The 55,307-nt window shown below is 65.8% G+C and carries 61 protein-coding genes (2 of these 61 running past the window's edge); 13 read left to right on the top strand and 48 right to left on the bottom strand.

Annotated features, from left to right (window positions below):
* On the top strand, positions 1 to 1,273 hold the 3' portion of the coding sequence (gene dnaA / locus ASD73_RS12615) for a chromosomal replication initiator protein DnaA (RefSeq protein ID WP_056372776.1). It extends 92 nt beyond the left edge of the window; 1,273 of the gene's 1,365 nt are visible here — the last part of the coding sequence; its start codon lies beyond the left edge, outside the window; it ends in the stop codon at positions 1,271 to 1,273.
* A gap of 291 nt (positions 1,274 to 1,564) precedes the next feature.
* On the opposite strand, the gene ASD73_RS12610 is transcribed toward dnaA, so the two are convergent.
* The 4 genes from ASD73_RS12610 to secB all read right to left on the bottom strand — a co-directional run bounded on the left by ASD73_RS12610 (position 1,565) and on the right by secB (position 5,576).
* On the bottom strand, positions 1,565 to 2,266 hold the full coding sequence (locus tag ASD73_RS12610) for a DUF4136 domain-containing protein (protein WP_056373595.1): 702 nt from the start codon (positions 2,264 to 2,266) through the stop codon (positions 1,565 to 1,567).
* A gap of 172 nt (positions 2,267 to 2,438) precedes the next feature.
* Positions 2,439 to 3,437 carry a tryptophan--tRNA ligase gene (trpS, locus tag ASD73_RS12605; protein WP_056372775.1) on the bottom strand — a complete coding sequence of 333 codons (999 nt, stop codon included), beginning with the start codon at positions 3,435 to 3,437 and terminating at the stop codon, positions 2,439 to 2,441.
* A gap of 3 nt (positions 3,438 to 3,440) precedes the next feature.
* Positions 3,441 to 5,033, bottom strand: coding sequence for a murein biosynthesis integral membrane protein MurJ (murJ, locus tag ASD73_RS12600; protein WP_082521515.1), 1,593 nt, complete (start codon positions 5,031 to 5,033; stop codon positions 3,441 to 3,443).
* Between the two features lie 24 nt (positions 5,034 to 5,057).
* Positions 5,058 to 5,576, bottom strand: a complete 519-nt coding sequence (gene secB / locus ASD73_RS12595) for a protein-export chaperone SecB (RefSeq protein WP_056372774.1) — start codon at positions 5,574 to 5,576, stop codon at positions 5,058 to 5,060.
* 252 nt (positions 5,577 to 5,828) lie between these two features.
* On the opposite strand from secB, the gene ASD73_RS12590 reads away from it, so the two are divergent.
* From ASD73_RS12590 to ASD73_RS12580, 3 genes are read left to right on the top strand one after another with little or no spacing between them, the layout of a single operon-like run.
* Positions 5,829 to 6,491 (top strand): Tim44/TimA family putative adaptor protein, encoded by a 663-nt coding sequence (locus tag ASD73_RS12590; RefSeq protein ID WP_156377371.1) that lies wholly within the window; start codon positions 5,829 to 5,831, stop codon positions 6,489 to 6,491.
* A 4-nt stretch (positions 6,492 to 6,495) separates the two neighbouring features.
* Positions 6,496 to 7,821, top strand: coding sequence for an MltA domain-containing protein (locus ASD73_RS12585; RefSeq protein WP_056376069.1), 1,326 nt, complete (start codon positions 6,496 to 6,498; stop codon positions 7,819 to 7,821).
* Between the two features lies 1 nt (position 7,822).
* Entirely contained in the window at positions 7,823 to 8,398 is a 576-nt protein-coding gene (locus ASD73_RS12580; protein WP_056372773.1) for a Smr/MutS family protein, read from the top strand.
* A 9-nt stretch (positions 8,399 to 8,407) separates the two neighbouring features.
* Here ASD73_RS12580 and dapE read toward each other — a convergent pair whose 3' ends face one another.
* Positions 8,408 to 9,541, bottom strand: a complete 1,134-nt coding sequence (dapE, locus tag ASD73_RS12575; RefSeq protein ID WP_056372772.1) for a succinyl-diaminopimelate desuccinylase — start codon at positions 9,539 to 9,541, stop codon at positions 8,408 to 8,410.
* 96 nt (positions 9,542 to 9,637) lie between these two features.
* On the opposite strand from dapE, the gene ASD73_RS12570 reads away from it, so the two are divergent.
* Complete coding sequence (locus ASD73_RS12570) at positions 9,638 to 10,105, top strand: cupin domain-containing protein (RefSeq protein ID WP_056372771.1); 468 nt, start codon at positions 9,638 to 9,640, stop codon at positions 10,103 to 10,105.
* On the opposite strand, the gene ASD73_RS12565 is transcribed toward ASD73_RS12570, so the two are convergent.
* The 28 genes from ASD73_RS12565 to ASD73_RS12430 all read right to left on the bottom strand — a co-directional run bounded on the left by ASD73_RS12565 (position 10,102) and on the right by ASD73_RS12430 (position 27,391).
* Entirely contained in the window at positions 10,102 to 10,749 is a 648-nt protein-coding gene (locus tag ASD73_RS12565) for a hypothetical protein (RefSeq protein ID WP_056372770.1), read from the bottom strand. The genes ASD73_RS12570 and ASD73_RS12565 overlap by 4 nt on opposite strands.
* A 68-nt stretch (positions 10,750 to 10,817) precedes the next feature.
* Positions 10,818 to 11,489, bottom strand: a complete 672-nt coding sequence (locus ASD73_RS12560) for a glutathione S-transferase family protein (protein ID WP_056372769.1) — start codon at positions 11,487 to 11,489, stop codon at positions 10,818 to 10,820.
* 42 nt (positions 11,490 to 11,531) lie between these two features.
* Positions 11,532 to 12,191, bottom strand: coding sequence for a ribosome biogenesis GTP-binding protein YihA/YsxC (gene yihA, locus ASD73_RS12555; protein WP_056372768.1), 660 nt, complete (start codon positions 12,189 to 12,191; stop codon positions 11,532 to 11,534).
* Complete coding sequence (gene yidC / locus ASD73_RS12550) at positions 12,188 to 13,933, bottom strand: membrane protein insertase YidC (protein WP_056372767.1); 1,746 nt, start codon at positions 13,931 to 13,933, stop codon at positions 12,188 to 12,190. The genes yihA and yidC overlap by 4 nt, the downstream gene beginning before the upstream one ends.
* A 42-nt stretch (positions 13,934 to 13,975) precedes the next feature.
* A complete protein-coding gene (yidD, locus tag ASD73_RS12545) occupies positions 13,976 to 14,188 on the bottom strand; it encodes a membrane protein insertion efficiency factor YidD (RefSeq protein ID WP_037517062.1) in 213 nt (70 codons plus the stop codon).
* Complete coding sequence (gene rnpA, locus ASD73_RS12540; RefSeq protein WP_082521514.1) at positions 14,185 to 14,529, bottom strand: ribonuclease P protein component; 345 nt, start codon at positions 14,527 to 14,529, stop codon at positions 14,185 to 14,187. Before rnpA ends, yidD begins: the two co-directional genes overlap by 4 nt.
* 29 nt (positions 14,530 to 14,558) lie before the next feature.
* Complete coding sequence (gene rpmH / locus ASD73_RS12535) at positions 14,559 to 14,693, bottom strand: 50S ribosomal protein L34 (RefSeq protein WP_039570342.1); 135 nt, start codon at positions 14,691 to 14,693, stop codon at positions 14,559 to 14,561.
* Positions 14,694 to 14,794: 101 nt separating this feature from the next.
* The gene (locus tag ASD73_RS12530; RefSeq protein ID WP_056372765.1) at positions 14,795 to 15,130 is read right to left on the bottom strand and encodes a PGPGW domain-containing protein; all 336 of its coding nucleotides are present in this window, start codon (positions 15,128 to 15,130) and stop codon (positions 14,795 to 14,797) included.
* A 64-nt stretch (positions 15,131 to 15,194) separates the two neighbouring features.
* Positions 15,195 to 15,977, bottom strand: coding sequence for a hypothetical protein (locus tag ASD73_RS12525; RefSeq protein WP_056372764.1), 783 nt, complete (start codon positions 15,975 to 15,977; stop codon positions 15,195 to 15,197).
* An 85-nt stretch (positions 15,978 to 16,062) separates the two neighbouring features.
* Entirely contained in the window at positions 16,063 to 16,716 is a 654-nt protein-coding gene (locus ASD73_RS12520; RefSeq protein WP_082521513.1) for a glutathione S-transferase family protein, read from the bottom strand.
* Positions 16,716 to 17,177: a hypothetical protein gene (locus tag ASD73_RS12515; protein ID WP_235534356.1), complete on the bottom strand. Its 462-nt coding sequence runs from the start codon at positions 17,175 to 17,177 to the stop codon at positions 16,716 to 16,718. The genes ASD73_RS12520 and ASD73_RS12515 overlap by 1 nt, the downstream gene beginning before the upstream one ends.
* Positions 17,155 to 17,667, bottom strand: coding sequence for a VOC family protein (locus ASD73_RS12510; protein WP_056372761.1), 513 nt, complete (start codon positions 17,665 to 17,667; stop codon positions 17,155 to 17,157). The genes ASD73_RS12515 and ASD73_RS12510 overlap by 23 nt, the downstream gene beginning before the upstream one ends.
* The gene (locus ASD73_RS12505; RefSeq protein ID WP_056372760.1) at positions 17,667 to 18,080 is read right to left on the bottom strand and encodes a VOC family protein; all 414 of its coding nucleotides are present in this window, start codon (positions 18,078 to 18,080) and stop codon (positions 17,667 to 17,669) included. The genes ASD73_RS12510 and ASD73_RS12505 overlap by 1 nt, the downstream gene beginning before the upstream one ends.
* 16 nt (positions 18,081 to 18,096) lie before the next feature.
* Positions 18,097 to 18,891, bottom strand: coding sequence for a VOC family protein (locus ASD73_RS12500; protein WP_056372759.1), 795 nt, complete (start codon positions 18,889 to 18,891; stop codon positions 18,097 to 18,099).
* Positions 18,892 to 18,915: 24 nt separating this feature from the next.
* Positions 18,916 to 19,632 (bottom strand): DUF899 family protein, encoded by a 717-nt coding sequence (locus tag ASD73_RS12495; protein WP_056372758.1) that lies wholly within the window; start codon positions 19,630 to 19,632, stop codon positions 18,916 to 18,918.
* Positions 19,633 to 19,655: 23 nt separating this feature from the next.
* A complete protein-coding gene (locus ASD73_RS12490; protein WP_056372757.1) occupies positions 19,656 to 19,955 on the bottom strand; it encodes a DUF6958 family protein in 300 nt (99 codons plus the stop codon).
* On the bottom strand, positions 19,952 to 20,503 hold the full coding sequence (locus ASD73_RS12485; RefSeq protein ID WP_200934938.1) for a GFA family protein: 552 nt from the start codon (positions 20,501 to 20,503) through the stop codon (positions 19,952 to 19,954). The genes ASD73_RS12490 and ASD73_RS12485 overlap by 4 nt, the downstream gene beginning before the upstream one ends.
* Positions 20,500 to 21,138, bottom strand: a complete 639-nt coding sequence (locus tag ASD73_RS12480) for a glutathione S-transferase family protein (protein ID WP_056372756.1) — start codon at positions 21,136 to 21,138, stop codon at positions 20,500 to 20,502. The genes ASD73_RS12485 and ASD73_RS12480 overlap by 4 nt, the downstream gene beginning before the upstream one ends.
* A gap of 105 nt (positions 21,139 to 21,243) precedes the next feature.
* Positions 21,244 to 21,963 carry a DUF1428 domain-containing protein gene (locus ASD73_RS23550; RefSeq protein WP_056372755.1) on the bottom strand — a complete coding sequence of 240 codons (720 nt, stop codon included), beginning with the start codon at positions 21,961 to 21,963 and terminating at the stop codon, positions 21,244 to 21,246.
* A gap of 35 nt (positions 21,964 to 21,998) precedes the next feature.
* Positions 21,999 to 22,556, bottom strand: a complete 558-nt coding sequence (locus ASD73_RS12470; protein ID WP_056376066.1) for a dihydrofolate reductase family protein — start codon at positions 22,554 to 22,556, stop codon at positions 21,999 to 22,001.
* A gap of 37 nt (positions 22,557 to 22,593) precedes the next feature.
* Positions 22,594 to 23,265, bottom strand: a complete 672-nt coding sequence (locus ASD73_RS12465; protein WP_056372753.1) for a glutathione S-transferase family protein — start codon at positions 23,263 to 23,265, stop codon at positions 22,594 to 22,596.
* A 31-nt stretch (positions 23,266 to 23,296) separates the two neighbouring features.
* Complete coding sequence (locus tag ASD73_RS12460) at positions 23,297 to 23,971, bottom strand: glutathione S-transferase family protein (RefSeq protein ID WP_056372752.1); 675 nt, start codon at positions 23,969 to 23,971, stop codon at positions 23,297 to 23,299.
* A gap of 42 nt (positions 23,972 to 24,013) precedes the next feature.
* A complete protein-coding gene (locus tag ASD73_RS12455; protein ID WP_082521511.1) occupies positions 24,014 to 24,985 on the bottom strand; it encodes an alpha/beta fold hydrolase in 972 nt (323 codons plus the stop codon).
* Between the two features lie 31 nt (positions 24,986 to 25,016).
* Positions 25,017 to 25,235: a DUF4287 domain-containing protein gene (locus tag ASD73_RS12450; protein WP_056372749.1), complete on the bottom strand. Its 219-nt coding sequence runs from the start codon at positions 25,233 to 25,235 to the stop codon at positions 25,017 to 25,019.
* On the bottom strand, positions 25,232 to 25,648 hold the full coding sequence (locus ASD73_RS12445; RefSeq protein WP_056372747.1) for a DoxX family protein: 417 nt from the start codon (positions 25,646 to 25,648) through the stop codon (positions 25,232 to 25,234). The genes ASD73_RS12450 and ASD73_RS12445 overlap by 4 nt, the downstream gene beginning before the upstream one ends.
* A 23-nt stretch (positions 25,649 to 25,671) precedes the next feature.
* Positions 25,672 to 26,109 (bottom strand): VOC family protein, encoded by a 438-nt coding sequence (locus ASD73_RS12440; protein WP_056372745.1) that lies wholly within the window; start codon positions 26,107 to 26,109, stop codon positions 25,672 to 25,674.
* Between the two features lie 85 nt (positions 26,110 to 26,194).
* A complete protein-coding gene (locus ASD73_RS12435; protein ID WP_056372742.1) occupies positions 26,195 to 26,629 on the bottom strand; it encodes a VOC family protein in 435 nt (144 codons plus the stop codon).
* Between the two features lie 72 nt (positions 26,630 to 26,701).
* On the bottom strand, positions 26,702 to 27,391 hold the full coding sequence (locus tag ASD73_RS12430; RefSeq protein ID WP_082521510.1) for a TetR/AcrR family transcriptional regulator: 690 nt from the start codon (positions 27,389 to 27,391) through the stop codon (positions 26,702 to 26,704).
* 162 nt (positions 27,392 to 27,553) lie between these two features.
* Here ASD73_RS12430 and ASD73_RS12425 point away from each other — a divergent pair, with 162 nt between their 5' ends.
* From ASD73_RS12425 to ASD73_RS12415, 3 genes are all read left to right on the top strand, one after another.
* A complete protein-coding gene (locus tag ASD73_RS12425) occupies positions 27,554 to 29,062 on the top strand; it encodes a YifB family Mg chelatase-like AAA ATPase (protein ID WP_056372740.1) in 1,509 nt (502 codons plus the stop codon).
* On the top strand, positions 29,062 to 29,361 hold the full coding sequence (locus ASD73_RS12420; RefSeq protein WP_056372738.1) for a DUF1905 domain-containing protein: 300 nt from the start codon (positions 29,062 to 29,064) through the stop codon (positions 29,359 to 29,361). Before ASD73_RS12425 ends, ASD73_RS12420 begins: the two co-directional genes overlap by 1 nt.
* A gap of 68 nt (positions 29,362 to 29,429) precedes the next feature.
* Positions 29,430 to 31,187 (top strand): GGDEF domain-containing protein, encoded by a 1,758-nt coding sequence (locus ASD73_RS12415; protein WP_056376065.1) that lies wholly within the window; start codon positions 29,430 to 29,432, stop codon positions 31,185 to 31,187.
* Between the two features lie 23 nt (positions 31,188 to 31,210).
* Here the strand turns inward: ASD73_RS12415 and ASD73_RS12410 are convergent, their stop codons facing one another.
* Together ASD73_RS12410 and ASD73_RS12405 are read right to left on the bottom strand one after the other, a co-directional pair.
* Positions 31,211 to 31,612 (bottom strand): bactofilin family protein, encoded by a 402-nt coding sequence (locus tag ASD73_RS12410; protein ID WP_156377423.1) that lies wholly within the window; start codon positions 31,610 to 31,612, stop codon positions 31,211 to 31,213.
* Between the two features lies 1 nt (position 31,613).
* Positions 31,614 to 32,825 (bottom strand): M23 family metallopeptidase, encoded by a 1,212-nt coding sequence (locus ASD73_RS12405; protein ID WP_056372732.1) that lies wholly within the window; start codon positions 32,823 to 32,825, stop codon positions 31,614 to 31,616.
* 240 nt (positions 32,826 to 33,065) lie between these two features.
* Between ASD73_RS12405 and ASD73_RS12400 the strand changes: the two genes are divergently transcribed.
* Positions 33,066 to 34,463, top strand: coding sequence for an isoprenylcysteine carboxylmethyltransferase family protein (locus ASD73_RS12400; protein WP_082521609.1), 1,398 nt, complete (start codon positions 33,066 to 33,068; stop codon positions 34,461 to 34,463).
* Between the two features lie 47 nt (positions 34,464 to 34,510).
* Here the strand turns inward: ASD73_RS12400 and ASD73_RS12395 are convergent, their stop codons facing one another.
* The 7 genes from ASD73_RS12395 to ASD73_RS12365 all read right to left on the bottom strand — a co-directional run bounded on the left by ASD73_RS12395 (position 34,511) and on the right by ASD73_RS12365 (position 44,629).
* The gene (locus ASD73_RS12395) at positions 34,511 to 36,745 is read right to left on the bottom strand and encodes a TonB-dependent receptor (protein WP_056372728.1); all 2,235 of its coding nucleotides are present in this window, start codon (positions 36,743 to 36,745) and stop codon (positions 34,511 to 34,513) included.
* Positions 36,746 to 37,084: 339 nt separating this feature from the next.
* Positions 37,085 to 38,458 carry a glutamate--cysteine ligase gene (locus ASD73_RS12390; RefSeq protein ID WP_056372726.1) on the bottom strand — a complete coding sequence of 458 codons (1,374 nt, stop codon included), beginning with the start codon at positions 38,456 to 38,458 and terminating at the stop codon, positions 37,085 to 37,087.
* Between the two features lie 107 nt (positions 38,459 to 38,565).
* Positions 38,566 to 40,476, bottom strand: a complete 1,911-nt coding sequence (locus ASD73_RS12385) for a proprotein convertase P-domain-containing protein (protein WP_056372724.1) — start codon at positions 40,474 to 40,476, stop codon at positions 38,566 to 38,568.
* A gap of 161 nt (positions 40,477 to 40,637) precedes the next feature.
* Complete coding sequence (locus ASD73_RS12380) at positions 40,638 to 41,387, bottom strand: 16S rRNA (uracil(1498)-N(3))-methyltransferase (protein ID WP_056373585.1); 750 nt, start codon at positions 41,385 to 41,387, stop codon at positions 40,638 to 40,640.
* 124 nt (positions 41,388 to 41,511) lie between these two features.
* On the bottom strand, positions 41,512 to 43,278 hold the full coding sequence (locus ASD73_RS12375; RefSeq protein WP_056376063.1) for a pilus assembly protein TadG-related protein: 1,767 nt from the start codon (positions 43,276 to 43,278) through the stop codon (positions 41,512 to 41,514).
* 11 nt (positions 43,279 to 43,289) lie between these two features.
* A complete protein-coding gene (locus ASD73_RS12370; protein ID WP_156377370.1) occupies positions 43,290 to 43,985 on the bottom strand; it encodes a TadE/TadG family type IV pilus assembly protein in 696 nt (231 codons plus the stop codon).
* Positions 43,958 to 44,629, bottom strand: coding sequence for a TadE/TadG family type IV pilus assembly protein (locus ASD73_RS12365; RefSeq protein WP_162248151.1), 672 nt, complete (start codon positions 44,627 to 44,629; stop codon positions 43,958 to 43,960). The genes ASD73_RS12370 and ASD73_RS12365 overlap by 28 nt, the downstream gene beginning before the upstream one ends.
* A gap of 159 nt (positions 44,630 to 44,788) precedes the next feature.
* On the opposite strand from ASD73_RS12365, the gene ubiA reads away from it, so the two are divergent.
* Positions 44,789 to 45,697 (top strand): 4-hydroxybenzoate octaprenyltransferase, encoded by a 909-nt coding sequence (ubiA, locus tag ASD73_RS12360; RefSeq protein ID WP_056372716.1) that lies wholly within the window; start codon positions 44,789 to 44,791, stop codon positions 45,695 to 45,697.
* Positions 45,698 to 45,699: 2 nt separating this feature from the next.
* Here ubiA and smc read toward each other — a convergent pair whose 3' ends face one another.
* From smc to ASD73_RS12340, 4 genes are all read right to left on the bottom strand, one after another.
* A complete protein-coding gene (gene smc, locus ASD73_RS12355) occupies positions 45,700 to 49,143 on the bottom strand; it encodes a chromosome segregation protein SMC (RefSeq protein WP_056372714.1) in 3,444 nt (1,147 codons plus the stop codon).
* 137 nt (positions 49,144 to 49,280) lie between these two features.
* Positions 49,281 to 50,021: a DsbA family protein gene (locus ASD73_RS12350; RefSeq protein WP_056372712.1), complete on the bottom strand. Its 741-nt coding sequence runs from the start codon at positions 50,019 to 50,021 to the stop codon at positions 49,281 to 49,283.
* Positions 50,022 to 50,058: 37 nt separating this feature from the next.
* Positions 50,059 to 50,775, bottom strand: a complete 717-nt coding sequence (locus tag ASD73_RS12345) for a thioredoxin domain-containing protein (RefSeq protein ID WP_056372710.1) — start codon at positions 50,773 to 50,775, stop codon at positions 50,059 to 50,061.
* 15 nt (positions 50,776 to 50,790) lie between these two features.
* Positions 50,791 to 51,363, bottom strand: coding sequence for a DUF721 domain-containing protein (locus tag ASD73_RS12340; RefSeq protein WP_056373583.1), 573 nt, complete (start codon positions 51,361 to 51,363; stop codon positions 50,791 to 50,793).
* Between the two features lie 47 nt (positions 51,364 to 51,410).
* On the opposite strand from ASD73_RS12340, the gene ASD73_RS12335 reads away from it, so the two are divergent.
* From ASD73_RS12335 to nudC, 3 genes are read left to right on the top strand one after another with little or no spacing between them, the layout of a single operon-like run.
* Entirely contained in the window at positions 51,411 to 52,454 is a 1,044-nt protein-coding gene (locus ASD73_RS12335; protein WP_056372708.1) for an A/G-specific adenine glycosylase, read from the top strand.
* Positions 52,451 to 53,737, top strand: coding sequence for a serine hydrolase domain-containing protein (locus tag ASD73_RS12330; protein ID WP_056372706.1), 1,287 nt, complete (start codon positions 52,451 to 52,453; stop codon positions 53,735 to 53,737). The genes ASD73_RS12335 and ASD73_RS12330 overlap by 4 nt, the downstream gene beginning before the upstream one ends.
* Positions 53,737 to 54,606 carry an NAD(+) diphosphatase gene (gene nudC, locus ASD73_RS12325; RefSeq protein WP_056372704.1) on the top strand — a complete coding sequence of 290 codons (870 nt, stop codon included), beginning with the start codon at positions 53,737 to 53,739 and terminating at the stop codon, positions 54,604 to 54,606. The genes ASD73_RS12330 and nudC overlap by 1 nt, the downstream gene beginning before the upstream one ends.
* Here nudC and ASD73_RS12320 read toward each other — a convergent pair whose 3' ends face one another.
* Positions 54,607 to 54,999, bottom strand: coding sequence for a DUF2497 domain-containing protein (locus ASD73_RS12320; protein WP_056373581.1), 393 nt, complete (start codon positions 54,997 to 54,999; stop codon positions 54,607 to 54,609).
* A 105-nt stretch (positions 55,000 to 55,104) separates the two neighbouring features.
* Positions 55,105 to 55,307: the end of a TolC family outer membrane protein gene (locus tag ASD73_RS12315; protein ID WP_056372702.1), read on the bottom strand. Its footprint extends 1,291 nt past the window's final position; the window shows 203 of its 1,494 coding nt (coding positions 1,292–1,494); the start codon falls outside the window, past its right edge; the stop codon is at positions 55,105 to 55,107.

Here is a 55,307-nt window from a genome sequence, read left to right as displayed (position 1 = left end):
CGTGCGCTTCGCTGACTATTGCACGCTGTCGGGCGTGGTGACGCTCGAAACTGTCAGCCGCTTTTCGGCGAACTGGATCAACGAGCGTTTCGGCGACCGGCTCGAACTCGCATGGCGGCAGCAACTGCCCGCGGTGCGCGGCGTCACGGTGCGTGGCGGCGCCGCCGCCGACGATCGCGCTACGGTCCTCGCTGCCTCGCCGCTGCCGAGCTTCGATGCCCCGGCGCCGACACCCGCCGCCAATCCCGCGCTGCTAGGCTTCGACCCGCGCCTGTCGTTCGACCGCTTCGTGGTCGCGCGCAGCAACATTCTGGCGGCCAACGCCGCGCGCCGCATGGCGATGGTCGAGGCGCCGCAGTTCAATCCGCTCTATCTTTGTTCGGGCACCGGGCAGGGCAAGACGCACCTGCTCCAGGCGATGGCGCAGGATTATGCCGCGGCCCACCCGACCGCGAACATCATCCTGATGTCGGCGGAAAAATTCATGCTCGAATTCGTCGGCGCGATGCGCGGCGGTGATATGATGGCGTTCAAGGCGCGGCTGCGCGCCGCCGACCTGCTGCTGCTCGACGACCTTCAGTTCGTGATCGGCAAGAATTCGACGCAGGAAGAACTGCTCCACACGATCGACGACCTGATGACCGCGGGCAAGCGCCTCGTCGTCACTGCCGACCGCCCGCCGGCGATGCTGGACGGCGTCGAGGCGCGCCTCCTGTCGCGTCTCTCGGGTGGCCTTGTTGCGGATATCGAGGCGCCTGAGGACGACCTGCGCGAACGCATCATCCGCCAGCGGCTGACCGCGATGCCGATGGTCGACGTGCCCGACAATGTCGTCGCCTATCTGGTCAAGCATTTCACGCGCAACATTCGCGAACTCGAAGGCGCGCTCAACAAGCTGCTTGCCTATGCCGCGCTCACTGGCACGACCGTCGACATCGCGCTCGCCGAAGACCGGCTGGCCGAAAATGTCCGAACCGCGCGCCCGCGGATCACGATCGACGAGATCCAGCGCGCGGTCTGCGCGCACTACCGGCTCGACAAGTCGGAAATGTCGTCGAAGCGCCGCGTTCGCGCGGTTGCCCGCCCGCGCCAAGTCGCGATGTACCTCGCGAAGGAACTCACCCCGCGCTCCTACCCCGAAATCGGGCGGCGCTTCGGTGGACGCGACCATTCGACGGTGATCCATGCGGTGCGCACGGTCGAGGCGCTACGCGTCGCCGACAGCGAACTCGACGCCGAGATCGCGGCGATCCGGCGCAGTCTCAACAGCTGATCCACAGACTTATCCCTGGCTTATTCCCGGGGTTATCCACATCGTCGCAGGCCGCTGTTTGAAGGTCTGCTTCGGGGTGGGAGCTGCCTTTCAATCACCCATTTCCGTCATCCCGGGCTTGATCCGGAACCCGCCTTTTCCTTCTGGAAGGCAGGCCCCGGATCAAGTCCGGGATGACGATGATTGATAGGGTGCCTACCGGTCGAAAGTCGGCATTGCTCTCGCCCGAAATCAAAAACGCCCGCCGTCCTTCCGGATGGCGGGCCTTTTGTTTTTGGCTCGGAAGGCGGATCAGCCCTTTTCGGGCGGCGCCACCGTAATCCGCACCCGCTCGCCCGAATTGCCGGGGAAGCCGGTGAACATCGCCTCGACGAGGTTCGGGACGATCGCCTGCAGATTATTGTCGCGCGACTGCGCCTCGGCATGGCCCTCGAACAGGCGAGAGCCGTCGGCGGCGCGGTTGATCTGGAGGTTCAGGCCGCTGGTATAGACGGTATAGCTGCTGACGTCGGTGCCGCCCCAGCCGGGTCCGAAACCGCCGCCCCACAGGAACGGGTCGCGATAGCCATAGACATAGCGGCGCCCGCCGCGGCCGCTGACGATCACCGGGCGATAGAAGCCGCGGCCGTAATAGCCGCCGTACCCGCCGTACCAGGGATCGCCGAAGCCGGGGCTCGACACGACGCGCTCGCGCCCCTTATCGACGCCATAGTCCATACGCACGACGAGGTCTGCGCGTTCGCCATTCGCCGCGGGGCGATAGCCGTAGCGCGTCAGTTCGCCGGCCACCAGATTGGCATAATGGCCGAACTCGATGCCACCCTGCAGCGCGGGGTTGCTTGCTTCGACGACGAAACTCTGGCCCTGCGGCGCGGGAAGCTGGGTCTGGAAGCGCGCGACATCGGCCTTGAACGGCGTCGCGCAACCGGCGAGCGCCAGCGCCGCGCCGGTCATGGCGGCAAGGCCCAGTCGCCTAAGATTCATTTTGCTCATCGTCTTGGCTCCGTAATTCGGGAAGCGCATATAGGCCGCGCTCTCGTACCATAGACTACGCCGACGCGACTTAACCTTGGTTGAACTCGTTTCATCGCGCGGCGGTTCCACGTCCCGATATGGGGACGCGCGCCGCAAAAACAAGAAATTTCGCCCGCGAAACAGCGCGGTGTCAGCGGCACAGCCCCAGCGCGGCATAAGCGGCGTCGAGCGTCGGCTTGGCGAGCGCCGATGCGCGGGCCGCACCGGCCTCGAGAGCGGCGTCGATCGCCGCCGGATCGGACTTGAGTTCGTTCAGCCGCGTCGCGATCGGGCGCAGCGTTTCGACGAGCAGTTCGCCGAGCGCGGGCTTGAACGCGCCGAAGCCCTGTCCGGCAAAGCGCGCGAGCACCTGATCGACGCTTTCGTCGGCCATCGCGGCGTAGATCGACACGAGATTCTTCGCCTCGGCACGGCCCTCGAGCCCTGCGGTCTCCGACGGAAGGGGCTCGGCGTCGGTCTTGGCCTTGCGGATCTTCGCCATGATCGTGTCGGCATCGTCGACCAGATTGATACGGCTCGCATCGCTCGGGTCCGATTTCGACATTTTTGCCGACCCGTCGCGCAGGCTCATGATCCGCGCCGCGGCGGCGGGGATCGTCGGTTCGGGCAGGGTGAAGGTCTCGGTCGCCGTGTCGAGGTTGAACTTGGTCGCGATGTCGCGCGCGAGTTCGAGATGCTGTTTCTGGTCGTCGCCGACGGGAACGTGCGTCGTCTGATAGATCAGCACGTCGGCCGCCTGCAGCACCGGATAGGCGAACAGGCCGACGCTCGCGCCCTCGCGGTTCTTGCCCGACTTTTCCTTGAACTGCGTCATGCGGTTCAGCCAGCCGATGCGCGCGGTACAGAACAAGAGCCACGCCAGCTCGGCGTGCGCGGGAACGCGTGCCTGGTTGAACAGAATCGATTTCGTCGGGTCGATCCCCGCGGCGAGCAACGCCGCCGCCATCTCGCGCGTGTTCGCGGTCAGCTCGGCGGGGTCGTTATACACGGTGATCGCGTGCAGGTCGGCGAGGAAATAAAGCTTTTCGCCCGGCATTTCGTCCTGCATGCGCACCCAGTTGCGGATCGCGCCCAGATAATTGCCGAGATGCAAATTTCCGGTGGGCTGGATGCCCGATAGCGTCCGCATGTCTTACTCCTGTTCAATCGCCGGTTTGGCGCGCCGCCGCGTGAGCATGGCGACCAGATCCTTGTCAAGCGCGCCGACGAGGAAGGCGACGGCGAAAAACACCGCGCCGCCTGCACCACAGAGTGCGGCGAGCGACCAGATACGCTCGAAAACATTGCCGCCATAATAGGGCGCCATCAGCGGCATCATCCACCACAGCAGCGCCGACATCGCCGCGACCGCGGTCAACTGGCGCGCGATGCGCCCCGCGAGCTTCGCGGTGAAATGGAACCAGCCGCGGCGGTGGAGCACGATGTAGAGCAGCAGGCAGTTGAGCGAGGCTGAGGCCGCGGTCGCGCCCGCGAGCCCGACGATGCCGTAGCGCTCGACGACATAGAGGTTGATCGCGATATTGACGATCAGCGCCGCGAGCGCGGTCCACACCGGCGTGCGCATATCCTCGCGCGCGAAGAATCCCGGGTTCAATATCTTGACGATGACATAGGCGGGAAGCCCTGCGACGAGCGCGGCGACGATCTGCGCCATGATCGCGCCGTCGGCATCGGTGAACCGGCCACCGACGAAGAAAGCGGTGACGAAGGCGGGGGCACAGATCGCGAGCGCGGCGGCAGCGGGCAGCGTCAGCAGGGTCGCAATCTCGAACGCATTGCCCTGCAATCGCTGCGCCTCGGCGGCGTCGCCGCTGTGGATGTGGCGCGACAGCATCGGCAGGATCGCGGTGCCCAGCGCGATGCCGACGATACCGAGCGGCAGCTGATTGAGCCGGTCGGCAAGCTTCAGCAGCGTCAGCGAGCCTTGCGCCAGCGAGGTCGCGAAGAAGGTGTCGACGAACTGGCTGATCTGATAAATGCCCGCGCCGAAGGTCGCGGGCAGGATCAGCATGCCGAGCTTTTTCACCTCGGGCGTGAGCCGGGGCATGTGCCAGTGGAGCTTCAGCCCGGCGCGGCGCACCGCCCACCACATATAGGCGAGCTGGACGACGCCCGCGATACTCACCGCGACGCATAGCGCTTCGGCGACGATCCGGTCGTCGCCTCCCGGGCCGCGCAGCCACCATCCGGTGATGATGCCGCCGATCAGCACGATATTGAGCAGCACCGGAGCAAAGGCGCCCGGCGCAAAGCGTGACCGGGCGTTGAGCAGCCCCGACAGCATCGCGACAAGGCTGACAAGCGCCAGATAGGGGAAGGTCACGCGGCTCAGAAACACCGCGAATTCGAACTTGCCCGGCACCTCCTGGAAATCGCGCGCGAGCAGCCACACGATCCCCGGCATCGCGATCATCATGACGGCCGAGAAGGCGAGCAATATCCAGAGGAAGACCGAGAGCACGTCATCGGCGAATTTCGCCGCCGCCGCTTCGCCGCCTTCCCCGTGCAGCGCGCGGCTGTATGTCGGGACGAAGGCGACCGAGAAGGCGCCCTCGGCGAACAGGCGGCGAAAGGTGTTGGGCAGCGTGAAGGCGAGCTGGAAGGCATCGGCGGCGAGGCCGGCGCCCAGCACGCGGGCGAGCAGCATGTCGCGGGCGAAACCGAAGATCCGGCTGACCATCGTCAGCCCGCCGATCGTCCCGACGTTTTTGATGAGGCTGCTCAACCCGTCAGCCCGCCCGAATGGGGGTTAAGCCTGGCCGACCGGCGCGACGTCGCCCGCCTGCTCGGCTTCGACCTGCTGGACCTGCTGCATGAACAGGCCGTGGAAATCGATCGGTTCGAGCAGGAGCGGCGGGAAACCGCCGTCGCGGACCGCATCGGCAACGACACGGCGCGCGAAGGGGAACAGGATTCGCGGCGCTTCGGCGAGGAAAAAGGGCTGAAGCTGGTCGTCGGGGACGTTGCGGACGCCGAACAGGCCGGCGTATTTCAGGTCGATGACGAAGCTGGTGCCCTGATCGGTCTTCGACGTCACGTCGATCTTCAGCGTCACTTCGTACAGATTGTCACCGACGCTGTCGGCGGCGATGTTGAACTGCACATCGACCTGCGGCGCGTCCTGCCACTGATAAACCGCGGGGGCGTTCGGATTTTCGAACGACAGATCCTTCACATATTGCGAGATCAGGCCGATCGCCGGACTCGTGTCTTCGCCATTGGGCTGCAGGGCGGGATTGTTGATGTCGGCGCTGGTCTCGTCAGCCATGATGAAGAAGCTTTCACTGAAAAGATGGAAACAATATCGGCATCCGCGGACCGTGTCGGAACCGCGGCGGACGGTTGCCGCGGCGCTTAGCAGCGCCCGGCGGCGAGCACAATGGGCGCCCTATTCCATCGTATAGTTAAGGCCGAATCGTTGACCCGCGGACCCGCAGCGGCCATGGTCATTTGAAACTATGGCGCGTATCGCCTATGTAACAACCACTATGTTTCCATTGCCCGCATTGGACTTTTGCCCGTGACCGCTTTTTCCATCGTCCTGCTCGCCATGATTGCCGCCTTCCTCGGCATGCGGCTCTACTCGGTGCTCGGCAAGCGCACGGGGCATGAGCAGGAGCCTGTGCTGCCGCGCGAGCGCACTGCCTCGGCGACGGTTCGGCTCGACGAGAATGACGGGTCGCAGGCGCCCGCGCCCGCGTCGGCCGACACCTCGGGTCTCGTCTACGAACCCGCTGCCGAAGCCGGCCTCCGTCAGTTGCTGGCCTCCGACCGCAATTTCGACGCCGGCCGCTTCATGGAAGGCGCCGAAGCCGCGTATCGTATGATCCTCGAAGCCTATTGGAAGGGCGACCGCGACACGCTTCGCGACCTGTGCGACGACGACAGCTACGAAGCTTTTGCCGACGCGATCGCCGCGCGCGAAGCGCGTGGCGAGACGCTCGACAACCGCCTGATGGTCATTGATTCGGCGAAGATCACCGCGGTCGAACTGAATCGCAGCGAGGCGCGCGTCACCGTGCGCTACCGGGCGGATATCAGCGCGGTAACCCGCGATGCCGACGGCAAGCTGATCGCCGGTTCGATGAGCGATGCGACGCAGACCGACGATCTGTGGACCTTCCGCCGCCAGATCGGCAGCAACGACCCCAATTGGGTGCTCGACGAAGCCGAATCGGCCTGACCCCGTGATCCTGACGGTGGGGGCGCCGCGCGCGCGATCGTTCGGATTCGCGCTGCTCGCCGCCATTCCCCTGTTGCCGGGCTGTGCGTCGGTGATTCCCACGACCGATAGTGGCCGTCCCGCCACCACCACCCCTGCACCGCCGCGCCCGGCTGGCACGCCGCGCCCCTATACGCCGCGCCCGTCCGAAGGAGCCGGCGCCGCTGCCCAGCCGATCCCCGCAACCCCGCGCGCGCCGCTTCCCGCAACGCCCGTCCCGGCCGATGCGACGACCGCCGCCGCCAGCGGTGTTGTCGCTGGCGCCGATTTCTCGACGCTCGGCGTGACCGCGCAGCAGGCGGCCGCGGCGCTCGCAGCCTTCCGAATCAGCTGCCCCTCGGTCCAGCGCCGCACCGATAGCAGCGGCCTCACGCAGGGTCCCGACTGGACCGAAAGCTGCACCGCGGCGAAAAGCTGGAAGGACAGCGACGCTTCGGCCTTCTTCACCCGGTATTTCGGCACCGTGCAGGTCGGCGCGGGTACCGCCTTCGTCACCGGCTATTATGAACCCGAGATCGCGGGCTCGCGCACAAAGCGGCCGGGCTATGACGTTCCCATCTATCGCCGCCCCGCCGATCTCGTCGAAGTCGACCTCGGCCAGTTCGCCGACGATTTGAAGGGCCGCAAGATCCGCGGCCGCGTCGACGGCTCGAATTTCACGCGCTATTACGACCGCGCTGCGATCGAGAGCGGGGCGCTCGACGGGCGCGGACTCGAAATCGCTTATGCCGCCGACGCCGCCGAATTTTTCTTCCTGCAGGTGCAGGGCTCGGGAAGGCTCCGCCTGCCCGACGGCGGCATCATGCGCATCGGCTACGATACGCAGAACGGCCGCGGCTATGTCGGCATCGGCAAGCTTTTGCTCGACCGCGGCGAGTTGCAGCGCGGGCAGGCGTCGATGCAGGGTATCCTCGATTACCTCCGCGCCGATCCGGTGCGCGGCGCCGCGGTCATGAACGAGAACCCGAGCTGGGTCTTTTTCCGCGAACTCACCGGCCCCGGGCCGCTCGGCGCGCTCGGGGTACCCGTTACCGGCCGCGCGAGCGTCGCCGCCGATCCCAAATATGTGCCGCTCGGCGCGCCCGTCTTCCTTTCGCTCGACCGCGCCGAGCCCAATGGGCTGTGGATCGCGCAGGACACCGGCGGCGCGATCAAGGGTGCGAACCGCTTCGACAGCTTCTGGGGCGCGGGCGACGATGCGCGCGCGATCGCCGGCGGCATGGCGGGCCGCGGCTCGGCGCTGCTGCTGCTCCCGCGCGCCAGCATCGCACGGCTGATCCCGGCGCCTTGATGTGCCGCGGCGCCTCGCCCCCGACGAAAGCGCGCTGTGGAAAAAGGTCGCGGCGACCGTAAAGCCGCTCGCCAAGGCGAAGGCGCCGCTCGCGCCGGTAGCGCCGCCGACCGTCAGCCCCCCCAAGCCGACCCCGCGCGCCACCGCCGCCCCCGCTGCCGCGCCCCGCCCCGCGACGAAACTGCCGCCGCCGCGCCGCACCCACCAGGCCGCGACGCTCGATGGCCATTGGGACCGCCGCTTGCGCAAAGGGCTCGTGCGCCCCGACCTCAGCATCGACCTTCACGGTCATACGCTCGCCTCGGCGCAGGCGTTGCTCGACGAGGCGATCGGGCGCGGACTGATGCGCGGCGCGCGCGTGCTGCTCGTGGTCGCGGGACGCCTGCGTCCCGGCGCCGACCGCCTGCCGCAGATGCACGGCGACCCGCGCCCGCGCGGCGCGATCCGCGCGTCGCTGCCCGACTGGCTCGCTTACTCGCCCTACGCCGACCAGATCGTCGCGCTTCGCCCCGCGCATATCAGCCACGGCGGGGCGGGCGCGGTCTATGTCATCCTGCGGCGCGCCAGAGAAGATTAGGCGCGAAGACTAGAGGAAAGCGCGCATCAAGATGCCGCGATAAATGGCGGTCAGCGTGTGGAGATCCGCCACCGCGACCGCCTCGTCGAGCTTGTGCATCGTCGCATTGGTCAGCCCGAACTCGACCACCGGGCAGAGCGCATGGAGGAAGCGCGCGTCCGACGTGCCGCCGGTGGTCGACATTTCGGGGCGCACATCGGTCTCGGCATGGATCGCCTCGGCGACCAGTTCGGACAGGTCGCCCGGCGGGGTGAGGAAGGCTTCGCCCGAAATCTTGCCCAGTATTTTCGCATTCGGCTCGACGTCGTGCGCGATGCGCTCGATCAGCGCGACGAGGTCGGCGCCCTTATGCTGGTCGTTGAAGCGGATCGACAGCCGCGCGCGGGCGGAGGCGGGGATGACGTTGGTCGCGCCATTGCCGACCTCGACATCGGTAAATTCGATGTTCGACGGCTGGAACCAGTCGTTGCCGCTGTCGAGCACCACCGCGTCGATCGCCGCCAAGATCTTGACCAGCTTGGGGATCGGATTGTCGGCGAGGTGCGGATAGGCGACATGGCCCTGCGTTCCCGGCACGTCGATCCAGATATTGACCGAGCCGCGCCGGCCGATCTTCACCATGTCGCCGAGCCGGTTCACCGAGGTCGGCTCGCCGACGACGATCATGTCGGGACGCACGCCGCGCGCATCCATATGTTCCATCAGCGCGCGGGTGCCGAAGATCGCGGGGCCTTCCTCGTCGCCGGTGATGATCAGGCTGATCGTGCCTGCCTCGACCGGAGTGGCAGCCGCTGCGGCGACAAAGGCGGCAATCGAGCCCTTCATGTCGACCGCGCCGCGGCCGTAGAGCAGATCGCCGCGTACTTCGGGAGCGAAGGCATCGCCGGTCCAGCCGACACCCGGCGGCACGACGTCGAGATGCCCCGCAAAGCCGAAATGCTTCGGCCCCTTGCCCGTCCGCACCGCAAGCAGGTTTTCGACCGGTCCGTCGGGCTCGATCCCGTCGATGAACCGCTCGACGGTAAAGCCGAGCGGCGTCAGCGCCGCCTCCAGCGTGTCGAACACGGCGCCCATGGCGGGGGTGACGCTCGGCGCGGCGATCAGCGCCTTGGCGAGTTCTACGGGGTCCACGGTTTCGGTCATGCCGCTCCCTTACTCCCTTGCGCTGCGGCAAGTCGAGGCTTTGCATCGCGCCGCCTTTGTGCGAAACAAAGAAGGAACAAAGCTACGAGGACTGCCATGCCCAAGCTCGATCTCGATACGATCCCGCAAACCAACACGACCGGCTATCCCGCGCCCTATAACCAACCCGTGCAAGGCCGCTGGTATCGCCGTCTCGCCCCTGCCACGGGACTCAGCGATTTCGCCGCGAGCCATGTCGTGCTCAAACCCGGCGCCTGGTCGTCGCAGCGCCATTGGCACGACGGCGAGGACGAGATGCTGGTGATGATCTCGGGCGAGGCAGTGCTGATCGAGGACGACGGGCGCTGGCCGATGCGGGCGGGCGATATCGCGGTGTGGCCCAAGGGCAGCACCAACGGCCATCATCTGGTCAACGAATCGGATGCCGACTGCGTCTTCGTCGCGCTGGGCGGCGGCAAGAAATACGACACCGGCGGCGGCTATTCGGACATCGATATGCTCTTCACGCCCGACGGCTATTTCCACAAGGACGGCACGCCCTATCCGACGAGCCGCATCCCCTAACGGATATGGAAGCTCAACAAGGTGAAGCGTGCCGGGGCGGTCGCATAGACGCCGTGACCGCGCGCCGCCGGCGATCCGAAGACCAGCCCGATACGCTCGATATCAGCGAGTGCGGCCTCGCTCGCGCCCGGCTTCGATCCGGCGGTTCGGCCCAGGACGGAAATCCAGTTCGGATCGTCGAGCCCGACGATGATTTCATGCTCGCCCGGCGCGATTTCGCGCACTGTGGCGGCAGGGGCGTACCAGCGAAAATCTTCGTAGCGGCCCTTCGCGCTCCAATTGTCGCCGCGCCGCTGGAAATAGAGCGACACGGTGGCGGGAACATCGGGGCTTTCCTGCGGCACGAAGCGCGTGCCGGCCTGTGCATCGACGCGGTAGCGCACGACGATGCGGGCTTGCGGCGAGATCGGGCCGGGGCGGAAGGTGACATAATGGACATGGCCGGCGGCGGCGCTGCCGACGGGAAAGTCGAATTGCCAGCCGGTGTGGGTGGGCTGCGGATGCAGCGGCATGCCTTGCGAATAATTTTTGCCGCGGATGATCGGGCCAATCTCCCAGTCCGCCCCGCGCTGCGCCGCAGCCGGGCTGGCGGCGGGGAGTAGCAGGGCAAGGGCGATCAACGCCGCGATGACAGGGTAGCGCATAGGCCCGGAATAGCAGACCGACATGGTCCCGTCCTGAACGGCCGGTTCATCGCCGCGATAGCTTGGGCTCAGCCCTCGACCGGCCCCTCGAATTTCTCGATGATCCAGTCCTCGGCCTGCGCGCCGCCGATCCATTCCTGCATGCACGGATGGCTGATCACCGCCTGCGCATAAGCGGCGGCGAAGCGCGGCAGCGGGATCGAGTAGGTGATAAAGCGCGTCACGACCGGCGCGAACATGATGTCGGCGGCCGACCAGCTGCCAAAGAGGAAATCGCCCTCGCCGCCGAACCGCGCACGCGCCTCGGCCCAGATCTGGAAGATGCGGACGACATCGGCCTGCACTTCGGGCAGCAGCTCGGCGGGGGGATAGATGCGGCGAATATTCATGCTGTGGTTGCGGCGGAGCGCGGCAAAGCTCGAATGCATTTCGGCCGCCATCGACCGTGCCATCGCGCGCGCCGCCATGTCGTCGGGCCAGAAACCCTTCGTCCCGCCGGTCTTTTCGTTGAGATAGTCGATGATCGCGAGGCTGTCCCACACGACGATATCGTCGCCGTCCCACAGGATCGGCACCTTGCCGCCCGACGGCGCGAACTCGTCGCCCTCGCGCCGGTTCGACCAGTCCTCGTCGTAAAGCGGGACGGTGACTTCCTCGAACGGCAGGCCGCTATGCTTGACCGCCAGCCAGCCGCGCAGGCTCCAGCTCGAATAGGCCTTGTTGCCGAGAAACAGTTTCATGCGATCTCCTTGACCCCACCCTCAAGGGGAGGGAGGAAAAGGTCAACTCTCGACCGCTTCCAGCACCGCGGTGCGCAGTTCGGCGACGCCCATGCCCTTTTCGCTGCTCGTCGCGATCACTTGCGGATGCGCGGCGGGGTGCTTGCGCGCCTCGGCTTCGGTCGCGGCCTGCACCGCTTCTAGCTCGGTCGCCTTGATCTTGTCGGCCTTGGTCAGCACGATACGATAGCTGACCGCCGCGGTGTCGAGCATTTCGAGCACGTCGCGGTCGACCTCCTTGATCCCGTGGCGGCTGTCGATCAGCACCAGCGTGCGTTTCAATACCGCGCGGCCGCGGAGGTAATCGTTGATCAGGAAGCGCCATTTCCTGACGACATCCTTTGGTGCCTTGGCAAAGCCGTAACCGGGCATGTCGACCAGCCGGAAGATCAGCGGTTCGCCGACGTCGAAATAGTTGAGTTCCTGCGTCCGCCCCGGCGTCACCGAGGTGCGCGCGAGGTTGTTGCGGTTCGTCAGCGCGTTGAGCAGCGACGATTTGCCGACGTTCGAGCGCCCCGCGAACGCGATCTCGGGCATGCTGGCCGGCGGCAGATGTTCGAGCGCGGGCGCCGATTTCAGGAACGTGATCGGTCCCGAAAACAGCTTGCGCGCGCGCTCCGCCCGTTCGGGATCGGCGCCGGGTTCGAGTTCGACTTCGCTCACTTTGCTGCCGCCGCTTTCAGCGCCGGGAACTTGCGATACATCCACTGCTGCTGCGCGATCGACAGCAGGTTGTTGGTGATCCAGTAGAGCAGCAAGCCCGCCGCGAACGGCGCCATGATGAACATGAACAGCCACGGCATGATCTTGAACACCTGCTGCTGCACGGGGTCGGTCGCCTGCGGATTCAGACGGAACTGCAGGAACATCGTGATGCCGAGGATCACCGCGAGGACGCCGATGCTGAGGATCGACGGCGGGGTGAAGGGCAGCAGCCCGAACAGATTGAGGATGTGCAGCGGATCGGGCGCCGACAAATCCTTGATCCACAGGATGAACGGCTGGTGCCGCATTTCGATCGTCAGCATCAGCACTTTATACAGCGCATAGAAGATCGGGATCTGGATCAGGATCGGCAGGCAGCCGGCGAGCGGATTGATCTTCTCGTCCTTATAGAGCTTCATCAGCTCCTGCTGCATCTTGGGCTTGTCGTCCTTATAGCGTTCCTGCAGCGCCTTCATCTTCGGCTGGACGAGGCGCATTTGCGCCATCGATCCGAACTGGCGCTGCGCGATCGGGAACATCAGCGCGCGGATGATCAAGGTCAGGACCATGATCGCGACGCCGAAATTGCCGACCTGTTTGAACAGCCAGTCGAGCAGCTTGAAGATCGGCACCTCGAAAAATTCGAACCAGCCCCAGTCGATCGCGTTCGACAGGCGGGTGATGCCCTGATCGTCCTGATAGTGCGAGAGCGTGCTGACTTCCTTGGCACCGGCGAAGACGCGACTGGTCGTCGTAATCTGCTTGCCCGGCGCAACCTCGACAAGGTCGCGGGCGAAGGCGGCGCGGAACGCGCCCCCCGGCAGCGAATTGAACGCGGCCGAGACTTTCTCGCCCTTCGCGGGGACGACCGCGGCGAGCCAATATTTGTCGGTAAAGCCGAGCCAGCCTGCCGAGGTGTAGGAAACGGTGTTGTTCGCGGCCTCCTCGAGTTCGTCATAATTGGTGAAGTTCGACTTGCCGTCGAGATAGCCGGTCGGGCCGACATGGATCGTCCAGCTGTCCTGCTCGTGCGGGTCGGTCGGCTTGCCGGTGCGGTCGATATAGGTGCCGCTGCGCACCGCGACTGGCGCGGCGCCGGTGTTGGCGATCGTCTGCTTCGCGGTGATCAGATAATCATCGTCGATGCTATATTCGATGCGGAAGGTCTGACCGGCGCCGTTGGCCCAGCTCAGCGTGACCGGCGTCGTCGGGGTCAATTTGCTCCCGGTCGCGGTCCAGACCGTGGTCGGGCCCGGAACGACGACGCCCTGCGCCGACCAGCCGATGCTCGCGAAATAGGCGGCCTTGGTGCCCGCGGGGGCAAACAGGCGAACCGGCGGCGAATCCTTTTTGATCGTCTGGCGATATTTGCTGAGCGTAATGTCGTCGACGCGCGCGCCGACGAGGTTGATCGACCCCTTGATCGCGGGAGTTTCGATCGGAATGCGGTTGCCGTCGGCGAGCACCGCTTCGATCGGGCGGATCGCTTGCGGCGCGGCCGTAGCGGGCACGCCCGGGGCGGGCAGCGCGGCGGGTTGGCCCGGCGCCGCGGCGGGCGCGGTGCCGCCCGGCCCGGCGACCGTCGTGGTCACATCGGGCTTGTCGGGCGTGGGGAAGAATTTCTCGGAGACGAAATTCCAGCCGATCAGGATGGCCACCGACAATAAAATTGCCGCGATCATGTTACGCTTGTCGTCCACGCTCTTCGGTCTCTCTTCGTCTCTAAAGAATGTCGGGAATGATTACGGGACCGGGTCGTACCCGTGTCCCCCCCAAGGATGGCAGCGCAATAGCCGCTTTGTCGCCAGCCAGCCACCCTTGATCGCACCATGGCGCTGGAGCGCGGTGATCGCATAGGCACTGCACGACGGCGCGTAGCGGCAGGTGGGCGGCAGGATGCGCGAAGGGCCGATTTGCCACCCGCGCGCGATCAGGATGAGCAATTTCGCGATCATGCCGGTTTCACGAGCTTCTTCGCCGCGCGCTTGAGCGCCGAATCGAGATGCTCGCCAAGCTCGGCAAAGAGGATGTCGTTGCCACCCGGCCGACCGATCAGGACATGGTCGGCACCGGCGATTCCCGATTCGGGGAGCGCGGCGCGGCACAGTTCGCGCAGCCGGCGCTTCATCCGGTTGCGCGTGACTGAATTGCCGACTTTCTTGCTGACGGTATAGCCAATGCCCAGCGAATCGTCGCCGTCGCCGCGCTGGCGGACGAGCAGAACAAAGCCGGGCATGGGAAAGCGAAGGCCGCGGTTTGCGGCCAAGAATTCGCTACGTTTTGAAAGGGTTCGCACCGGCTGAGCCAGCGCGCCACCGGCCTGGATCAGGCCGACAGCTTCTTGCGGCCCTGGGCGCGGCGGTTGGCGAGAATCTTGCGGCCGCCAACCGTCGCCTTGCGGGCGCGGAAACCGTGGCGACGGGCGCGCACGAGGTTGCTCGGTTGAAAGGTACGCTTCATCGCGGTTGTCCCTAATTCTCGTCAAAGGCTCTAACAGAAAAGGGCCGCCAAACGTGGGCGGCCACTGATGGAGGCGCGGATAAGCGAGAGTCGGCGGAAAGTCAATTGCCATTGGCGCGGTTTTCGGGCGTTTCGCCATCGATCGCTTCTTGCGCGTCGCGCTCGCGCCGCCGCGCCGCGCTGCTGCGCCGCATCAGGCGGTCGGTCCAGCCGGCATAGCGCGGGTGGCGCCGTTTGAAGCGGACATAGACGCGTTTCGCCCACTCGCTGTTCTGCAAAGCCAGCATCAGTCCCGCGGGAAAGAGGAGGATAAAGCCGGGCCCCGGCAGCGGACCGAGCAGCGGTGCGGCGATCATCAGCAGCAAGCCAAGGACGAACAGCCCTGTTCGCACCTGTGGGTTCGTGCGCAATCGCTGGTAGAGGCTGCGTTTCGCCATGGGGGCGATGTGGGGGAGGGGGCGGCGTGTTACAAGGCTAAAGCAGCGCCGCCGCCAAGCCGCGTCAGTTGAGCGTGACGAAGCGTGCCATATCGTCGCGCGTCAGATAGCGGACATTGTCGAACGGGGTGCTGTTGGTCAGCGCGTAAAATTCGCGCGCCTTGGCGTCGTTCAGCCCCATTTCGCGGTAATAGCCCAGATATTCGGCGTGGACCGGGTCGTTCGCGGGATAGTCGTTCGCCTCGCGGCCATATTCGTCGGCCCAGCTATGGACGCCGAATTCGGCGTCGGGCGCGGCGCGGCGGGTGACGCCCGCGAGCCACAGCTCGACTGCGCCCGAGCGGATCGAGCCGCCCGCCGGAACGACGGTTTCCATCCCGGCGCGGCGGATGGCCCGCGCGAGGATCAGATTGGCTTCCTCGTCGAGGCTGCCGGGGCAGTCGGTCATCTCAAGCCGCTTGAGCCCAGGAAAGGCCGCGAGCATCGCCGCGAACTGGCGCGGGGTCGCCGAAGTGACGTCGCCCGCCATGCGGACGGTCGCGCTGTCGATCACCGAGAAGGGACCGAAGCTGGCCTTGGCGTGGCCGAGCGTCGCGAGCGTGGCGGCGGGCGCATAACGGCGCGTCGCCGCGAAATCGGCATCTTCGGTGAGCGCCTCGTCCCCCAGCAGCGCGGCATCTTCGTCGATATACTCCGCGCCGTCGTCGTCGCCGGCATCGTCATAGGTCCACGTCACCGTCGTCGTGGTGATCGTCACGACCTGCTGCGCCTGCGCCGGCGCGAACGCCAGCACCGCCGCGAGTGCGGCGACAATGAGCGTGCGCAGAAAGGCGGATGGCGAAACCATGCGTCCGCCTTCGCGCGTGCGCGCCTATCAAATGGCGAACAGGCAGCGTCAGCGCCGCGTTAACCCCGATATGGGACGGCCTTCGTCAGTCGCGGTCGGGTGCACCGAGCGGGAAGTAGGGGCGGTAGGGCCGGGCATCCTCGACGCAGCGCGACACCGACGGGTGCGCGAGCAGGCGGGCGCGGTAGGCGCGCAGATTCTCGTATTTTCCGTCGATTTCATGCACCCAGTCGGCGTAAAAGAGCGACGGCGCGGCGGCGCAATCGGCGAGGGTGAAACCGTCGGGCGTTGCCCAGCCGCCGCCCGCCAGCTCCTTGTCGAGCCAGCCATAGATGGTCTCGAGCGCGGCTTTCGACTGATCGACGATCAGTGGCACATGATTCTCGGGCCCGCGTATCGCGTCGGCCACGACCGCCTGCATCCGGCCCATGACATGATTATCGAAGACGCGGTCGAGCAGCCGGACTTTCAGCGCCGCGTCGAAATCCTGCGGGATCAGGCGCGGTTCGGACACCAGCCGGTCGAGATATTCGATGATGATCGACGATTCGAAGTATGGCACCCCGTCGTGGACGAGGAGTGGGAACTGCCCGACCGGCCAGTGCGCCCGCAGTTCGGGCATATGCTCCGGAAACGTCGGGTCGACCGAGCGATACTCGAAATCGATCCCCTTTTCGTAGAGCGCGATCAGCGCCTTCCATGTGTAGGAGGAGAAAGGGTGGCCATAATAAATCAGCATCAATTGTTATCCTTGCGCGTCAGCCAGGCGAGCGGCCAGCCGACGAAGAAAATATGCGGGAAGAGCGCGATTGCGCCCTTGACGAGGTCGGCGGGCGGGAAGGGCAATCCGAAGCGCAGCGGCAGCACGATCCCGTTCATGATGACATAGAGCAGCAGCCCGTAGAGCGTGCCCGTGAGCCACCACGGCCAGGCCGTCAGCGCATTCCAACGCCGCGCGACGAAGAACCACGCCGTGACCATCGCGCCCATGATCGCATAATGCGTCGCCAGCCCCGCGATATCGCCGCCGATGCCCCAGCCGCGCGCGGCATCGCCGAACGGGCCGCTGGCAACGGCATGCAGCATCGAAGAGACGGTGCCCCCCTGCACGACGCTCGACACCGCCGCATAGACGATGTCGAGCGTGCCGCAGAGCAGCCACGCGAAGAGCGCCGGGCTACGCCGCGCCAACGGCTTCACCCCGCACCGCGGCCTCGATCTTCGCGATGTCGATCTTCTTCATCGTCATCATCGCCTCGAACGCGCGTTTGGCGGCTGCGGGGTCGCCGCCCATCGCTGCGTCGGTTAGCACGCGCGGGGTGATCTGCCAGTTGAGGCCCCATTTGTCCTTGCACCAGCCGCACATGCTTTCCTGTCCGCCGTTGCCGACGATCGCGTTCCAGTAACGGTCGGTTTCCTCCTGCGTGTCGGTATGGACCTGAAAGGAAAAGGCCTCGCTATGCTTGAAGGCGGGGCCGCCGTTGAGCCCGACGCACGGAATGCCAAGCACGGTGAAGTCGACCGTCAGCACGTCGCCTTCCTTGCCGCTCGGATTGTCGCCCGGCGCCTTGTGGACGGACCCGACTTTGCTGTCGGGGAAGGTCGCGGCATAGAAGGTCGCGGCTTCCTCGGCATCCTTGTCGTACCAGAGGCAGAGGGTCACGGGTTGGCTTGTCGGTTGGTTCGTCATCACTTCTCTCCTTTGATCGGCGCGCCGATCGACCATAGATGGCCGAACGGATCCTTGATTTGGCCGTAGCGGTCTCCCCAGAACATATTGTCGAGTGGCATCACCACCGTCGCGCCCGCGGCGACCGCGCGGTCGAACCAGGCGTCGGCGTCGTCGACGTGCAGGTGCAAGGTCACGCCATCGGGCTTGCCCGAGGGTTCGCTGACATATTCGGGAAATTCGTCGTGCATCATCAGCGACGCGCCGTTGATCGTCAGATGCGCGTGCATCAGCCGCACGCCGTCGTCCGCGGGCATGCGCACATTCTCGGTCGCGCCGAACGCCTTGATGTAGAAATCGATCGCCTCGCTCGCGCGCTTGTCGGCGATGGCGATATGCGGGGTCAGTCCCGTCGTCGGGCCCTGGTTTTCCACCCTCTCTCTCCTTTGCCTATTTGCGCGGGCCGACGAAGCCGACGGGCGCGCCCTGCGGGTCGATCGCGTTCATCGCATATTCGCCGCCTGGGATTTCCATCGGCTCGCTGGTGATCGTGCCGCCGTTCGCGGTCACCGCGGCGTGCGCGCGGTCGATGTCGTCGACACCAATGTAGAAATTCCACACCGGCACCGGATAGCCCTCCATCAAAGGCATCACCGCGCCGATCATCACTTCGCCGCGCTGGACGAAGCGGTAGGCGCCGATCGGGCCCATATCCATCTCGCCCTCCTGCCCCCAGCCGAAATGCTTTTTGTAGAAGGCGATCGCGGCGTCGGAGTCGCTGGTCGCGAGTTCGTTCCAGCGCACATGCTGCGCTTCGGTGACCGAAAACACGCCGCTTTCCCCCGGAACGGCACCCTCGGGCGGGATCGGGTCCATGATATAGAAATGCGCGCCCTGCGGGTCGCTGACCATCGCGATGCGGCCGACGGGCAGGTCGGTCGCGGGCATATGCACCGCGCCGCCATCGGCCTTGATCGCATCGATGCTCGCATCGACGTCGGCGACCTCCAGATAACCGAGCCAGCCCGGCCGTGCGCCGCCCGCGAGCATGTCGGCACTCAGCGCGAGCACCCCGCCCGCGTTGCCGCCGTCGCTGCGCCCGATCATGCGATAATCGATGCCGCCGGCCGCGGCGTCGTTATGCGCCGCGATGGTCCAGCCGACGACGGCGCCGTAAAAGGACGCCGCGCCCGCGGGATCGGGGGTCATCAATTCGTACCAGATGAAATTGGCTGCCTTGGTCATCGTCTCTCTCCTCGATGCTTCGGTTTAGTAGGTCAGGCTGGGGAACCAGTCGCCACGCCCCTCGGGCGTCATGTCGAGCAGGCCCCACAAGGGATCGACGAGGTCGCCCGCGCGGTGGTGCTGGCCGGGATCCTCGGGCGCATAGGCCATCTCGCTCGCCCAGACGTGGCGAATCCTGGTCCCGTCCTTGCGGAACACGTTGAAGATCGTCTCGTCCCAATTCTCGCCGGGCTTCATCCCATGCTCGGCGCGCTTGGCGTCGGTCAGCTTCGACGTGTCGCCGAAATAATCGGCCGAATAGCGCCCATCGACGTCGGACAGGAAGATCAGGTGCGGCCAGCGCCGCTCCTTCGCCCAGGCTTCGAGCCGCGCGATCGGCGACTTGGCGACGATATAGAGCGGCGCGCGCTGCCCGACGTGTCGGGCGCTGCCGTCGATCGCGTCGAGCATATGCGTGCAGCCGTCGCACGGCTTGTCGCGTTCGGCCCCGAACATGAAGCTTTGCAGGATGATGCTCGGCTTGCCCTCGAACAGCTCGGACAATCTGACCCGCTCGGGACGCTGGAAAGCGCCGATGCGCTCGAAGCTATAATCCTCGGGTACCGCGCCGCCCGGCGGCAGCGCGCGGCGCTTGGCGGCGACCGCCTCGATCTGGCGGCGCAGCGCGATTTCGTCGGCGAGCAGTTCGGCGCGCGCGGCGCGATAGGCTTCGCTCTCGTTCGGGAAGGACAGATGTTGCATGGCCTGCTTCCTCCTGAGTTCGCTTATAGCCGGTGCAGCCGCAGCGGCTTCACATTTTCGCGCGCGATCAGCCCACGGGCCTCAAGATCAAGCTGGACGCCCTTCAGCCACCAGCCCGCCTTGGCGCCGCCGGGGAACAGGTGGTCGGGGAGCAGCGGGAGCACGCGTTCCTTGACCTCGGCGACGGTCAGCCCCGGCACGGTTTTCGGCACCGCCGCGAGCAGCGCCTCCTTCATCGCGCCATATTTCGCCTTGTCGACCTGCATCGCGAAATCGGGACTGGTTATGCTGCGCATCTCGGTGCGTTCGATATTTTTGCTCATCGCGCATATCCCTTCGTCGCTTCGAGCGGCGGGGCGCGGAAACCCATCGCGGCCCAGGCTTTCAGCAGTCGCCACATGAACTTGCCCGTCGGCGTGGCATAATTGGGGATGTCGTCCGGCAGCTCGACCCCGTCGGGTCGGTCGCCCACGATCGTCCGCATCTCGGCCGCCGGGCGCTCGGCCTCAGGAATGCGCGCCGAATAGACGCTCAGCCAATGGCCCTTGGTGAATTCGAGCGCGATCGGCGCGTTGCAGCAGCGCGCGACGAACCGCCGCGTCGGCGAATCGGGTTCGATCCGATGCTCCTCCAGCTGGTCTGATCCCGACAGCCATTGCAGCCGGTCCTTGCGCATCAGCACATAGGGCGTCCCGCCATCGGGACCGACGACTCCCGGCGCGCCGGGCAAGGCTTCGAAGCCCCGCCCCGCTTGCTGGCAGCTATGGCAATAACAGGTCGCCGCGACGATCGGCTGGCCGCTGAGTTCCAGCCTCACCGCGCCGCACTGGCACGAGGCCGTGCGCGTCATGCCCGGCTCGCTGCGGGTCATGCTTCCAGCTCCGCCATGGCTTCGGCGATGGTCACCGGTGCCTTGGGCCGCGCGTACATCGATTCCAGATAGGCGCTGAGCGCGGGGGCATCGTCCAGCATGTCCTCGAGCTTGGCCCAATCGAGCGTGTAGGCGGCGTTGAAATCGGCCACCGTCACCTGCTCGCCGACGACAAAATTGCGCCGCTGCATATGCTGTTCGAAGACCGCGATCATCCGTTTGCAATCGCGCCTCGCCAGCGCGATTTCCGCGGCCGATTGCTCGTCGGACGCATAGAGGAAGCTGTGCAAAGCGATCCGCCACAGCGGCGCCTCGATCTCGGTCATCAGGAAAAACAGCCAGCGATACATCTGGCCGCGCTCTTCGGCCGTATCGGGGATCAGGCCGCGGCCGGGAAAGCGGTCGCCATATTTATCGGCCAGATAGAGCTGGATAGCCGCCGATTCGCTCACCACCAGGTCGCCGTCGACCAGAACCGGCAGTTTCGCGGCCGGATTGAGTGCCAGAAATTCGGGCGTCAGCTGCTCGCCGGCGCCGAGGTCGATCGAGACAATTTCGTGGGCGAGGTCGAGCTCGTTCAAGAGCCACATCGCGCGCAGCGCGCGGGTGGGGGGCGTTCCGTAAAGTTTTATCATCGTTCGATCCTTCCTCTCGATCCCCCTGCGGCGAAGCCATTGGGGAGCCACAGGCGGTGGCGGAGGGGCTGCGACGGTACGCCGTCAGCACCTCCGTCAGCGCGATCAGGCTTCGACGATCGGCGCGAAACCGCCATAGATCATGCGCGCGCCGTCGAACGGGGTGTTCTCGGAACTCGCTTTCATCCGCTCGTCGGCCATCATCGTTTCCCATCCCTTGGTGCGCGCTTCCTTGCTCGGCCATTCGACCCAGCTGTAGACGACGGTCTCGCCGTCCTTCTTGTGCGCTGCGCGGGCATAGTCGGTGACCTTGCCGTCGGGGACATCGTCGGCCCACGCCTCGACGACGCGCGTCGCGCCATAATCGAGGAACACGCCCGACATCTTCTGCGCCAGCTCGCGGTACGCTTCCTTGTTGGCTTCGGGGACGGGTACGATATAGCCGTCGGCGTAGCCGGTCTTGCCTTCGGCACGGTCGTCGACGATCGAATCGAATCCGCCGATGATCATGCGCTTGCCGTCGAACGGCATCTCGCCGCCCATCTGCGCCATGCGCGGGTCGCTCATCATCTTTTCGTTCGCAGCGTCGCGCGTCGCCTTGTCGGGATATTCGAACCAGCTGAACACGACGGTCTCGTCGGGCTTCGCCTGCACCGCGCCCTTGAAGTCGTTCACCTTGCCGTCGGGGACGTCGTCACCCCAACATTCGACCATGCGCGCGACACCGAATTCCTTGAACAGGGGCGCAGCATCGGCGGCATGCTTGCGGTACGCTTCCTTGTTCGCGGTGGGGACCGCAAGGACAAATCCTTCTACATAGGTCATCTTCTCTCTCCTTCATTTGGGTTCGGGGCGTCCCTTCAGATTCTGAAACGCTCCAGTGTGGCCCCCGATGCAAATTTCTCCTGACCCAACGGCACCAGTTGGCGCCGCTTGCCGTCGGCCGCGAACAGCGGTGTGCCGCCGCCGAGTACGACGGGGTAACGGATCAGCCGCAGCTCCTCGATCAACCCGGAGCCCAGCACGGACTGGATCGCGCCCGCCCCCGCGAAGACGGCAATCGGCTTCGTCGCTTTGGCCTTGAGGCGCGCCACATCGCCCAGCGTGATCGCGTGGCTTTGCGTCCAGCCGCCAACATCGCTGCCGTGTGTCAGCACATATTTGGGCAGCGCGGTCATCCGTTCGGTCTGCTGTGCCAGATCGGACGGCAGGCCGGTTTGCCCCGCCGCATCGATCCAGAAATCGGCGATCATGGCATGCGCCATGCGGCCAAAGATCATGCCGCCGATTTCATCCAGCGTGCGCGTGTGCAGCGCGTCGACCGATGCATCCTCGGTCATCCAGTCGATATTCTTGTCAGGGTCTTCGATGAAGCCGTCGAGCGACACCGATATTTGCGCAAACAGCGGAGCTGTCATGGTCTCTCTCCTGGGGAGGGGTTGAGAGGGCGGGTTGTCAGGCGGGCGGGCCATTCTCTTCGCTGAACGCGGCGAGCTGCGCGTCCATCGCGCGCTGGAACGCCGGCCGCGCGAGGCAGCGGTCGAGATATGCCTGCAGTCGCGGCTGTTCGGCGATCAGCCCGGCCTCGACGCCTTCGCGCAGCACGGTCGCCATCGCGATGTCGGCGACGCTGAATTCGCCCGTGAGATATTGTTTGTCGCCAATCGCGTCGTTCAGGCGGCCGAGCCGGCCCTGGATGAATTCGATCAGGCTCGGGCGGCGCAGCTTCGCCCATTCCTCTTCGGTCGAGAAAATGTCGACATTGCCCAGCTCGAACAGCATCGGTTCGACGCTGTTATAGGCGGCGAACAGCCAGGCGAGCGTGTTGGCGCGCGCTTGCGGATCGCGGGGCATCAGCCGCGCGTCCTTTTCGGCGAGGTGGAGCAGGATCGCGCCGCTTTCGAACAGGCGGATGCCGCCGTCGTTGAGCACAGGAACCTGCCCCCATGGCTGGAACAGGAAATGGTCGGCGGGGCGGTTGATCGCGCTGATCAGATGCTCGGCATAATCGAGGCCGATTTCCTCGCACGCCCAGCGCGGGCGCAGGTCGCGGACATAGCCGCGCGCGAAATCGGGGACCCAGTCGAAGGCGGTTATCTCGAGCTTGGCGTTCTGGTTCACGGACATGATGACTCTCCTTTCGAACAGATGGCAGAAATCACGCGTCTTGCGTCGCATGCTTTCCGTAAGAGGCGAGCTGCGCCTCAAGCGCCCGTCCGAATGCGGGCCGCTGTGTGCCGCGCTCGATATAGGCGGCGAGGTTGGGATGTGCGGCGAGCATTGGCGTCGGCACGGCGCGCAGAACGTCGATCATGACCAGGTCGCCGATGGTGAAGCTGTCGTCCAGCCACAGGCGATCGCCAAGCGCGCGCGACAGTTGCGCCAGCCGCTTCTCGGCGAACGGTCGCGCAGCGTCCTTTGCGGCTTCCTGCCAGTCGTGATTCGCTCCCGCGACGCTCAAAATAACCAGTACCTGCAACATCGGCTCGACGCTGTTCAGCGCGGCGATCATCCAGCTGATGCCGCGCCCACGCGCTGCCGCGCCGCGCGGCAACAGGCGTTCGTCCTGCTCGCCGATGTGGAGCAGAATTGCACCCGATTCGAACAGCGCCACGTCCCCTTCCTTGAACGCCGGAACCTGTCCGAAGGGTTGGTCCGCCAGATATTCCGGTGGCTTCTCCTCAAAGATTCCGCCGATCAGGCGCTCGCGATAGGGGCGGCCGATCTCTTCCAGCGCCCAGCGAATGCGCAGGTCCTTGATGCGCCCCTCGGCGAAGGGTGGCACCCATTGATAGCCGGTGATTTCGATCGTCGCATTCGGATCGACGGGCATGATGAAACTCCTCTCGGTTATTCGATGGCGAGGAAAACGGGGTCAGAACGCGGGCGGTGGCGGGGCCTTGTCGTCGAGGAAGGGCACGACCATCGCGACGATCGCGGGCACTTCGCTCATGATCCCGATGTGCGATGTCGCGGGCAGGATCGCGAGCCGCGCCTTCGGGGCTTCGGTCATGAAACCCTGCGTCGCCGCGGCGATGTCGCCGCCGCCGCGCAGCTTGAACAGCTGGATCGCGTGATCGAGCCTGACGCCGTCGGCGTCGCCGATGATCACCATCGTCTTGCCTGGGATCGCGCGAAGCTGTTCGTCGGAATAGGCGAAGGGCGTGGCGTCGAGCGTCTTGATATTCTCGACCAGTCTCGGAAATTTCTCGGGCGTCGGCGACAGGCTCTTGTAACCCGTCTCGATCGGGCTGCCGGCGAAGGTCGCCGCGGTCAGCTCTGCGATGCCGGCCAGCACTTCGGGATACCAGCCGTCGAGTCGCGAGGTTCCCGACAGGACCACCTGCTTGCCGATGCGTGCGGGGTGGCGCACCGCAAGCGCGATCGCGGTCGACGCGCCCATCGAATAGCCGAGCACGTCGGCCTGTTTCACGCCGAGCTTGGCGAGCACGGCGGCGGCGTCTTCGGCCATCAGGTCATAGCTGAGCTTGCCGTCGACCCCGCCCGACCGGCCATGGCCGCGCGCGTCGATCGCGATCACCGGGCGCGTCGCGGCCAGGGGGGTGATCAGCGGCTTCATCGCGTCGGCGAACATGAACGCTCCGTGGAGCACGAGCAGCGGGTTCTTGCCGGGCGTGAGATCGCCGTGCAGCTGGTAATGGATGCGCGTGCCGTTCACATCGACGTCGCCATTCCGGACCGTAACCGGTGCTGCGGCCTTGGCGGCTGCGGGGGCGGCTGCGGGCGGCGCGGCGTGCGCCGGCTGCGGCAAGGCCGCGGCGGCACTCGCGGCGGCGAGCAGCGCGAAGACGGGCACGAAGCTCCAACTGGAGGAGTGGTTTGTCATTCGACTATTCCTCTTGTTCTAAAGACGGAGGCTAGGACCGTTTGCCTTTGATCCAGGCGACGATCGACATCGCGTGGCCATGGCCGAGGTGGTAATCGGCCTTCAGCCAGTCGATGATCGCACCCGCCTTGATCCCCGGGGCGAGGCCGCTTTCGTCGGCGAGGCCTTTTTCGATCGCGATGGCCTTCAGCGCGCCGGCCGATTTGCCGGTCTTGGTTTCGACATTGTCGATATAGGCCTGAAAGCTCATGCGCTCGCTCCTGCCCTGAGCGGGATCAGCGCGCGGAGGCGCGGATCGCGCAGCCACAGGCCGCCCCACAGCATCAAGCCCAGGTAGACGCCGAACAGGCTGTGGCTGAACAGCGGGCTATTGATGCGCACATGCGTGCCGATCGCGCCGCCGAGATAGCCGGTGATCAGGATCGCGCCGAGGATCGCGGTGCGCGGCCAGATATAGAGCAGGGTCGGGATCAGCAGCAGGAGCCCAAGCAGATACATCGTGCCGATCTCGAGCGGCCATCCGAGGCCGGGCGGGCTATATTTGATCGCCGTTTCGGGCGACACCAGCTTCAGCCCGGCGTCGAAGAGCAGGAAGAGGATCACAAGGCCGCTCAAAACGCGGCCGGCAATCAACTGGCCCTTGGTGGGGATATTATCGGTCATCCTCTTCCTCCTCCCTATGCTCGTCAGGCGGCCGTTTCGGCGGGTTCGCCGGCGGGGATCGCGGTCGGGTCCATCCACATCACTTCCCAGATATGGCCGTCGGGATCCTCGAAGCTGCGGCCGTACATAAAGCCGCCGAAGTCCTGCGTCGGGGTCGGGTCGGCCTTGCCGCCCGCCTTGACCGCCTTGTCGACCTGTCCGTCGACCGCGTCGCGGCTGTCGGCCGACACGCAGAGCAGGACCTGTGCGGTCGTGTGCGCGTCGGGGATTTTCTTCGACGTGAAGGTCGCCCATTTTTCATGCGTCAGCAGCATGACGTGGATCGACCCTTCCTCGACCACCATGCAGGCGGCGGTGTCGTCGGTGAAGGCGGGGTTGTTCGCCGCGCCAACCGCCTCGTAAAAGGCTTTCGACTTGTCGAGGTCGGTGACCGGCAGGTTCACGAAAATCATCTGGGGCATCGTCTTCTCTCCTTTTTTGGGGGGGTGTTTATTCGGGTTGGTTTGCGGCGCCGGCGATCGGCGGGTCGTCCGCTTCACCGCCGTTCTACTCGGCGGCGACTGCGGGCATCGGTTGCTCGCCATTGGCGACCGCGGGCTCCATCCAGAAGGGGGCCCAGACATGGCCGTCGGGGTCGAGCAGGTCGCGGCCATACATGAAGCCATAATCCTGCACCGGGTTGACGTCGGCGGTGCCGCCGTGCGCCGCGCCCGCTTCGATCATCGCGTCGACCGCTTCGCGGCTGTCGAGCGCCAGCGCCAGCGACACCTCGCTCGACGTCGCGGGCGGGATGGGGCGGTCGGTGAAGCCTTTCCATTTGTCGTGGGTCAGGATCATCACGACGATCGTGTCCGACCACATCATGGCGGCGCCGGTGTGGTCGCTGAAGCGGGGCTCGTTGGTGAAGCCGATTGCTTCGTAGAAGGCCCTCGACCTGGCGAGATCTGCGACCGGCAGGTTGACGAAGATCATCTTGGGCATCTCTTCTCTCCTTGGGGGTATTGGTTCGTTGATGTCAGCGTGCGCGGTGCGCGGCGGCAATTACCCGTCGCATCATGGCGCGCTTCCCGCGCCGAACAGCATCCGGACATAACGCTTCAAATGGGTGACGGTGCCGCGGGCAATCGCCGGGTCGTTCGTCGTTTTCGCCAGAACGAAGGCGCCCTGCAGCACCGACTGAACATGCTGGGCGAGGCCGATCGCGGTGACGTCCTCGGGCACGCCATAAACGTCCATCGCCGCCTGGATGTCGGGCGCGAGCGCCTGGCAATAGGCGTTGATGCTCGCCTCGCACGCCGCGCGGATGCGGTCGTTCGTCGCATAGGCTTCCTGCACCATCGTGCCGACGAAGCAGGTATAATCTTCCGTGGGGCCGTCGAGCATCGACAGGCGGAAATCGATATGGCCGAGCAGGCGGTCGAGCGGGTCCTCGAGGCTGACATGCGGCGCGCGTTCGAACATCGGCCGCGCGCGTTCGGTCCAGCCCTCGGCCGCCGCTATCGCCAGCTCTTCCTTCGATGCGAAATGATGGAAAAAGGCGCCCTTGGTCACGCCCGCCGCCGCGCAAATCTGATCGACCGTCGTCGCCGCATAACCCTGCTTGCGCACCGTGGCATGCGCCGCGGCGATCAGCTTGGCGCGCGCACTGCCGCGGGGAGCGCGGACCCCGGGGGTGCCGCCGCCCGCCAGGGGGACATCGCGGGCGGCGGCTGCGGGGATCGAGGGGGGCTGATTCGTCGTCATGCGAATCTACATACCGACTAGTTGGTATGTTGTCAAATGGGCATAAACATCGGCGATGTGCGCGATGATCGAGAAGTTGCAAAAAGACTCGACCTTCCCGCCACTTCGCCTAAACATGGCTTCGGAACAAAGGGGGCACACCGGTGCTGTTCCGGGGGGAATATGGTCGCAGTCGTTTCTACTGTTGCGTATCTCGGCATCGACGCGCGCGGGGTCGAGGTGCAGTGCCAGATCACCCCCGGCGTCCCGCGCTTCGTCGTCGTCGGCCTGCCCGACAAGGCGGTGGGCGAAAGCCGCGAGCGCGTCCGCGCCGCGATCGCCGCGATCGGCCTGTCGCTCCCGCCCAAGGTCATCACCGTCAACCTGTCGCCCGCCGACCTGCCGAAAGAAGGCTCGCACTACGACCTGCCGATCGCGCTCGCGCTGCTCGGCGCGATGGGCGTCATCGATGCCGAGACGCTCGCCTCTTATGTGGTCGTCGGCGAACTCGGGCTCGACGGGCGCGTGGCGGCGTCGCCCGGCGTGCTCCTCGCCGCGATCCATGCGGGCAGCGCCGGGCTCGGGCTGATCTGCCCTGCGGTGCAGGGGCCCGAGGCGGCGTGGGCGGGCAATGTCGAGGTGCTTGGCGCGCCCGACCTCCTGTCGCTGCTCAACCATTTCCGGGGCAATGCCCTGCTCGCGGCGCCGGTGCCGGGCGAGGTCGAAGCGCCGGTGCGCACCGCCGACCTGCGCCAGGTGAAGGGGCAGGAGACCGCCAAGCGCGCGCTCGAAATCGCCGCTGCCGGCGCGCACAACCTGATGATGTCGGGACCGCCGGGTGCGGGCAAGTCGCTGATGGCGGCGTGCATGCCCGGCATCCTGCCCGACCTTACGCCCGCCGAGGCGCTCGAAGTGTCGATGATCGCGTCGGTCGCCGGGAACCTCGAGGGCGGACGCCTGATCCGCGCGCGGCCGTTTCGCAGCCCGCATCATTCGGCATCGATGCCCGCGCTCGTCGGTGGCGGGCTGCGCGTGCGGCCGGGCGAGGTCAGCCTCGCGCATCTGGGCGTGCTGTTCCTCGACGAATTGCCCGAATTCCAGCGCGGCGTGCTCGATTCGCTGCGCCAGCCGCTCGAGACGGGCGAAGTCAGCGTTGCGCGCGCCAACGCGCATGTCACCTTCCCGGCGCGCGTCCAGCTGGTCGCGGCGATGAACCCGTGCCGCTGCGGCCATCTCGGCGATCCCGCGCTCGCGTGCAGCCGAGCGCCGCGCTGCGCCGCCGATTATCAGGCGAAACTATCGGGGCCGCTGCTCGACCGCATCGATCTGCATGTCGAGGTGCAGGCGGTGAGCGCCGCCGACCTCGTCCTGCCGCCGCCCGCCGAGGGCAGTGCCGAGGTCGCGGCGCGCGTGGCGGCCGCGCGCGCGGCGCAGACCGTACGCTATGCAACGCACAAGGCGCGAACCAATGCCGAGATCGACGGCGAGCTGCTCGAAGCCGTCGCGACCCCCGACGAAGCGGGACGTAAACTGCTCGCGCAGGCGGCTGAAGCGATGCGGCTGTCGGCGCGCGGTTATACGCGAATCCTGCGCGTCGCGCGAACGATCGCCGATCTGGCGGGCAGCGAAGATGTCGGGCGCATCCACATCGCCGAAGCGCTCAGCTATCGGCGGCAGGCACCGAGAAATTGATGGAGGAGGTCGTTTTCGAGGCGGAGATCATCGAATGGCGCGGGCCGGCCCCCTTTCTTTTTGCGCCGGTTCCGGACGAACATGTCGGTGCCATCCGCCACGCCGCAATGACCGAGAGCTATGGCTGGGGCGTCGTCCCCGTGGCGGCAAGGGTGGGAGAAACGGCATTCGCTACCTCGCTTTTCCCGCGCGAGGGGACCTATCTGCTACCGATAAAGGTCGCGGTCCAGCGATCCGAAGCCGTGGGCCTCGGTGATCGGATCATGGTCCGGATGCGCGTCGGCCGCCTTGGGGCCTGACCCTAGGCTCGCGAGGCTCCCCCGATGGTGGTAAACATTTCCGAACATATTGATGCGATGGGGTAGGGATGATCGCGGCGGCATATCTTCTGGCGCACCTGTGCGGCCGGCTGGGGCTTGGCTTTGCCGCCTTCGTGCTCGCGCTCTGGGCGGGGCCGGCGGCGGCGGTTACGCTCGACGTCGATCGCGACCTTTGCCATGCGCAGAGCGGAACCGTAGCGCGCGACAGCAGCCTGCCCACGCTTCGCTTTTCGTGCAGCGGCTCGCCCACGGACTATCAGCAGGGCAGCCTTTGGCTTCGTGCGCCGCTTGAGGGCCCGGGCGCCCGCCGCGGCGATGTGACGCTGATGGTCCATCAGTCGCGCTTCGACCGGCTCSCCGTCGCCTTTTCCTACGCCGACGGCGCGACGCGCTGGCAGCGGGTGCGGGCGGGCGATTACGGAGCGCATTGGCGCACCGGCGGGCAGATCCTGTTCGAAGCGCCCGCGCGCGGTGCGGCGTTGACCGCGGTGACAATGCGTTTCGATCGCCTGTCCGGCCACCAGTTCATCCACGCGCGGATCATCCCGAAAGCCGAGGCGGGGATGCAGTCGGCGGGCATGGCAGCCGCCATCGGCGGGGCGCTCACGCTGCTGCTCATCAGCTGTATCTACAGCCTGTCGCTCGCTTTTGCCGTGCGCCGCCAATATCTGGCGTGGCAGGCGGCCTGGTCGGGCACGATGCTGCTGTGGGGCGCGCTCTGGTCGCAGGTCCATCTTGCGCTCGTGCGGGGATTGGCCGGGACGGCGACGACGCAAATCTGCACCTTCCTTGCCTGCCTCGCCATCGCGCTCGCGACGGTCAGCGCGGTGATAGCGGTCGATCGCGGACGGGTGCCGAAGTGGCTTCGCGCCGGCACGCTCGTCCTTGGACTGGGCGTCGGGCTCGCCGGCATCCCGTTGGCGCTGATACGCGGCAGCAGCCTGGGGCTCTTGGGCGACGTGCTGGGGCTGGTCGTCCTCGCCGATCTGGTCGCGGTGACCGTCTATCTTGGCTGGGCATGGCGACGCGGATCGGTCGAGGCGCGCGATTTCCTCGCGGCGTGGGGGCTGCCGATGGCGATTCTCGCGCTCATCCATGTGATCGATGTCGAGGATGGTTTCTGGGGCGGCGGATCGAAGCTGCTGGTTCTTGTCGCCGCGACCTGGCAGGCGCTGTGGCTGGCGGCGGCGGCGACGCGGCGGCTCGGCCATCTGCGCATCGAACGCGATCATGCGCGCACCGCCGCAGCGAAGGCGCAGCAACTCGCGCGGCGCGACCCGCTGACCGGCCTGCCAAATCGCCGCGGTTTTGTCGAAAGCGTCACGCCGCTGCTCGAACGCGCGCGCGCGGACAATCTGCCCGCAGCGCTGCTCCTCGTCGACATCGACCGTTTCAAGTCGATCAACGATATCTACGGGCATGATGTCGGCGATGTGGTGCTTTGCGGCATCGCGCATCGGATCGAACGCTGGGAGGGGCCGATGTGTACCGTCGCCCGGCTCGGCGGTGAGGAGTTCGGATTGCTGACGATCGGGATGGAAGGAATCATCCTCGGCCGCTTCGCCGAAAGCATCCGGCGCGGGATCGCGGCGTGCGATCACAGCGAGGCGGTCGGCGAGCGGCTGGTCACCGCCAGCGTCGGCGTTGCCGAGGTGCGGCCAGCATGCGATTTCCAGCAATTATACCGGCTTGCCGACGAGGCGCTCTATGATGCGAAGCGCGGCGGGCGCAACAGGGTGGCCGTCCAGCGGCATTATGACATGCCAGGACGCGCGTCCGCCCGCGAGGCTGCGATATCGAATTGAAGGCCGCGCGGACGCGGCCCCGATCAGAAGCCGGCCGACGCCGATTTGTTTTCGACGACTTCGAGCGGCGGCGGCGCCTTTGCCGCGGCGGCGCCGTGGCGGCGGTGGCTCAGCTTGCCTTCGACCTTGCCGCCATTTTCAATCGTGATGTTTTCATAAACGACATCGCCAGTGATACGCGCGGTCGCGTGGACGATCAGCGTCTTGGCCTCGATCGCACCGTCGAGCAGGCCGGCGATCTTCGCCGTCTCGGCGACCACCGAGCCCTTGATCTCGCTCGCCTCGCCCTGGACGAGGTTCGCGCATTTCAGGTCGCCATCGATCTTGCCGTCGACATGCAGGTCGACGCTGGCGGCAACATTGCCGGTGACGACGACGTCCGATCCGAGGATCGAAAAGGTCGTGTGACGCGCGCCCGTCGCCATCTTAGCGGGCACCACGGGCGGCAGCGACGGAACCGACTCGCTGTCGGGCGTCGGCTTTGACTTCGAGAACATCGGCTTTGGCCTCCAGGAAGCGGCGCGGGTTGACCGCGACGCCGTTCAAACGGACTTCGAAATGCAGGTGGCTGCCGGTTGAACGGCCGGTCGAGCCCATTTTGGCGATCTGCTGCCCTGCGGCAACCTGTGCGCCGACGGTTGAGGTAAAGCCCGACAAGTGGGCGTAGCGGGTCAATATGCCCTGGCCGTGATCGACCTCGACGACATTGCCGTAACCCGACTTCTGTCCGACATAGACGACGCGGCCGGGCGCAGCGGCGAGGATCGGCGAGCCTAGCGGGCCGGGGAAATCGAGCCCCGAGTGCATCGCACCGGCGCCGGTAAAGGGATCGCTGCGATAACCGTAGCTCGACGAGAGCATCAGCACATTCGCGGGCTTGCCCGAGGGGAGGGCAACGAGCGTGCGTTCGAGCACTTCCATGCGGAACAGCGCGCTTTCGAGCGCGGCGAACGACTTGCCGAGCGAACTCGCACGGCCGGTGTGGCTTCGATAGGGGATGAAGGGACCACCGCGGCCGGCCGCGGCGTTGCGAACGAGCGCTGCGGGATTCATGCCGAGCTTGGCGACGGCGCCTTCGGCCTTCGCCGCGCGTTCGTTGACGGCAGTGAGCAGGCGCGTCGCGAAATCTTCCTGCCGCGCCTCGAGGCGGGCAAGGACCTGCGCTTCGGGGGGCAGGTTCGGGTCGATCAGCGCGCTGGTTTTCAGCGGCGCCTGTTCGGCGGCCGGCGTTGCGCCGACGGCATGGGCTTCGGGTGTCACGGCTGCGGGCTCGACGCCGAAGTGAACCTTCGACCATTCCTCGAGCTGTTCCTGCCGGTCTTCGAGATCGGCGGCGGTTTCGGCGACATTGTCGCGATATTTGGCGATGCGCGCTTCGGAGGCGGCGGCGGCGGCCTGCTGCTGCGCGACCGCGGCGCGCTCACCCGAGCTGAGCAGCTGATTGACGAGCACGGCCAGCGTCGCGCCAGCCCATGCGAGCAGCACGATGCCGGCAATCAGCGCGACGCGCTTTTGCCAAACGGCGCTGACGCGCACGAAACGGACGTGTCCGTGCGTGCGGACGAAGATTTCATGGTCCTGAAACAGCGCAGAAAAACGCTGGCGCAAATCGCGCAGGCCCGTTGTTTTCGATGACAAGTGGCGACCCCATCTTGTGTTTTATTGGAGCCCTCCGCCCCGATTGATGCGCGCTGTATCAGGCCCGTCGCACGGGGGCGAATCTTTGGGGGGCGACTCGGGCCGAGTCGAAATTTTCGCGCGGTGAACGGTGTCAAACGGGCGGAATGCCGCCATTTTGGCAGGAAAACGCCCGCGAATCGGCAAATGCAATTGACGGCTTGCTTACCATTTTCGGGTAACGCTAAGCGGGTGAATATCATGGCGAAATCTGCTCCATCCGACGCTCACGAATCGGCGAGCGCTCCGACCGCGCCGGATGGCGTCCGGCCGCGTTCGGCGGTTAGTGCGGGCGTGGGCATCGTCGGGCTCGCGGGTCTGGTGAGTTATTTGTTGATTGCGCGGTTCGCGCCCGACATTGCGGCCTTCCTCGGTATCGACTGGGGGACCCGCGGGGCGATGAACGGCCCGAATTCGGCCGTCGCGAGCGTGCTCGCCTGCGGGCTGCCGATGGTTTTGTGGTCGATTTTCGTCGACAAGGTTCACCGCAATCCGTCGACGGGGATCGACTGGGGGCAGCGCCGTCCGTGGCGCGAGACGCTTGACATCAGCCTGACCAAGCTCGCCGGAATGTGGGCGACCTGGGGACTGATCGCGCTGATATATGCGACGATGCGCTATTATTGGGAGGGCAATTACGCCTTTTCGATGAACCTGCTCGAGACGGTCGCGCCGTGGCTGCTACTCGTTTCGGTGCCCTATATGCTGTGGCTTGACCGCCGCATGGTCGAACCGCGCGACGGATGTTACCAGTTCGGGCGCTGGCTGATTGCGCCCGGCCAGCCGGTCGACGGCAAGGCAATCGGCCATCATCTGCGCGCGTGGGCGGTGAAGGGCTTTTTCACCGCCTTCATGCTGTCGATCGTGCCGGGGAATTTTTCGGCGCTGGTGACGGTGCCGCTGAGCGAAATCCTCGCCAATCCGTACAAGACCGGGATCTGGACGATCAATTTCCTCTATCTGATCGACGTCCATATCGCGACGGTCGGCTATATCCTGACTTTGAAGCCGCTCGACGCGCATATCCGCACCGCCAACCCCTATGGCATGGCGTGGGTCGCGGCGCTCGTCTGCTATCCGCCCTTCATCCTGATGAGCGGCGGGCCGCTCGATTATCAAATCTACGGGTCCGACTGGGGCTATTGGCTTGCGGGGCACGAAAATCTGCTAATCGTCTGGGGCATCGTGCTGGTGTTGCTGACCGCGATCTACAGCTGGGCGACAATGGCGTTCGGCATCCGCTTTTCGAACCTGACGCACCGCGGCATCATCACGCATGGGCCGTACATGTTCACACGCCATCCGGCGTATATTTCGAAGAATATGACCTGGTGGGTCGGCTCGCTGCCCTTCCTCGTCACCGCGGGCGGCTGGGTCGAGGCGGCGCGCAACGTCGTGCTGCTCGGACTGGTCAGCGGCGTCTATTACTGGCGCGCCAAGACCGAGGAGAAGCATCTCCTCGCCGATCCTGCCTATGTCGCTTACTGGAACTGGGCGCAGGACCATGCGCTGGTGCCGCGCTTCTTTGCTAAGCTGACGGGGCGGACGCGCCCGCTCATCCGGCTGGAGCCCGACGCGCGCGTAGGGCCCGTTGCCTGATGGAATAATCCTCCCCGTCGCACCGCGACAGGGAGGATTGAACGCTTTTAGAATTTGAAGCCCGCTTCGATCCCGTAAATGCGGGGTTCGTTGACGTAGCTCGTGAGGTTGTTGAAATCGATGCCGCCGGTCGGCGATTCATCGTTCGTGATGTTGCGCACGAAGCCCGCGATGTCGAAGCGATCGGTCTTGTAGCCGACGCGCACGCCGCCCTCGAGCAGCTTGTCGTCCGAGAATTCGACCGAGCGATAGAGGAAGAACTGCACCTTTGAGCGGTAATACCAGTCGGTGAAGGCATAGATGGCGCCATCGCCGACGGGGATTTCATAGCCCGCGGTCCAGTTGAGCGTCCACTTCGGTGATTGCGGCAGCTGGTTGCCGTCGATCGAGAAGATGCCGGGGCTGCCCGGACGCGCGGGGTCGAGCACGGTGCACGGCGTCGCCGAACCGCAGCCCGCGACGAAGGCGTTGGCGTCGTCGATTTCGGCGACGTTCCACGCGCCGCCGATCGAGAAGGTCAGACCCTTGGCGGGCGCCGCCTGCAGTTCGGCCTCGATACCATGTCCCTTGGCATCGACGTTGAGCAGGCTCGCGACGTTCGACGTGCCACCGACCGCGGTCAGCTGCAGATCCTTGGTGTCGAAATAATAGCCGGTCAGGTTGAAGCGGACGCGGTTGTCGAGGAAGTTGGTCTTGATCCCGGCTTCATACGACATCGTCTCTTCCTGATCGGCGGTCGAGATGGTGCGCGAGAAGGTCAGGCGCCCTTGCACCGACGGCGCGCGATAGCCGCGCGCGACGCGGGCATAGAGCGTGAGCGCATCCGAGGCTTCATAGGTCGCGCTGGCGTCCCAGGTCAGCAGCTTGCCCTTGACGCGGGCGGCCTGCGGCGGAACCGGCGTGTTCGGGTTGACGACGAAGTCGGGGCGCGTTTCGACCGGACGCGACGCGACGAAATCGCGCGTGTCGTGGTTATAGCGGGCGCCGGCCTGCAGCTTGAAGCCGTTGTCGAATTCATAATTGACCGAGCCGAAGAGACCGTAGGCTTCGCTGTCCTGACGCTGGATCGCGATCGCCGACGGGGTCGCGTCGGTCGGGCCGCCGAATTCGAAGCTCGAAATGTCGAGCTTTTCGTCAAAATAGAAGGCGCCGAACTGATAGCCGAGCCCGCCACTGTTGTTCGACGCGATGCGGATTTCCTGCGTGAACTGGTCGAGGCTCGGCACATTGTCCTGGCTCTGCGCCTGGAACGGGATGAGCCCCGGACCCGACACGGGCAGGAACACGGCGCCGAAGCCGCCGTCGATGTCGCCGCGGCTGCGGAAATTGCCGTTCCAGTAGGAGGTGATCGAGTAAGCGGTCACCGGTCCGAAATCATATTCGAGGTTCAGCCCGGCGTTATAGGTGTTGAGCTTCTGGAAATTGAGCCCGTCCTGATAGACTTCGTCGCGCTTGAACTCGGTGCCCGCGCCGCCGAGGCCGACGAGCTTGTTGCTGCCCGGAAGCTGGGTGTTGGCGCGGAAGATGATCGCCGAGCCGTCATAGATGCGGACCTGCCCGGTGACGCGACCGGTGAAGGGACCGTTTTCATATTGGAGCTGGAGGCGCGCGGCGATGTCGTCATAGCCGCCGAGATCGTTCTTTTTCGTCGTCGCGATGTTGTCGACCCAGTTGTCGCGATGCTGGAACAGCGTCGACAGGCGGACCGAGAAGCCATTGTCGTCGGCGGCGCCCGCGGCGACTTCGACCTGCGTGGTGCCGTAGCGGCCATAGCTGGCGCGGGCGTAACCGCCGGTCTTGCCGGGCTTGACGGTGTCGAACTTGACGATGCCCGCGGGGGTATTGCGGCCGAACAGGGTGCCCTGCGGCCCGCGCAGCACTTCGACGCGGTCGAGGTCGAAGATCGGGAAGCCCTTGAGGATCGGATTTTCGAGGACGACGTCGTCATAAACGACGCTGACCGGCTGCGAGGCGTTGAGGTCGAAGTCGGTGTTGCCGAGCCCACGGATATAGAAGCGCGGGAAGGTGCGGCCGAACGAGCTCTCGATGTTGAGGCTGGGGACGCGGCCCGCGAGCACGCGGACGTCCGAGCCGGTCGAGGTGATCGCGTCGAGCGTGTTGCCCGACAGCACCGAGACGGCCACCGGCACGTCCTGCAGACTTTCCTCGCGGCGCTGCGCGGTGACTACGATGTCGCCGAGGCCGCTCTCTTCAGCGGCGGGGCCGGCGGGTGCGTCCTGCGCGGCAGCGGGTGCGGCCCAGGCCGCGGTGGCAAGGGCCACGCTTATAGCAATAGTGGAAGGAAAGTGGCGCATGGCGAGCTTCCTGAAACAGAGTTGACGATGGGAGAGTGGAAAAACCAGAGGCTCTTTGGCTTTCCGCACGCGCGCAATCAATCGCGGAAGCGCGCGCCGCTGACTTTCGTGTCAGCAGTGTTGCGCAATTGCTGCACTTTTGCGGACGGGCGAATGGCGTGCACCCTCCCTTCGTCATCCGGGACTTGAGCCGGGATCCATAGCGCCGCCAGTTCGAAAGGCGGCACTTGCCTTGGTGGGCCCCGGATCAAGTTCGGGGTGACGAAAGGAAAAGCAGCGGCAGCTTTCTCCCGCGGCGGTAAGGATCTAGAAGCTGAGCTCGTTATAGATTTTCGAGAGATCGCCGCCCCACGGGCCTTCGTAGCGGTCGAGCAGGTCGTGCGCGGGCGAGTTGCCGCTTTTGGCGATCCGCCGCAGCGGTTCGAGGAAGCCGACCTCGTTGTCGCCCATCGAATTGACCTCGCCGCGCGCGGCAAGGCCCGCCGCGGCGATGTCGAGGACGCGGTGCGCGAGTTCGCCCACGGTGCCGCCGCCGGGGGCGGGGGCGCAAAGGCCGTCGCGCGGGACGGCGTCGCGGAGCGTCTGCTGCTCCTCGATGCTCCAGCCCTTGACGAGATCCCATGCCGCGTCGAGCGCGCCCTGATCGTAGAGCAGCCCGACCCACAGCGCGGGAAGCGCGCAGATGCGGTTCCACGGCCCGCCGTCGGCGCCGCGCATTTCGAGGAAGCTCTTCAAACGCACTTCGGGGAAGGCGGTCGAGAGATGGTCGTTCCAGTCGGAGATGCGCGGCTTTTCGCCGGGCAATGCGGGCAGCTCGCCCTTCAGGAAATCGCGGAAGCTCTGTCCCGCGGCGTCGATATATTTGCCGTCGCGGAAGACGAAATACATCGGCACGTCGAGCATATAGTCCACATAGCGTTCGTAGCCGAAGCCATCCTCGAACACGAAGGGCAGCATGCCGGTGCGCGCGGGGTCGGTGTCGGTCCAGATATGGCTGCGATACGACATATAGCCGTTCGGCTTGCCCTCGGTGAAGGGCGAGGAGGCGAAGAGCGCGGTCGCGAGCGGCTGGAGCGCCAGCGAAACGCGGAATTTCTGCACCATGTCGGCCTCGCTCGAATAATCGAGGTTGGTCTGGATCGTGCACGTGCGCAGCATCATGTCGAGACCCATCGTGCCGACGCGCGGCATATGATCGAGCATGATCTTGTAGCGCCCCTTGGGCATGATCGGCAGTTCGGCGCGGGCCTTGTCGGGCCACATGCCGACCCCGAGGAAACCGAGCCCGAGTTCGGCGCCGACCTCCTTCACCTGTTTCAGGTGGCGTCCGGTCTCGGCGCAGGTCTGGTGGAGATTTTCAAGCGGAGCGCCGGAAAGTTCCAATTGACCCGCGGGCTCCAGGCTGACGGTGCCGTCGCTGCCGGCGAGCGCGATTACCTTGCCGCCCTCGATCACCGGTTCCCAGCCGAAGCGGGTGAGCGCCATCAGGAGGTCATGGATTCCGCCGGGTTCGTCGTAGGCGGGCGCGCGGTGGTCGGCGGTGCGATAGACGAATTTCTCGTGCTCGGTGCCGATACGCCAGCGGTCCTTGGGCTTTTCGCCCTTGATCATGGGGACCGCGAGGTCGCTCGCATGTTCGACGACGGGATCGTTGCTGTCCGAGGCGGTTCGCGTGCTCATATCGCGCCATTATACGGTTCGGTACAGAAAGCAATCGGCTGTTGCCGCCTGCTATTTCCCTCCGGCGCGAAGGTGGGTCGTGAAGCGCGACCCCGGCGCCATGCCGATCAGTTGATCGTCACGTCGAAGGCGATGGCCAAGGCGTTGCCGGGTGCGAGTGTCGGCGTGGTCGCGGCGACAATATTGCCGGCGATCGATGCCCCGAACGGATCGCTTTCGTCGGTGCCGCTCGCATTGTCATCCTCGACCGTCGTCGCGCTCGCGCAGCTTGGGCCGCTGCGGATCGAACCGGGGGAGAAGGTCGTACTCGCGGGCAGCGGATCGGCGACGTTGATGCCCGCCGCGGTGCCGCTGCCATTGTTGGTGACGAGGATGCAGTACCGCATTCTTGCGCCGGGGATCGCCTTTGGATCGGTCGTTCCGTTCGTGGGGTCGCTGATGACACTGCTGGTTTTCGCGATCGTCAGGTTCGCGGTCGGGCGGCAGAAAATAATGTCGTGGATCGCGGCGCCCTGTTGCCCGGGGTCGGCCGGGGCGAGGCTGTGGCTGCCATAGGTAACCGTGATCGTGTCGACCGGCGCGGCAAAGGTTACAACGACGTTGCCGTTCGCGCTGGCGTCGGCCGAGGTGGCATCGCCATAGGCACTGTTGCCGATGACATAATTGCTGACGCCGTTGGTCAATGTTGGCGTCACCGGCGATCCGTTGAAGCTGCCCGTCACGGTCAAACGGTCGGCGAATTGCCCCGCCGCGTAATCGATATCGAACACACGAAATTGTGCGCCGGGAACCGCAGTCGGCAGCGTAATCGTCGAGGTAATGGCGCCCGACTGGCTGGTGAAATCCGCGATCTCGAAGATCGAAAATTGGGCCGGTGCGAGGCCGCCGGTGACGGCATTCTGGCGCGTCGGGGACTGGCCGCCATAGGTCGCATTATTCAGGAAGACGCCGCCGCTGATGCCGATGCCCACATTCATTGTGCCGATCGCGGTCAAAGCATAGCTGCCGCTCGTCGTTCCCGCGGCCCAGGTGACGCCGTCCCAGTCGTGCATCGTCGTGCCGACAGGGCAGACGAGCGTCGGCGGGGTCCCCGCGACGCGTGAGCCTGAGACGGTGAAGCTGGCCGTATCATAGTCATCCTCGCCCGCCGCGCCGTCGCCCGGCGTCGAATCGACGTCGAAGGCCGACGACGCGCTGACTTCGGCGGTATTGGACACGGTCGCCCCCGCGGTGGCGGTGACGGTGCCGGTGATCGTCAGCGTTCGCGTCGTTCCGGGAGGGATAATGCCCACCGTCCAGGTGCCGGTCGTGCTGTTGTAACTGCCGAAACCCGAGGCGCCCGTGAAGGCGAAGCCCGCGGGCAGCGTGTCCTGCACCGTCACGCCGGTCGCGGTCAGCGCCGAGCCGCTCGCGTTGGTCACGCTCAATATGTAGTTGATGCTGGTTCCCGACGCCGGCGAAGCGTTGCTCACCGACTTGGTCAGCGACAGGTCGGCCGACGGCGCGATCGGAACCGTCGTGAGCGTCAGGTCGGTGCGGGTGAAGTTGCCGCTGTCGCCATTGAGCGAGTCGCAGATCGTGAGTTGCCAGGTTCCGGCGGCGCCCTGGCCATTGAAGCTCGCGAGCGAGCCCTCGGGGCGGAAGCTACGCTGATAGGGCGGCGCCGCGGCGGTGTTGTCGTTGCTCGTATGGGTTGAGATGCTCGCCGCCGCGCTGTCGTCGAACAGGACGTTAAGATTGTCCGCCGAGGTGCCGACATTGGTGATCAGGTTGACCACAGTGCCGGATGGCGAAACCAGAGTCGCGCGGACATCGCCGCGGTAGCTGTGGGTGAATTGCACGCCGATATTGATGTCGGTGACCTGCGCATTGGCGGCGACGGTGAAGCTCCGCACCATCGGACTTGTGCAGGTTGTCGCGGTTTCGCTGATCGTCCCGGCGGTCGTGTTGCTGTAGCTGGTGGTCGTCTGTGCGGCTGCGGGATTTGCGGCAAGCGTCAACGCCAGCCAAACAAGCATGATACATGCCCGCACAGACTGCAAACACTGGCCCCCACGCCAGCAGTATCGGCTCTGGTCCCGCCGTTGCATGCCGCCGCTATGGCCCGGGCGTAGCTAATATCCGGTTAAAATCGGCAACTTTATAGCGCTTCTGTGCGGCAACGGGACAGATTGGGGACTCAGGCGCCCGCCGGCCAATCGCCATTCTGCGCCATCCAGATGCCGACGGCGGCGATCGCCGCAGTTTCGGCGCGCAGGATGCGGGGGCCGAGCGCGATGCGGCGGACGGCGCGGTGGCCGATCAGAAGCTCGCGCTCGCGCGCCGTGAAGCCGCCTTCGGGGCCGGTGAGGATCGCCGCCGGAGCCGGGGCGTCAACGCTGGCGAGCGGCGCACCGCCGGCTTCGTCGGCGAACAGCAGCGCGCGCCCGGCCGGCCAGTCCTTCAAGAGCTGGGGCAGTTTGACGGGTTCGGCGAGCGTCGGAAGCGCGGTGCGCCCGCATTGCTCGCATGCTTCGACGATATGTGCTTCGAGCCGCTCGCGCTTGACGCGCTCGACGATGGTGCGTTCGGTGATGACCGGCTGCAGGCGGCTGACGCCGAGCTCGGTCGCCTTTTCGATGATCCAGTCGAGCCGCGCTTTCTTCACCGGTGCAAAGCACAGCCAGAGGTCGGGAACCTGTTCGATCTCGCTGATCTGCCGCTCTATGCGCAGCGCCAGCGAGCGTTTCGCGGCGTCGGCGACCACCGCGAGCCACTCGCCGCTGATATTGTCGAACAGCAGGATCGGATCGCCCGCCTTCATCCGCATCACGTTGAGCAGATAATGTGCGGCGGGGCCGTCTATCATCGGGGTTGCATCGGGCCCCAGCGGCAGGTCGACGAACAGGCGGGGCGTGCTGGCGGGCGGCCAGGCGGGAGTTGCGGGCATGCCGGGCCGATAGCAGACGGCGATATTTTGTGCACGCATTGCCTGCTCGGTGCCCCCTTCGATTACATCCGTGATGTGAAAATCATGTCATGATCGAACAGGGCACCGAGCAGGCTTGGCAATATTATTGAACCAATCTGGCCGTCTGAAGCGCCGTGGAGAACAGTTGCTGGAGGGCCGTGGTAATATTGTCATTGGCCGTCACGGTCTGCACCAGCGGCGCGCCGTTCGTGCCGACCGATGCGCAACTCTGCAGCGCGGTGAGGACTTGATCGGAAGTTCCCGCCTTGGTGGACGTATATGGAGCGGGGGGGGGAGGCAGGAACTTGGCGACGTTATTCTGGGACCAGTTGTTGCCGGCCAGCGATTCCGGAAGATATTGCGTATAGAGGATGGCGATCTTGATCCCCTTGGCCTTGATCGCCGTGCACTCGGCGAGGTCGCTTTCCCGCAGCGGGCCGAAATAGCGGCCACTGCTCGGCTGGTCCAGCATGCCGTCGGAGATGATGAACAGGATCTTCTGCGGCTCCACACCGGGAGCGCCCGTTCCCGCCGTTGGGATGAGGGCCTTCATCTTCGTCAGCATATTGGTGAATTCCGTGGCCTTGTCGCCGATATCGGTGCCGCTGGTGGGCTTGTTGTTCAGCCACCAATAGTCGTCGGGCGGGAATATCGAGGCTGCCGAAAAGCTGCCGTACTCAGCGACGTTCTTGAGGGTGTTGAGTGTGGCAACGGGCGTGTCTTTGGTCGGTTTCGTCCAATCGAACGAGAACATCTGCGCCCGATAGGTGACGTTGTACTGCGCAGCCTGATTGGTGGCGAAGGGGATCAATTGCGTGGCGGCCGAGACCATTTCGTCCTTGCGCAGGGGAATGGTTGCCGGGCCGTTGGTGTAAATCTTCCCATAGTTGTGCGTGAGCCAATAGCCATCCGCCCAGTAGCCGGTATCAAAATCTACCGTGACGGTCGAATTCGTGCCGCCCGTCTTTTTTGTCGTCTGCTTGATCTTGGCCGGGCCGCTGGTGCTGTCCTCGACCGTATAGCTGACAACCGTGGTGGTCTTGCTCGACCCCGAACCCGTTTCCTGCGTGGAATGCATCGATAAGTTCGAGCTGTCGTAAAGTATTTTGGTCGTCCGATCCCAGCGATACCAGACGTTCAGCTTCGGCCCCGTCGCATAATAGCCGGTCGACAACAGGATATCGCGCCCCGCCGTGTCCCTGATAAAGATCGGCTCACCGTCTGCTTGCGGCATCTGCATATGGCATGCGAAGGCGCAACCATTTGGCAGTTTAGCAGCATCTTTGGTAGCGTTGATGATCCTGGTGATTCCATCAGACGTCGAGGGCAGCAGCATCGAGGGCGAATTGTCCATCGCCAGGTAGAAATCGACGTTGGGCGGTTGCGCGGCGCTTGCCGTGGACGTGCCGCTCACAGTCAGGGTGTCGACCCCCAGAATACCGCCGAACATGTTGATCGACTTGGCGGAATAGCTCACGGTCGCCTTGCGCAGGTAGCCAAAAGCGCCGCTGCCCCCGGAGCTGGAGCTTCCTTCCGTAACGACGGGAGTCACCAGCAGATCCTTGTACCCGGTCTCCAGCGAGGCCTGCGCATTGAACATGCTGGTCGCGGCAGTTTTTGATTGACTGTTCGATTGAAGGATCATCGAGGGCGCGACAGCCGCCAGCGCGGCGGCGTCGGCCGCGGCGTTCAGCTTCGTCTGGAGGCTCATGGCGCGCGCATAGTCGATTCCGAAGCCAAGTATGAAGGTCAGCGGAATGATCGCAAAACCCAGGATCATGTAGACCCCGCCCTTCTGATCGGCTTTCAGTCGGGCAATGAACTGGACCCATGCGGTCGCAGAGCTGAGCTGAGGAAATATTTTGGTCATAATATATCCACCTAGTAGAGCCGAGGAACCATATAGATCGTCTCGGTCATCCTTGTGCTTGTCATCGGGAGATAGCTGATGAACGGCATGTAATCGTAGGTGATCTTGCCCATGAACAGCCAACCGCCCGCGGTACCGACCTGAGTCTTGTTGCTGGTGCCCGGAGCAAAATTTCCGCACACGTTCGAGCCGTCCGGCGAAACCGGGATCATCGTGTCGGTGATCATGTTGTTTGGAATCGAGACGATGTTGTCGGCTGACTGCGCCTCGCTCTTGGGGAGCGTGCCGGCTGTGTGGCTCGGGATCTCCGGCTTCACAACGCTGCCATTGACATTTTGCGACTGGGCCTGGCTCCAGACGACATAGGCGTGGGTGGCATCGCAGACCCGGAGCAGCGAAACCTGCTGGATCGCTTTGTCGAGCTTATAGGGTGCCAGGACGACTGCACTGGCGCTCAAGTGCGATTTCGCATTGGCGCTTGTCGGGTCATTGTAAATAATCGTCGGAGACATGGTCCGGCTGACGAGGTCGACCAGCGAACGGGTCGCGACGGTAACCTTGCGGCTGGCGCTGACCCTATCCGACAAATAGACGCCGCCCGTGTACATGAGCACGAGCACGGGCAGGGCGAAAGCGAATTCCACTATCACCGCGCCGCGTGTGTTCTGTGTGAGGCGCCTCAGCATGCGGGCTGCGATGTGGGACACGAATAGTCCTCCGTCGTGAACACCGACGTGGCCACGAGTTTGCGATTGGCGTTGGGTTCGTCGATCAGGTTCAGTCCCAGCGGACCCTTCCCTGTCGGCCACAGGTAGATCAGCTGCAGGACGATGATGCGGTTCTTGCCGCTGCCGCCCGACTGGTAATTGTAGCCCGTGCCGGTTGAGACCAATATGCCGTTGCTGTCATAGGTGAATGTCGGCGAAGCGGTGTCGGTCACGTTGTAGCTGGTTGCGACGCTCACATGCACCGTGAGCCGCGAGCATGAGAGCAAGGGTGGTAGCAGCGCGGGCGTGCTGACAGTCTCGCCGCTGGGATTGGTGCCGGAAAGGCCATTGCAGATGGCGTTTTTGAAGTCGCTCGCTGACAAGCCAACGGTGCCGTTGGGCGCCCGCGTCGTTTGGGCGAAGCCGGTCAGCATCAGGCGTCCGGCGCCCTCGGCCGTCGTCTCCAGCATCTGTTGCGCGAGGTAGATCGACATCGTGTACAAAATCGCCAGCAGGCACGCTAGGAACGCCGGTCCGACGATGGCGAACTCCATGGCGGCCGTGCCCGCACGGTTTTTCCACAGATTCTTGCCGAACGGGCCAAAGGCCCTCCGGGCGCGAATCCTATTGCGCAACATTGCCATGTGGGTCCCCCTTTGTGGCTGTTTTCCACGATCAGGGTTCAAATTTGGTAAATGGCCGGATTTTGGGATCGCGTGGCGACCAAATGTCTGGCGATCCACGCGTAAAGATCCAATCAGCCGTTTATCGCGCGCGCCGCGCCTGCTATCGCCCGCGCATCGATGACTGCCACCCATCCTCCCGATAGCCAGCTTCGCGGTTTCGTCGCCCTGCTTCCCGCCGCGGCGCGGCCCTATGCGCTGCTCGCGCGGTTCGACCGGCCGATCGGCTGGTGGCTGCTCTATTGGCCCTGCGCGTGGGCGCTCGCGCTCGGCGGCGGCGCGATCAGCCACTGGCCCTTGTTCTTGTGGATGCTGATCGGCGCGATCGCGATGCGCGGGGCGGGCTGCGTCTATAACGACATCGTCGACCGCGACCTCGACGCGAAAGTGGCGCGGACGGCGTCGCGTCCAGTCGCGAGCGGCGCAGTGTCGGTACGTAACGCGTTGCTGTGGACCTTGCTGCTGTCGCTTGTCGGGCTCGCGGTGCTGCTCCAGCTGCCGCGCCCGGCGCAGATCGTCGCGCTCGCCAGTCTGATCCTCGTCGCGGGTTATCCCTTCATGAAACGGATCACCTGGTGGCCGCAGGCGTGGCTGGGCCTTGTGTTCAGCTGGGGCGCGCTCGTCGCGTGGGTCGCGGTGGGCGGGGCGCAAGGGCCCGCGCTGCCCTTGCTCTACGCCGGCTGTATCGCTTGGGTGATCGGCTATGACACCATCTATGCGCTGCAGGATATCGAGGACGATATGCTGATCGGGGTGAAGTCGAGCGCGCGGGCGATGGGGCGTCATGTGAAGGGCGGGGTCGCGATGTGCTACGCGCTCGCGCTCGCCTGCTGGGGCGGCGCACTGTGGGCGGCGCGGCCCGATCCGCTGGTGCTGGTCGCGCTGCTGCCCGCGGCGGTGCACCTGACGGGACAGGTGGTCACGCTCGATCCGGTGAACGGGGAGGATGCGCTGGCGAAGTTCCGCAGCAACCGTTTCGCGGGACTGCTGGTGTTCGCGGCGATGCTGGTGGTGGGAATGGCGCCGTAAAGCTATTCGGCCGCCAGAAGTTCCTCGGCGCCGCCGAGGTCGACCGACACGAGGCGCGACACGCCGCGCTCGATCATCGTCACCCCGAACAAGCGGTGCATGCGCGCCATCGTCACCGCATTGTGCGTGACGATCAGATAGCGCGTATTCGTCTCGCGCGTCATGCGATCGAGCAGGTCGCAGAAGCGCTCGATATTGGCGTCGTCGAGCGGCGCATCGACCTCGTCGAGGACGCAGATCGGCGCGGGGTTGGTGAGGAACAGGCCAAAGATCAGCGCAACCGCGGTCAGGGCCTGTTCGCCGCCCGAGAGCAAGGTCAGCGTGCCGAGGCGCTTGCCGGGGGGCTGCGCCATGATTTCGAGGCCGGCTTCGAGCGGATCGTCTGAATCGACAAGTTCGAGATGTGCCTGCCCGCCGTTGAACAAGGTGCTGAAAAGGCGCTGGAAATGACCGTTCACCGCCTCGAACGCGGCGAGCAGGCGGACACGGCCTTCGCGATTGAGGTTGCCGATCGAGCCGCGGAGGCGGTTCACGGCTTGCGTCAGTTCCTCGATTTCGGCGGCATTCTTCTCGCGCTCGGCGTCGAGTTCGGCGAGTTCGTCGGCGGCGACGAGGTTCACCGGGCCGAGCCGCTCGCGGTCGGCGACCAGCCGGTCGTGCTGCGCCGATTCGGCATTGGCGTCGCCGACGGTTTCGCTTTCGAAGCCGGCCTTTTGCGGCAGTAGCGGCGGCGGGCATTCGAAGCGTTCGCCCGAGAGGCGCCCCATCTCGATGCGCCGCAACTCGGCATTTTCGGAGCGCGCGATCGCGCCGGCGCGCGTTTCGCGCGCGGCGGCGACGCGCTCGCGGATGGCGTTCAGCGCGGTTTCGGCTTCGCGCAGCGCAGCCTCGGCGGCGCGTTCCTGCGCCTCGGCAGCGGCAACCTTTTCGCGCAGATCGGCCTGCTGCGTTTCGGCGGCGGCACGCTGCTGCGCGAGCTTGGCGGGGACGTCGGCGAGCTTCGCCGCTTCGGCCGCCAAGGCGTCTGAGCGCTTGTCCATTTCGGTCACGCGCCGTGCGGCCTCGCCCGCGCGCGCCTTCCAGCTCTTGATCTCGGCGCTGACGACCGCTTGCCGCTCGCTCAGGCTGGCAAGCGTGCGTTCGTGCGCCGCGAGCGCATCGCGCGCGGCATTGGCGGCCATGCGCGCTCGGTCCGCCGCATGATCCTCGGCCTCGAGTACGGCGCGCGCGATACTGTCGTCTGGCAGCGCGGCGAGCGCGCTTTCCTGCACCGCGAACTGCTCGGCGGCGTCCCTCGCGGCCTCGGCGATTTCGGCGAGGCGGCGGTCGAACAGCGCGGCGGCATCGCGGTGGCGGTCGATCGCGGCTTGCGCCTGGTCGGCGGCGCGCAGCGCGCTACGCCGCGCTTCGTCGGCCTGCGCCAGCGCCTTGCGCGCCGCGGCGGCGGCGGCGGTCAGGTCCGACGCCTTTGCGGCGGCGGCATCGCGCCGGTCGCGCAGATCCTGCACGCCGAGTTCGACCTGCGGGCGCTGTGCGGCGAGTTCGTCGAGGCGGTTCTGGCGTTGCAGCCGTTCGGTCGCGGTCGCGCCGTCGCCGCGCGTGATGAAGCCGTCCCAGCGGCGCATCATGCCATCGACGGTGACGAGCCGCTGGCCGACCGCGAGCGGCTGGCCTGCATCGGTGTCGGCCACCGCGACCTGTGCGAGACGGCGGGCGAGGGTGGCAGGTGCCTTGACGAATTCGGTGAGCGCGCGCCCGCCGCTGGGCAGGGTGGGATCGTCTTTCGCCGCGTCGGCGCCGCCCCAGCTGCGTGCCGCGTCCTTGTCGGTCCCGGCGTCAAGATCGTCGCCGAGCGCGGCGGCGAGCGCGGCTTCATAACCCGGCGCTACGCGCAGTTTGTCGAGGATGCGATCCTCGTCGGTACGTGCGGCCGCAAGCGCGCGTTCGAGTGTCGACGCCTCGCCTTCGAGCGCGGCGAGCGCGGTGCGTGCTTCGGCGAGGCCCGCCTCGATGCCCGCAAGGTCCGCGGCCGTCGCCTCGCGATCGGCCTCTGCCTCCTGCAGCGCATTTTCGGCGGTGGTGATCGCCGCTTCGGCGGCTTCGGCGGATTTCACGCTTTCGGCATGCGTTGCGGCGAGCGCGGCGCTGTCGCCGAGCGCGGCAACCTCGGCGTCGACGCGTGCCTTGTCATTGGCAATGCGGCGTACAGCGGCTTCGGCGCTGTCGCGGGCCGATACGGCGATACGGCGGTCGGCCGCCTCGCTCGCCGCCTTGGCGCGGGCCTGCGCCAGCGCGACCTCGGCGTCGCGCAGCCGTGCTTGTGCGGCGAGGCTGGCGTCGGCTAGCGCGGCCTTGCCCGCGTCGTGTCCCGTGATGTTCTGCGCCAGCGATTTCGTTTCGGTGTCGAGCGCGGTCAGTGCGGCATGGGCTTCGCGCGCGAGTTCGCCTTCGTGCGCGCGATCGTCGGCGATGCGCCGTTGCTGCGTCGCCAGATCCTCGAGCCGCTGGAGCGCCGCGCGTTCCTCGCCTTGCAGGCGCACCTGCGTTGCGGTCGCCTCGGCGAGTGCGCCCCGCTGCGCCTGTGCATCGCTGCGCGCCGTGGCGACGCGGGTGGCGACCTCGGTTTGCGCGTTCGATATGGTTTCGAGTTCGTCCTGCGCGGTCTTGACCGCCGTCTCGGCGGCGTCGGCGTCGCGGCGCGCCTGATCGGCGGCGGCGGCGGCGTCGCGCCAGCGCGCATAGATCAGGCGCCCTTCGGCGATGCGGATGTCGTCGGAGAGTTTCTTGTATTTTTCCGCCGCGCGTGCCTGCCGTCGCAGCGCGTTCGCGCGCACCTCCATATCGGTGACGATTTCGGAGAGGCGGGTCAGGTTGGTTTCGGTCGCGCGTAGCTTTTGCTCGGCATCCTTGCGGCGCACATGCAGCCCCGCGATGCCGGCGGCTTCCTCAAGCATCGCGCGGCGGTCGGTCGGCTTGGCGGCGATGACGTTGGCGATCTTGCCCTGGCTGACGAGCGCGGGGCTGTGCGCGCCGGTCGCGGCGTCGGCAAAGATCAGCGCGACGTCCTTCGCGCGCACGTCGCGGCCGTTGGCGCGATAGGCGCTGCCCGCACCGCGCTCGATGCGGCGGATCACTTCCAGATCGTCGCCGTCGCTCGAGTCCGACAGGCCCGCGACGAGTGCGCCTTCGGTGTCGCAATGGAGCGCGACCTCGGCAAAATCGCGTGCGGGGCGCGTCGAGGTGCCGGCGAAGATCACATCCTCCATCCCGCCGCCGCGCATCGATTTGGGGCTGGATTCGCCCATCACCCAGCGGATCGCTTCGAGCAGGTTGGATTTACCGCAGCCATTGGGGCCGACGACGCCGGTCAACCCGGGTTCGATGCGGAGTTCAGTGGGTTCGACGAAGCTTTTGAAACCGGTCAGGCGCAGCCGCTTTATCTGCACGGAACGCTCCCGTGCAGCTCATCGAATCGGAGCTGGTGCAACCTTGTCGTCACATATCCCCCATGAAGCCGTCATGCCGCGCGGCGGGGGGAGTCGCAAGGGGGTAGGGTTAACCCCTGCCCCCTTGGCAAATTCGGTCAGCGTGCGCCCATCGTACGGAGGCGGTCGCGGAGCAGGCCCCAGGCCGCGACGCCCTCGACAACCTGACCGTTGATGATGAAGGTCGGCGTGCCGGTGATCTGATATTTTTCGACCCCGGCGTTGGTGCCCTTTTCGATGGCCTCGACATTTTCGACCTTGGCGAGACACTGCTGGATCGTCGCGGCGGGGACACCGCGCTGCTGATAGAATTGATCGATGCCCCAGCCCTTAGCGAGCGCGGTAAAGCGCTGCGCGGGGGGCAGCTTCATCGCTTCCTCGATCCCCGGCTGGGGCTTCGACGCGCCCGCGATGAACGCCTCATGCTCGAGGAAGGTGGCGTCGGCGAGCGGGAAGAAGCGATCGGGGCTGGTGCATTTGACGATCGCGCCCGCAATCGCGTCGACGGGGTGGAGCATGAACGGCGTCAGCTTGTACGAGACGCGGCCGGTGTCGACGAAGTCGCGCTTCAGCTCTTCGTGCGAATCCTTGGCGAACTGCGCACAGTGACCGCAGGTGAAGGCGCCAAATTCCTCGAGTTTGATCGGCGCGTCGGGATTGCCCATTACGACGCCATCGCCGTCGACGCGCACGACCTGCGACCAGGTCTTGCCGGCCGGAGGCGCGACCTTGGCGACCACGGACTGTTCCTTGGCGGGGTCTGTCGCGCCGTCGCCGCAACCGGCGAGGGCGAGCGCGCCGAGCGAAGACAAAAGGGCGATACGAAGCGATGCGGTCATATTCTTACTTTCTCCACAGAACGGGAATGCGGCGCTTTTAAGCGGCCTTGATCGCAAGGTCGAGTTTCGATTTGAGTGCGGGCCATGCGGTGACCCCGGCATTGCGGCCATTGACGAAAAAGCTTGGCGTGCCTTCGACGCGGTCGGCGTTGAGGCCGATGTTGGTCATGCCGGTGAGTTCGGCCTGCGCCACCTCGCTGTCGAGTGCGGCGTCGATCTGCGCCTGTGTGTAGCCGCGCGCGCGCATCAGTGCGGTGAGCCCCGTGCCGGCGGCGATCTTTCGGGCGCGCTCGCCGGTGGTGCCTTCGAACCAGTTCTTCTTCTGCGCCTCGGTCGCCTTCTGGATGCTGGCGATCAGTGCGGGGAAATTGTTGAAGATCGCCTGATGGTTGCCGGCGAACGCCTTTGTCCCGCCGCAGCGCGCGAGCAGCGCCGCGGTCATGTCGACGGGGTCGCGCACGAGGTTGCGATATTCGAAGAGCACGAGCCCGCGATCGACATAGCCCGTCTTCAGCGGCAGCGCGCTCGCCTTCGCGAAATCGGCGCAGACGTGGCAGGTGTAGCTGAAATATTCGACGACCCGCACTTTCGCGGCGGGATTGCCGATGAGGACGGCGCCGATTGGGGTCGTCGTGACGGTCTGCGACCAGAGCGTTGGTTTCGCGGGGGTTGCGGCGATCAGGCCGAGTGCGGCGCCCGAGAGTGCCAGCACCGCCGCACGGCGATCGAGAAGCGGGTCGTCAAAAGCGGACATCGTCGGCCGTCTTTCCTAGCTGATACGGGGAAGCTTGGGCGGCGTCGCCAGTCCTGCCGCCATGCGTTCGAGCACGGTGCGCAGTTCCGGGTCGCCGATGTCGCGCAGGCTGTCCCCCAGTTCGGCGGGTACGGGTTTCAGCATTGCCGGCTGCTGAACGGGCGCGGCGGGGGTGACCTGGCCGTGCGTCATGCGGACCTGGGCGACGGCGGCGTAGCCGAAGAAGCGGTTGACCGCGCCGATGATGTCGGGCGCGACATGCTGGAGCATCGGGGCGTGCGCGCCGCTGATCGTCAAGTGTAGCGTGCCGCCGGCTTTCTGGCCCGCCGGAAAGCGGATCATCGCGGGTTGGGTGACGTCGGCGAGGCGGTCGCCGACGATCTCGCGCCAGCGGCTGACGACCGAGCTTTGGACAAAGCCGAATTTGCGAAAGGCGGCGCGGCCGATTTCGGGAACGAGGTCGGAGACCATGCGCGCTTCGCCGCCGCGCGGGCGTTCATAGACGCGCACCGGTGGCTTGGCGGTTTTCGCCTTGCCTTTCGCCTTGGCCTTTTTGGCCGGTGCGTCCTCGCCTACGTCTTTCGTCATGCCGGGTGCCATGCCATAGGCGGGGGGTGAGCGTCCAGACTTCCAGCATGATCGACGACATCGAAGACGACTTCGCAGGGCGGCTGCTCGGCTGGTACGACCGGTCGGCGCGGGTGCTGCCGTGGCGCATCGCGCCGGGGAGCGATCAGCAACCCGATCCCTATCGTATCTGGCTGGCCGAGGTCATGTTGCAGCAGACGACCGTCGCCGCGGTCGCGCGCTATTTCGCGCGCTTTACCGGGCGCTGGCCGACAGTCGCCGATCTGGCGGCGGCCGACGATGCGGATGTCATGGCGGCGTGGGCGGGGCTTGGCTATTATGCCCGCGCGCGCAATCTGCTCGCCTGCGCGCGCGCGGTCGTTCGCGACCATGGCGGGATATTTCCCGACAGCGAGACGGCGCTGCGCGCGCTGCCGGGGATCGGCGATTATACCGCGGCGTCGGTCGCCGCGATCGCCTTCGGACGCGCCGCGGTGGTCATCGACGCCAATATCGAGCGCGTGATCGCGCGCCACCGCCTGATCGAAACCCCGCTGCCGATGGCGAAGCGCGAGATCCGCGTCGCGCTCGCGCCGCTCGTTCCGGCGGAACGGCCGGGCGATTTTGCGCAGGCGCTGATGGACCTTGGCGCGACCATCTGCACGCCGCGCGGCCCGGCATGCGCGATCTGCCCGCTGATGGCCGACTGCCGCGCGCGCGGGCGGGCGGATATCGAGCGCCTGCCGGTGAAGCCGCCGAAGAAGGCGAAGCCGCATCGGCATGGGCTGGCGCACTGGATCGAGCGCGATGCGCAGATCTGGCTCGTCCGCCGGCCGGGCAAGGGCATGCTCGGCGGCATGCGCGCGCTGCCCGGCGGCGACTGGACCGACGCGCGATCGTCCGAGTCGGGAATCGTCAGCGTCGATCATGGTTTCACCCATTTCGACCTCACGCTGACATTGGTGCGGCGCGAGGCACCCCCCGAAGGTCCCCCGGAAGCCCGGGATGCCGCAACGGAAGGCGGATGGTGGCCGATCGCGGACCTTGACGCGGCGGGGCTGCCAACGCTCTATCGCAAGCTGACCGACAAGATGCTGGAGAGAGACGCATGAACATGATGGTGTCGCGCCGCGCGCTGATGGGTGGAATGGCGCTGGCGGGTGCGGGGGTGCTGCTGCCGCGCGCCGCGCTGGCGTGGAAGGTCGACGGCGCCGCGCTCTATCCTGCGACTAACGCGTTCATCAGAGGCTTTGTCGACCGCCGCGAACTTGCGGGTACGCTTGCCGCGATCGGCAAGGGGCAGGACGCCGCGGTCTTTTTCGGCGCGGGGGTGCAATCGAACGATTCGTCTACGCCCGTCGGTCCTGATACTTTGTGGCGCCTCTATTCGATGACCAAGCCCGTTACCGGCATCGCCGCGATGCTGCTGATCGAGGACGGCAAGATGACGCTCGACCAGCCGATCGCCGATTTCCTGCCCGCCTTTGCGAATATGAAGGTGCAGAACACGCCGGATGGATCGATCACCGATGTACGCCCGGCAAAAGGCCCGATCACGGTGCGTCAGCTGCTCACGCACACCGCGGGGCTCGGCTATAATATCATCCAGAAGGGGCCGATCAAAAAGGCCTATGACGACAATGGCATCACCGGCGGGCAGGCGAGCCGTCTGCCGATCCCGGGCTTCGCGCCGGTGACCCCCGCGCCGAGCCTTGCCGTCATGGCCGACCGGCTCGCGGCGCTGCCGCTCGTCTATGAACCGGGGACGAAATGGAGCTATTCGATCAGCCTCGACCTGATGGGGCGGCTGATCGAGGTCGTATCGGGCCAGCCGTTCGACGCCTTTCTGAAAGCGCGATTGTTCGATCCGCTCGGTATGGCGAGCACGGGTTTCATGGTGGCCGCGAAGGATGTGGGGCGCTTCACCAGCAATTATGCGCCCTTCGGCGGCGCGCTGATCCCCTTCGATCCCGCGGCGAGTTCGATCTATCTCGACCCGCCGCCCTATCCGTTCGGCGGCGGCGGGCTCGTGTCGAGCGCACGCGATTACGACCGCTTCCTCGCGATGCTGCTGGGTGAGGGCGAAACGGGCGGGAAACGCGTAATGAAGCGCGAGACCGCGCGGCTCGCGATGTCGAACCTCATCGCCGAAAGCGTCGACCGCAAGGGGAGCTTCATCGACGGGCAGGGCTTTGGCGCGGGCGGCCGCGTGTCGCTGCCGACCTCGCCGGGGGGCGAGGGGATTTTCGGCTGGGCGGGGGCGGCCGGGACGATCGGTTTCGTCCACCGGGGGCTCGGCTATCGCGTCGGCGGCTATACGCAGATCATGCCGCCCGACGCGGTGTCGTTCCAGGGCAAGTTCGGCGAGACTTTCTTCAAGGATGTGACCCGCTGATGCCTTTGCCGCTCGGTTTCACCGGGGCGTGGCTCGACCGCGCCGATCAGCTTCGCACCAACGAGGCGGCGTTCGCCGTGGCGGCAGCGGATCCGCGGGCGCGCTGTCTCGTGCTCGACGGCATCGACTTCGTTCCGGGCGGCGGCGGCGGTCTCTTGTGGGAGCCGCTCGACCCCGCCGACGAGCGGGCGCTGATGCTGCTCGGGATCGACGACGCGGGGATCCCGCATTTCGTCCGCGAGGCCGCCGCGGGCGCGCGCATCGATGCGCGGTCGCGCACCGTGATGCGGCTGCTGCCCTTGCTGTCGGGCGAAGAGGCGGCGCTTTACGGCGGTGCGCGCAGCTTGCTCGACTGGCACGCCCGGCACAGTTTCTGCGCGGTGTGCGGATCGCCGACCGACCTGTTTCGCGGCGGGTGGGGGCGGCGCTGTGGAAGCTGCAACGCCGAGCATTTCCCGCGCGTCGACCCCGTCGTGATCATGCTCGCCGAATGCGAGGGGCGCGTACTCGTCGGGCGGCAGGGCGGGTTTCCGCCCGGATTCTTCTCGGCGCTCGCGGGGTTTGTCGAGCCCGGCGAATCGCTCGAGGAAGCGGTCGCGCGCGAATTGTTCGAGGAAGCGGGCATCCGCGTTTCGGACGTCACCTATGTCGCAAGCCAGCCCTGGCCTTTCCCCTCATCGCTGATGATCGGGTGCCGCGCGATCGCGAAGGATCCGGCGCTGACGCTCGACACGACCGAGATCGAGGCGGCGATGTGGGTCGACAGGGCAGAGGTGCGCGCCGCGCTCGCGGGCGACATGGGCGCGCCCTTCATGGCGCCGCCGCCGTTGGCGATCGCGCGTTACTTGCTGGAAGATTGGGCTGGCTAGTTAGAGCCGCTTGCCGGTAATGCGGCTGATTTCCTTAGCGACCATCGCCTCGACCAGCGCGGGCAGGTTGGCGTCGAGCCAGTCCTTGAGCATCGGGCGCAGCGCGTCGAGGACGACATCCTCCATCGTGCGGCCGGCGACCGCCGGGGCTGCAACGGTTGCAGCGGCGACCGCAGGCGCCACCGCAGCGGTCAGCGCTTCGAGCGACTGGCGCGCGGCATCGGCGCTGGCTTCGGAAACGAGCTCCCCGGCCGCGGGCGCAACATCGGCCCGGTCTTCTTCATCCTGAAGGTCGAGAATATCGTCGGCTTCGGGGACGCGGATCTCGCGTGCCGAACCCGGCGCCTCGTCACGAGCGATCACGCGCCGAATCGACGACAAGATATCTTCCATCGAAGGTTCCCGCGACATATCGCCCATAACCAAGCCCCCTAAACCATCGCGATTACCGGATGGTTAACCGTCTTCTTACCGATTGGGGGCGCGTCTTGCCAAGCTTTATTGTGGCGTCAGCGAGGGCGGACCCACGGGAACGCTGGCTGTCGCTGCCGGGACGGCGCGCGTGTCGGTCGCGACCTGCTGCGGCGCCGGATCGTCGGCCCAATCCCAGATCTCGCCGCGCACGCGCCTGTAATTGACTTCGGGATCGTAGAGCGCGCCGCCCCCGATGCCGAGGTCGCGCGCTTCGGCCTTGCCCATCG

It is taken from the genome of Sphingopyxis sp. Root154, assembly GCF_001427105.1.
Lineage (GTDB): Bacteria > Pseudomonadota > Alphaproteobacteria > Sphingomonadales > Sphingomonadaceae > Sphingopyxis.
This window is presented reverse-complemented; position numbering and strand designations above follow the sequence as displayed.

Coding starts and splice junctions, on each gene's coding strand:
- ASD73_RS12610 (WP_056373595.1), bottom strand. CDS start 2,266: ATGAGCAAAATGAATCTTAGGCGACTGGGCCTTGCCGCCATGACCGGC.
- trpS (WP_056372775.1), bottom strand. CDS start 3,437: ATGCGGACGCTATCGGGCATCCAGCCCACCGGAAATTTGCATCTCGGC.
- secB (WP_056372774.1), bottom strand. CDS start 5,576: ATGGCTGACGAGACCAGCGCCGACATCAACAATCCCGCCCTGCAGCCC.
- dapE (WP_056372772.1), bottom strand. CDS start 9,541: ATGACCGAAACCGTGGACCCCGTAGAACTCGCCAAGGCGCTGATCGCC.
- ASD73_RS12570 (WP_056372771.1), top strand. CDS start 9,638: ATGCCCAAGCTCGATCTCGATACGATCCCGCAAACCAACACGACCGGC.
- ASD73_RS12565 (WP_056372770.1), bottom strand. CDS start 10,749: ATGCGCTACCCTGTCATCGCGGCGTTGATCGCCCTTGCCCTGCTACTC.
- ASD73_RS12560 (WP_056372769.1), bottom strand. CDS start 11,489: ATGAAACTGTTTCTCGGCAACAAGGCCTATTCGAGCTGGAGCCTGCGC.
- yidD (WP_037517062.1), bottom strand. CDS start 14,188: ATGATCGCGAAATTGCTCATCCTGATCGCGCGCGGGTGGCAAATCGGC.
- rpmH (WP_039570342.1), bottom strand. CDS start 14,693: ATGAAGCGTACCTTTCAACCGAGCAACCTCGTGCGCGCCCGTCGCCAC.
- ASD73_RS12530 (WP_056372765.1), bottom strand. CDS start 15,130: ATGGCGAAACGCAGCCTCTACCAGCGATTGCGCACGAACCCACAGGTG.
- ASD73_RS12525 (WP_056372764.1), bottom strand. CDS start 15,977: ATGGTTTCGCCATCCGCCTTTCTGCGCACGCTCATTGTCGCCGCACTC.
- ASD73_RS12520 (WP_082521513.1), bottom strand. CDS start 16,716: ATGCTGATTTATTATGGCCACCCTTTCTCCTCCTACACATGGAAGGCG.
- ASD73_RS12510 (WP_056372761.1), bottom strand. CDS start 17,667: ATGACGAACCAACCGACAAGCCAACCCGTGACCCTCTGCCTCTGGTAC.
- ASD73_RS12500 (WP_056372759.1), bottom strand. CDS start 18,891: ATGACCAAGGCAGCCAATTTCATCTGGTACGAATTGATGACCCCCGAT.
- ASD73_RS12495 (WP_056372758.1), bottom strand. CDS start 19,632: ATGCAACATCTGTCCTTCCCGAACGAGAGCGAAGCCTATCGCGCCGCG.
- ASD73_RS12490 (WP_056372757.1), bottom strand. CDS start 19,955: ATGAGCAAAAATATCGAACGCACCGAGATGCGCAGCATAACCAGTCCC.
- ASD73_RS12485 (WP_200934938.1), bottom strand. CDS start 20,503: ATGACCCGCAGCGAGCCGGGCATGACGCGCACGGCCTCGTGCCAGTGC.
- ASD73_RS12480 (WP_056372756.1), bottom strand. CDS start 21,138: ATGATAAAACTTTACGGAACGCCCCCCACCCGCGCGCTGCGCGCGATG.
- ASD73_RS23550 (WP_056372755.1), bottom strand. CDS start 21,963: ATGACCTATGTAGAAGGATTTGTCCTTGCGGTCCCCACCGCGAACAAG.
- ASD73_RS12470 (WP_056376066.1), bottom strand. CDS start 22,556: ATGACAGCTCCGCTGTTTGCGCAAATATCGGTGTCGCTCGACGGCTTC.
- ASD73_RS12465 (WP_056372753.1), bottom strand. CDS start 23,265: ATGTCCGTGAACCAGAACGCCAAGCTCGAGATAACCGCCTTCGACTGG.
- ASD73_RS12460 (WP_056372752.1), bottom strand. CDS start 23,971: ATGCCCGTCGATCCGAATGCGACGATCGAAATCACCGGCTATCAATGG.
- ASD73_RS12455 (WP_082521511.1), bottom strand. CDS start 24,985: ATGACAAACCACTCCTCCAGTTGGAGCTTCGTGCCCGTCTTCGCGCTG.
- ASD73_RS12450 (WP_056372749.1), bottom strand. CDS start 25,235: ATGAGCTTTCAGGCCTATATCGACAATGTCGAAACCAAGACCGGCAAA.
- ASD73_RS12445 (WP_056372747.1), bottom strand. CDS start 25,648: ATGACCGATAATATCCCCACCAAGGGCCAGTTGATTGCCGGCCGCGTT.
- ASD73_RS12440 (WP_056372745.1), bottom strand. CDS start 26,109: ATGCCCCAGATGATTTTCGTGAACCTGCCGGTCACCGACCTCGACAAG.
- ASD73_RS12435 (WP_056372742.1), bottom strand. CDS start 26,629: ATGCCCAAGATGATCTTCGTCAACCTGCCGGTCGCAGATCTCGCCAGG.
- ASD73_RS12430 (WP_082521510.1), bottom strand. CDS start 27,391: ATGACGACGAATCAGCCCCCCTCGATCCCCGCAGCCGCCGCCCGCGAT.
- ASD73_RS12425 (WP_056372740.1), top strand. CDS start 27,554: ATGGTCGCAGTCGTTTCTACTGTTGCGTATCTCGGCATCGACGCGCGC.
- ASD73_RS12420 (WP_056372738.1), top strand. CDS start 29,062: ATGGAGGAGGTCGTTTTCGAGGCGGAGATCATCGAATGGCGCGGGCCG.
- ASD73_RS12410 (WP_156377423.1), bottom strand. CDS start 31,612: ATGGCGACGGGCGCGCGTCACACGACCTTTTCGATCCTCGGATCGGAC.
- ASD73_RS12400 (WP_082521609.1), top strand. CDS start 33,066: ATGGCGAAATCTGCTCCATCCGACGCTCACGAATCGGCGAGCGCTCCG.
- ASD73_RS12390 (WP_056372726.1), bottom strand. CDS start 38,458: ATGAGCACGCGAACCGCCTCGGACAGCAACGATCCCGTCGTCGAACAT.
- ASD73_RS12385 (WP_056372724.1), bottom strand. CDS start 40,476: ATGCTTGTTTGGCTGGCGTTGACGCTTGCCGCAAATCCCGCAGCCGCA.
- ASD73_RS12380 (WP_056373585.1), bottom strand. CDS start 41,387: ATGCCCGCAACTCCCGCCTGGCCGCCCGCCAGCACGCCCCGCCTGTTC.
- ASD73_RS12375 (WP_056376063.1), bottom strand. CDS start 43,278: ATGACCAAAATATTTCCTCAGCTCAGCTCTGCGACCGCATGGGTCCAG.
- ASD73_RS12365 (WP_162248151.1), bottom strand. CDS start 44,629: ATGGCAATGTTGCGCAATAGGATTCGCGCCCGGAGGGCCTTTGGCCCG.
- ubiA (WP_056372716.1), top strand. CDS start 44,789: ATGACTGCCACCCATCCTCCCGATAGCCAGCTTCGCGGTTTCGTCGCC.
- ASD73_RS12350 (WP_056372712.1), bottom strand. CDS start 50,021: ATGACCGCATCGCTTCGTATCGCCCTTTTGTCTTCGCTCGGCGCGCTC.
- ASD73_RS12345 (WP_056372710.1), bottom strand. CDS start 50,775: ATGTCCGCTTTTGACGACCCGCTTCTCGATCGCCGTGCGGCGGTGCTG.
- ASD73_RS12340 (WP_056373583.1), bottom strand. CDS start 51,363: ATGACGAAAGACGTAGGCGAGGACGCACCGGCCAAAAAGGCCAAGGCG.
- ASD73_RS12335 (WP_056372708.1), top strand. CDS start 51,411: ATGATCGACGACATCGAAGACGACTTCGCAGGGCGGCTGCTCGGCTGG.
- ASD73_RS12330 (WP_056372706.1), top strand. CDS start 52,451: ATGAACATGATGGTGTCGCGCCGCGCGCTGATGGGTGGAATGGCGCTG.
- nudC (WP_056372704.1), top strand. CDS start 53,737: ATGCCTTTGCCGCTCGGTTTCACCGGGGCGTGGCTCGACCGCGCCGAT.
- ASD73_RS12320 (WP_056373581.1), bottom strand. CDS start 54,999: ATGGAAGATATCTTGTCGTCGATTCGGCGCGTGATCGCTCGTGACGAG.